The organism is Rhodococcus sp. WAY2 (genome assembly GCF_009859915.1).
Taxonomy (GTDB): domain Bacteria; phylum Actinomycetota; class Actinomycetes; order Mycobacteriales; family Mycobacteriaceae; genus Rhodococcus_F; species Rhodococcus_F oxybenzonivorans.
Map to the genome: position 1 here is coordinate 3187402 of NZ_CP046572.1, position 57671 is coordinate 3245072.

The 57671-nt window shown below is 66.7% G+C and carries 31 protein-coding genes (2 of these 31 only partly in view); 19 read left to right on the plus strand and 12 right to left on the minus strand.

Annotated features, from left to right (window positions below; genetic code table 11):
- The 4 genes in view from GFS60_RS14660 to GFS60_RS14675 are tightly spaced (at most 19 nt apart) and all read right to left on the minus strand, a layout consistent with a single transcriptional unit that may run on beyond the window.
- Nucleotides 1-553: the 5' end (the start) of an AMP-binding protein gene (locus tag GFS60_RS14660; RefSeq protein ID WP_159922253.1), read on the minus strand. Its footprint begins 1064 nt before the window's first position; 553 of the gene's 1617 nt are visible here — the first part of the coding sequence; it begins with the start codon at nucleotides 551-553; its stop codon lies beyond the left edge, outside the window.
- Nucleotides 550-1623, minus strand: coding sequence for an acyl-CoA dehydrogenase family protein (locus GFS60_RS14665; protein ID WP_236603467.1), 1074 nt, complete (start codon nucleotides 1621-1623; stop codon nucleotides 550-552). The genes GFS60_RS14660 and GFS60_RS14665 overlap by 4 nt, the downstream gene beginning before the upstream one ends.
- A gap of 2 nt (nucleotides 1624-1625) precedes the next feature.
- Nucleotides 1626-2792 (minus strand): acyl-CoA dehydrogenase family protein, encoded by a 1167-nt coding sequence (locus tag GFS60_RS14670; protein WP_159927188.1) that lies wholly within the window; start codon nucleotides 2790-2792, stop codon nucleotides 1626-1628.
- A 19-nt stretch (nucleotides 2793-2811) separates the two neighbouring features.
- Nucleotides 2812-3585: an enoyl-CoA hydratase-related protein gene (locus GFS60_RS14675; protein WP_159922257.1), complete on the minus strand. Its 774-nt coding sequence runs from the start codon at nucleotides 3583-3585 to the stop codon at nucleotides 2812-2814.
- A gap of 635 nt (nucleotides 3586-4220) precedes the next feature.
- Here GFS60_RS14675 and GFS60_RS14680 point away from each other — a divergent pair.
- From GFS60_RS14680 to GFS60_RS14700, 5 genes are all read left to right on the plus strand, one after another.
- Nucleotides 4221-5447, plus strand: coding sequence for a TetR/AcrR family transcriptional regulator (locus GFS60_RS14680; protein ID WP_268962615.1), 1227 nt, complete (start codon nucleotides 4221-4223; stop codon nucleotides 5445-5447).
- A gap of 338 nt (nucleotides 5448-5785) precedes the next feature.
- On the plus strand, nucleotides 5786-6190 hold the full coding sequence (locus GFS60_RS14685; protein ID WP_159922261.1) for a hypothetical protein: 405 nt from the start codon (nucleotides 5786-5788) through the stop codon (nucleotides 6188-6190).
- 244 nt (nucleotides 6191-6434) lie between these two features.
- A complete protein-coding gene (locus tag GFS60_RS14690) occupies nucleotides 6435-6926 on the plus strand; it encodes an SRPBCC family protein (protein ID WP_159922263.1) in 492 nt (163 codons plus the stop codon).
- Between the two features lie 712 nt (nucleotides 6927-7638).
- Nucleotides 7639-8184 (plus strand): pentapeptide repeat-containing protein, encoded by a 546-nt coding sequence (locus GFS60_RS39120; protein WP_236603470.1) that lies wholly within the window; start codon nucleotides 7639-7641, stop codon nucleotides 8182-8184.
- A 52-nt stretch (nucleotides 8185-8236) separates the two neighbouring features.
- Entirely contained in the window at nucleotides 8237-8674 is a 438-nt protein-coding gene (locus GFS60_RS14700; RefSeq protein WP_159922267.1) for a hypothetical protein, read from the plus strand.
- 46 nt (nucleotides 8675-8720) lie between these two features.
- On the opposite strand, the gene GFS60_RS14705 is transcribed toward GFS60_RS14700, so the two are convergent.
- On the minus strand, nucleotides 8721-9296 hold the full coding sequence (locus GFS60_RS14705) for a CGNR zinc finger domain-containing protein (protein WP_159922269.1): 576 nt from the start codon (nucleotides 9294-9296) through the stop codon (nucleotides 8721-8723).
- Between the two features lie 80 nt (nucleotides 9297-9376).
- On the opposite strand from GFS60_RS14705, the gene GFS60_RS14710 reads away from it, so the two are divergent.
- Entirely contained in the window at nucleotides 9377-10549 is a 1173-nt protein-coding gene (locus tag GFS60_RS14710; protein ID WP_159922271.1) for an epoxide hydrolase family protein, read from the plus strand.
- A gap of 67 nt (nucleotides 10550-10616) precedes the next feature.
- Here GFS60_RS14710 and GFS60_RS14715 read toward each other — a convergent pair whose 3' ends face one another.
- The 3 genes from GFS60_RS14715 to GFS60_RS14725 form a co-directional block, all read right to left on the minus strand.
- Nucleotides 10617-11657, minus strand: coding sequence for an NAD(P)-dependent alcohol dehydrogenase (locus tag GFS60_RS14715; RefSeq protein WP_159922273.1), 1041 nt, complete (start codon nucleotides 11655-11657; stop codon nucleotides 10617-10619).
- Between the two features lie 108 nt (nucleotides 11658-11765).
- Nucleotides 11766-12227 carry a MerR family transcriptional regulator gene (locus GFS60_RS14720; protein ID WP_159922275.1) on the minus strand — a complete coding sequence of 154 codons (462 nt, stop codon included), beginning with the start codon at nucleotides 12225-12227 and terminating at the stop codon, nucleotides 11766-11768.
- A gap of 200 nt (nucleotides 12228-12427) precedes the next feature.
- Complete coding sequence (locus GFS60_RS14725) at nucleotides 12428-13123, minus strand: FadR/GntR family transcriptional regulator (protein WP_159922278.1); 696 nt, start codon at nucleotides 13121-13123, stop codon at nucleotides 12428-12430.
- 197 nt (nucleotides 13124-13320) lie between these two features.
- Between GFS60_RS14725 and GFS60_RS14730 the strand changes: the two genes are divergently transcribed.
- The 5 genes from GFS60_RS14730 to helR all read left to right on the plus strand — a co-directional run bounded on the left by GFS60_RS14730 (nucleotide 13321) and on the right by helR (nucleotide 21124).
- Nucleotides 13321-14685: an SLC13 family permease gene (locus tag GFS60_RS14730; protein ID WP_159922280.1), complete on the plus strand. Its 1365-nt coding sequence runs from the start codon at nucleotides 13321-13323 to the stop codon at nucleotides 14683-14685.
- A 160-nt stretch (nucleotides 14686-14845) separates the two neighbouring features.
- Entirely contained in the window at nucleotides 14846-16042 is a 1197-nt protein-coding gene (locus GFS60_RS14735) for a CaiB/BaiF CoA transferase family protein (protein ID WP_159922282.1), read from the plus strand.
- On the plus strand, nucleotides 16042-17550 hold the full coding sequence (locus GFS60_RS14740) for a carboxyl transferase domain-containing protein (protein ID WP_159922284.1): 1509 nt from the start codon (nucleotides 16042-16044) through the stop codon (nucleotides 17548-17550). The genes GFS60_RS14735 and GFS60_RS14740 overlap by 1 nt, the downstream gene beginning before the upstream one ends.
- A 200-nt stretch (nucleotides 17551-17750) precedes the next feature.
- Nucleotides 17751-18983: a glycosyltransferase gene (locus tag GFS60_RS14745; RefSeq protein WP_159922286.1), complete on the plus strand. Its 1233-nt coding sequence runs from the start codon at nucleotides 17751-17753 to the stop codon at nucleotides 18981-18983.
- Nucleotides 18984-18985: 2 nt separating this feature from the next.
- On the plus strand, nucleotides 18986-21124 hold the full coding sequence (gene helR / locus GFS60_RS14750; protein WP_159927190.1) for an RNA polymerase recycling motor ATPase HelR: 2139 nt from the start codon (nucleotides 18986-18988) through the stop codon (nucleotides 21122-21124).
- A 38-nt stretch (nucleotides 21125-21162) separates the two neighbouring features.
- Here the strand turns inward: helR and GFS60_RS14755 are convergent, their stop codons facing one another.
- Both GFS60_RS14755 and GFS60_RS14760 read right to left on the minus strand, forming a co-directional pair.
- A complete protein-coding gene (locus GFS60_RS14755) occupies nucleotides 21163-21585 on the minus strand; it encodes a hypothetical protein (RefSeq protein ID WP_159922288.1) in 423 nt (140 codons plus the stop codon).
- A 120-nt stretch (nucleotides 21586-21705) separates the two neighbouring features.
- Nucleotides 21706-22191 (minus strand): carboxymuconolactone decarboxylase family protein, encoded by a 486-nt coding sequence (locus GFS60_RS14760; protein ID WP_159922290.1) that lies wholly within the window; start codon nucleotides 22189-22191, stop codon nucleotides 21706-21708.
- Nucleotides 22192-22341: 150 nt separating this feature from the next.
- Between GFS60_RS14760 and GFS60_RS14765 the strand changes: the two genes are divergently transcribed.
- Complete coding sequence (locus tag GFS60_RS14765) at nucleotides 22342-23277, plus strand: RNA polymerase sigma-70 factor (protein WP_159922292.1); 936 nt, start codon at nucleotides 22342-22344, stop codon at nucleotides 23275-23277.
- 535 nt (nucleotides 23278-23812) lie between these two features.
- Here the strand turns inward: GFS60_RS14765 and GFS60_RS14770 are convergent.
- Nucleotides 23813-24151 carry an RNA polymerase-binding protein RbpA gene (locus GFS60_RS14770; protein ID WP_005255751.1) on the minus strand — a complete coding sequence of 113 codons (339 nt, stop codon included), beginning with the start codon at nucleotides 24149-24151 and terminating at the stop codon, nucleotides 23813-23815.
- Nucleotides 24152-24323: 172 nt separating this feature from the next.
- Here GFS60_RS14770 and GFS60_RS14775 point away from each other — a divergent pair, with 172 nt between their 5' ends.
- The 7 genes from GFS60_RS14775 to GFS60_RS14805 all read left to right on the plus strand — a co-directional run bounded on the left by GFS60_RS14775 (nucleotide 24324) and on the right by GFS60_RS14805 (nucleotide 57340).
- On the plus strand, nucleotides 24324-24656 hold the full coding sequence (locus tag GFS60_RS14775) for a hypothetical protein (RefSeq protein WP_109329829.1): 333 nt from the start codon (nucleotides 24324-24326) through the stop codon (nucleotides 24654-24656).
- Between the two features lie 225 nt (nucleotides 24657-24881).
- Complete coding sequence (locus tag GFS60_RS14780; protein WP_159922294.1) at nucleotides 24882-51695, plus strand: non-ribosomal peptide synthase/polyketide synthase; 26814 nt, start codon at nucleotides 24882-24884, stop codon at nucleotides 51693-51695.
- Between the two features lie 129 nt (nucleotides 51696-51824).
- A complete protein-coding gene (locus GFS60_RS14785; RefSeq protein WP_159922296.1) occupies nucleotides 51825-53048 on the plus strand; it encodes a lipase family protein in 1224 nt (407 codons plus the stop codon).
- A 142-nt stretch (nucleotides 53049-53190) separates the two neighbouring features.
- Complete coding sequence (locus GFS60_RS14790; protein WP_236603471.1) at nucleotides 53191-53853, plus strand: SDR family NAD(P)-dependent oxidoreductase; 663 nt, start codon at nucleotides 53191-53193, stop codon at nucleotides 53851-53853.
- A gap of 83 nt (nucleotides 53854-53936) precedes the next feature.
- The gene (locus GFS60_RS14795; RefSeq protein WP_159922300.1) at nucleotides 53937-56258 is read left to right on the plus strand and encodes an ATP-binding protein; all 2322 of its coding nucleotides are present in this window, start codon (nucleotides 53937-53939) and stop codon (nucleotides 56256-56258) included.
- A gap of 362 nt (nucleotides 56259-56620) precedes the next feature.
- Nucleotides 56621-57013, plus strand: coding sequence for a Zn-ribbon domain-containing OB-fold protein (locus tag GFS60_RS14800; RefSeq protein ID WP_159922302.1), 393 nt, complete (start codon nucleotides 56621-56623; stop codon nucleotides 57011-57013).
- 3 nt (nucleotides 57014-57016) lie between these two features.
- Nucleotides 57017-57340: a hypothetical protein gene (locus GFS60_RS14805; RefSeq protein ID WP_159922304.1), complete on the plus strand. Its 324-nt coding sequence runs from the start codon at nucleotides 57017-57019 to the stop codon at nucleotides 57338-57340.
- An 11-nt stretch (nucleotides 57341-57351) separates the two neighbouring features.
- Here GFS60_RS14805 and GFS60_RS14810 read toward each other — a convergent pair whose 3' ends face one another.
- On the minus strand, nucleotides 57352-57671 hold the 3' portion of the coding sequence (locus tag GFS60_RS14810) for a xanthine dehydrogenase family protein molybdopterin-binding subunit (protein ID WP_159922306.1). The gene runs 1774 nt beyond the window's last position; the window shows 320 of its 2094 coding nt (coding positions 1775-2094); its start codon lies beyond the right edge, outside the window; it ends in the stop codon at nucleotides 57352-57354.

Genomic DNA, 57671 nt, shown 5'->3' on the forward strand with positions numbered 1-57671 from the left:
CGATATCGATGCTGGCGTGCTCGACTGGATTGTCGAGTGGAGTTGCGCCCGAGAGGATTTGGTCGAACTCGTTGTCGGAACCGCGAACGGTGATCACATGCTCGAGGTCGGGGAGCGTGGGCGCCAGCTCGTCGAACATCCCGCGGTGGTCGAAGGTTCGGAACATGCCGGGCACAAACGCGATACGCGCTCGCGATTGCTTCAGAATGAACTGCACTTCGCGATGTCGATAGATCGGGATGATCGGGGTGGAGACCGCGCCGATCCGCAGCGCACCGTGATGTACGACGATCGCTTCGAGCCAGTTCGGCAACTGCCAGACCACCGAGTCGCCCGGCCGGATCCCACGCTCGAGTAGCACGCCGGCCAACCGACGGATCATGGCGTCGAGTTCGGCATAACTGACCTGACGATCGCCATCGACCACAGCCAGCCGATCAGGGTGATGGTGTGCACACTCGGCCAAAGCAGAATCGATCGTGCTGCGGCTCCACTCGCCGCTGGTGAGGTAGCGGTCGCGGCGCGCGGAATCGGTGTGAGTTGCGGTGATCATCGGTCGACTCCGTCGGTCAGGCGCCGCGAACCGATGAGTGCGTGGAGTTCGTGCTCGTCCCCATACCAGGTCCGCAGGGCGAGGACGCGGCGGTAGTACCAGTGTAGGTCGTATTCGGTGGTGAAGCCGATCCCGCCATGCAACTGCAAGGCGTCCTCGACCACCTGTCGTCCGGCGCCGGCGGCATAGGCCTTGGCCGTCCACGTTGCCATCTCGATGTCGAAATCAACGTCAGCAGAGGCAATATCGGAAACCGTTGCCTCGCAGAGCGCCTCCATCGAGATGGTCGCCTGCGCCATCGACGCCGCAATGTGTTTCACGGCTTGGAACGATCCGACGGGCTTGCCGAATTGCCGACGTTGCGCGACGTACTCGACGGTTTTCTCGAGCATACGGCGGGCGATACCACTGATTTCGCAGGCGGTGAGAAGCCGGAACCATGCCCGGATTTGTCGTAGGAGTGTGGCCGCTTCGATTCCGGTGGCGAGGATCTCGGCGTCGGCGACAGTTCGCGATGCGATCTCCAGGCGCACGTAATGCGATGTGGGATCAGAACTGCTGATCGGCGTGAGCGTCAGCGCCGGGTCACTGCCCGGTAGGAGCAGCAGCGCCGGTCCGTCCGGGCCGTCGACTGCCAGTACCAGCGAATCGGCCTCGGCGCCAAAGCGTACGAGTTCGATCGTTCCCTGGATCTGCCCCGATTCCATGTGCACGTAACCGATCGAGGAGGCCCAGTCGAGGGTGACGGCAGGGTCGGCGAAGGCGACGAGCGAACCTTCGGGAATGTCGAGGTACGCCGGCAGGATCAGTTGCTCGACCAGGGGGCCGGGTACGAGCCGATCACCGACCAAGGCGATCAGACCGGCGACCGCGGTCAGGTCGATGCCTAGACCACCGCGGTTTTCGGGGCGGGTCAGCTCGAACCAGCCGAGGTCGTCGAGTTCGGCGATCAGATCCGGGTCCCAGCCGCCGCCGCTGAGCAGGGCATGACGGTAGTCGGATGTGACACGGCGGTCGAAGAATTCGCGGATAGGGGTGACGAGGTCCACGTCAGGTGCGGTGAGACTCATCATCAGCTCCTGGGTAGGCCGAGCAGCCGCTCGGCAACGATGTTGCGTTGGATCTGGGATGTACCGCCGTAGATCGATGCGGCACGCGAGAAGTAGTGATCGTGAATCAACTGTGCGGCGTTCAGGCCGAGAGGTTGTGATTCGGTGTCGAGGCGGAACGGTCCGAGAAGATCGGCGAGGGCGCGACCGACCACCTGCTCTGCGTCGTTGAGGACGAGCTTGTCGATCGAGTCGAGGGGATGTGGTCCCTCTTCGTCGATCAGGCGTTGCACAGTTCGGCGGATCTGGGCGTCCAACACCCGTAGCGCCACGTGTGACTCTCCGATGGCGGTGCTGATCCGACGATTGGTCGCCGATTCCGGGGAGGTGCCTCGTAGTCCGTCGATCGTCTTCTCGACACCCCAGCCGATCTCCACCTGTCGGCGCATTGCATAGTTGCCTCGTTCCTGAGACAGGGTGTCGAGGGCAATTCGCCAGCCGTCGTTTTCTTTGCCGACCAGGTTGCCGACCGGGACTTCGACGTTGTCGAAGAAGACTTCGCAGAATTCGGCATCGCCTGTCATCTGGACGAGTGGACGGACGGTGATTCCGGGGGAACTCATGTCGACGATGAGGTAGGAGATGCCGGCGTGCTTGGGATCGGCGTCGGGGTCGGTGCGGCACAGCAGTGCGCACCAATTGGCCTGATTACCCCAACTGGTCCAGACCTTCTGTCCGTTGACGACGTACTTGTCCCCGTGGCGAAGAGCGCGGGTCCGCAGTGATGCGAGGTCGGAGCCGGCGGAAGGTTCGGAGAACCCCTGACACCAGATGTCTTCACCGGCGAGCAGCGGTGGCAGAAAACGGGAGCGCTGCTCGGGCGAACCGTACCGGTGGATCGAGGGGCCGACCACATCGAGGCCGATCAACCCGATCGGGGCGGGTGCATGAGCGCGCGCCAGCTCCTCGGAAAAGACTTGCTGGTGGCGCGCGGTGAGGCCACGTCCGCCGGCTTCCCGTGACCATCCCAGCCCCATCCAGCCGGCATCGAATAGTGTGCGCTGCCATCGACGAAGGACGTTGAACCGTTCTTCCAGCTCCAACGGCACGGTGGGGATCTCTGCTTCGGCGAGCCACCTCCGAGCCTGGCGCCGCAGATCGGCGATCTCGGTGATCTGCTCGACCGGCACAGGTGAAACAGCATTCATCTCATGCTCCCGTGTAGGCCGGTGCGCGATGCTCGAAGAATGCTGCTACGGCCTCTTTGGCGTCTGAGTAAGCGGACAACTCGCCGGAAAGACCCTGCTCGAACTCGTAGCCGCCCTTGAGGTCCTGGTATTCGATCGCATTGAGGCTGCGCTTGGCGAACCGCAACGTGACCGGGGAGTGCCGAACCATTTTGGCCGCCACGTCGTAGGCTACATCGAGTAGCTGATCGGGATCGACGACTTTCAAGACGCCGCCCTGCTGGGCGAGTTCCTCGGCAGACAGCGATTCGCCGGTGAGGTGCAGGTAGCGGACCAACTGCTGCGGTACCAGGCGTGAGGCATGTTTGGCGCCGCCCATCACACCGACGTTGACCTCGGGAAGCGTGAAGGTGGCGCCCTTGGCTGCGACGACCAGATCACACGACGCTGCGAGGGCCAGTCCGGTGCCCACGGCCACTCCGTGGACAGCCGCGATCACCGGCAACGGGCAATCGTAGATCGACCAGAACGCTTCACGGACCGCAAGCATGCGCTCACCGGCGTTTTCCGGCGTCATCGTCTGGAATTCGGTGAGATCGTTGCCGCCGCAGAAGTGCTTGCCGGCGCCGGTCAAGACGATCGCCCGAGCCTCGGGGAGGTACTCCTCCGTGTGGGTGAAGAACCACTTGATCTCTGCGTACATCTCCCGGGTGACCGCGTTGACCGGTGGGCGGGTAAGCCAGACCGTGCCTATCTTCTGATCGGTCTGGCATTGCAGAAATTGCAGATCCTTCATCAAAGTTCCTTTGTTCGAACGGGTGTAAGCAGAAGCTGTGACCGGCCGGGTGCGGATGGTCACCTCCATGAGGCGGCATGTCCCTGATCCCTAGTGGTTTGCTTCACAACCTGATGTGCTTCTACTCACATTAGTAGGCTCCTCTCCGTAGATATGTCAATAGCTCGTATCTGAAGATGTGGAACTGATCGGGTCCAGGAAGTCCAGAGGATGCATCATTGAACTTTCGTGCATTCGCGAACGTATGACCTGGTAGGGGCCCGTATACGCCGAGTAGGGAGGGCTGGCTCCCCGCGAGTGAACCGCGGCAGCGCGAGGTGTGCCTCGCTGCGTGTTAAGCCGAGAATGTCATGCGAACGTATCTTCTGTTGAATCGAGCAGGTAGCATCGAATCAAGGAAGTTTGTCCATGGCTCTTATCGTAAAATGAGCGTACAGTACGGACTGCGGCCGTAGTGGAGACCTCACCTACGCTCGGGCGCAGTGCGCCTGCGCCGCCCCGCGTGGGAAGGAGGCATTGCGTCCGATCGGCTCTCGAACGGCGGCAGTGCGGGATACTGCGGTGGACCGTCCGCCGCATCCCATAGGGGCGTCGAGGAGGAAAAGGGTGTCGTGACCGCATCGCAAATTGTGAAGGTGTCCACCGCCTCGCGCCGGCGACCCCGTGACCGGCGTGCGCAGATACTCCACAACGCCAGTGAATTGTTCACGAAATACGGGTTTCACGCCGTGCGGATGGAAGACATCGCTGAGGCAACCGACGTCACCGCACGGGCGATCTACCGGCACTTCGCCAACAAGCAGGATCTACTGTCGCAGGTGGTCCTCGAAGACCAGGACCGACTGCTCATGGCAGCCCAATCCGCCGAGAGCTCCGAATCCGGCGGCTGCAGCTTGGAGCAGTTGTTGACGTTGATGGTTGAGGCATCACTGGAGAGCCTTCGACTCGGCCCCCTATGGCAGCGAGAAGCACGGCACCTCACCGCCGATGACTTCGAGCGAGTGCGCAAGGGTACTCGTCGCGTCGGAGGCGCGGTGCGAAGGGCCATTGAAAAGGCCGATCCCTCCAAGAGCAGATTCGGTGCCGACGTACGCGCGTGGATGGCAGTGAGCATCATCACCAGCCCAGGGCACTACGACCGTTCGCTGTCACAGCGTCGCCTGTCCCCACTGCTGGTGTCTGCTGCGTTGGCAGCCATCAATACCCCCGAATGCGGTTCAGCGTCGCCCGATTCCGGCGATGCGCCAGCGGCGGAGGCTCCAGTCGCACATGAACGGCCAGGTACTTCACGTCGCGAACAGATCATCGCAGCAGCGGCGCGCGCGTTCCGGGAGCGCGGTTTCGGTGGAGTCAGCCTCGACGAGTTCGGCATCGCAGGCCCTGCCGTCTACAGGTACTTCGACAGCAAGGCAGACATCCTCTCCGCCTTGATCATTCGAGTACAGGAATGGATGGCCCTGGAAAGCTCCAGGGCGATGCATCACAGCGCCTCGGATGAACAGGTCATCGAAGGCCTCGTGAGAGGTTATGTGCGTATCGCAACCGAAGCAACGGATCTGCTCGCCGTTTCGGTTACCGAAGCCCTCAACCTCCCCGCCAGTGCTGCCGAGCGTAATCGGCGAGTCCGCCAGGACGACCTCGCCGAATGGGTCAAATGGCTACGAATCTCGCGTTCAGAAGTCACCGAGGCCGACGCACTCGCGCTGGTGAATGCGGTTCGCACGGCACTCAACGATCTTGTCCGTATTCCGCACCTCTCACGACACGCCGAGTTCCCCGAAGAGCTTGTTGCGTGCTCGCTGAATGCTCTTCTGAATACCCCGATGCCATCGGCACGATCGGGTCGGCGGCGTGATGAATAACCATGGTTGGCTAGAGAGCGGTGCCCGAGAGTCTGCACCAGGGCCCCGAAAACGACTCAGGCCGTTGGCGAGCTGAGTAGCGGCATACTGTGCCGACATGGATTGCGAGCCGAGTCGGTCGAAGGCGAACCACGGGCACCGACGTGGGCGAGTGCCGCTCCGAGGTCAGTGTGTCCAGCGGCTCGTCCGTGGTAAGGCCTTTGCCGCACACGTGCTCCGCGGCACCGAGTTCGAAGCCTCCCCGCGAAGACCGCCACTCGCCCCCACGCCAGTTGTTCGATCGGCCCGGAACCGGGCTTGTCGGGGACTGACAGCCCGTAACCGGCTAACCTGCGCAGATGAGGTTCTTGGTCGGCTGCTCCTACGTCAGTGTGTTGTGTGCCTTACTGATCGGAGTGTGGGTGCTTCCCCAGCTGTTGACGAAGGGATATATCGATGTAGGCGGTTCCCCGGCCTTCGAGCCGTTGTTCATCTATCCAGGGGTGGTCGGGTTTGTCGTCTGCATCATGGCCGCTGCGACTTCGTTGGTCCTGATTGGACGCCGCAGACTTACCTCGGTCGGTCAACGCCTGATCGCGGCTGGCCAGGTGTTCACAGTCACGTTGTTCGCCGCATGCATTGCGTCGTTGTGGCTGCCATCGGCGACTGGATGGGAACTACTCGCACTGCCCGGAGCATTGCTGATCGGTCAGACCGCGGTGGGGGCCGGCTTGGTGTTTTCGAGATCGCTGAGGGGCACCTGATGAACGGGATGCTGTGAGCGCTTGCTTGCCGCGACTGGGCACGCACTTCGTGGTGGATAATCGCCTCGGCGAGCCGCACGTCGACGGGTGCGGCGCAGCCGCAACACGCCCTTGCCCTCCGCAGATAGGGCGATCCCGCCGTGACCACCGCAACCGGGAGATCGTTGGACGTGCCATGACCTCACGGTATGAAGCGAGGGTGCTAGCGTCGGCTTCCTTACTCGGGAACCAGGAGCGCTCCGCCATGAAGTACACCGTCTCGATCGAGATCGCCCTGCCTCTGGAGACAGTGGTACAGCTGCTCGCCGACTCGGCACACCTGCCGAAGTGGCTGCGGGGTCTGGTGCTGCACGAGCCGCTGAGTGGGGTGCACGGGCAGGTCGGTACCAGATCGCGAGTCGTGATGCAGATGGGGAAGCACAAGTTCGAGGGCACCGAGACCATCACGCGTCGGGAACCGGCAGACCTGCGCGGGATCCCGAAAGGGAGCGTCGTTCACTTCGACCGCGAGATCGTCGGCGAGGGCATGTGGAGTGCCGTGCGCGACCGGCTGACCGAAGCGGGTCCGGAGATCACGCTCTGGGTGAGCGAGAGCGAATACCGGTTCGACGGCTTGCTGATGCGCCTGGTGGGGCTCCTGATGCCCGGCTCCTTCCGCAAGCAGTCGCTACAGCACATGCAGGACTTCAAGGCGTTCGCCGAGCAGGGAAAGGACGTCCGCGAAGCGAAGGACTGATCTACGAGCAGCTCTCCCGAAGAGTAGGAGCAGCCGGACGTGACCTCATGAGGCACCGCAAGGGGTCCGCTTTCGGAAACCGCTCGGAAGCTCGAGGTTCCGATTCGGGCGATCGGGCTGGGCGAGCGCGGTGGGGACGAGTTGCGGGTCGCCGCGGCCGAGCTGGTACTTTGTGTGCAGTGCTTACCATAAGTCGTCTGTGACCCAGACCCTTAGCGTTGATTGTGTGCCGCGCCTTCGTGCGGTGGTGATTCCGTGTGCCTCGAGAGGGAACCCGTTGGCGGGTTCCCTCCTCCTGTCCTGCATTGGAATCGCCACTTGGAGCTCACTTGATCATTTCATCGACAACCATGTCCATGCCGCGTCGGCGGCGCCCGTTCGTCCTCCGCCGTGCTGAGCTGGAGATTCTGCGATGACCGCCGGTCCTGCGCCTCAGCGCCGTCAGGATCTGCGCGCCGACTGCGGAAGCTGTTTCGCCTTGTGCTGCACTGCGTTCGGATTCTCGCGATCGGTCGATTTCGCCGAGGACAAGCCAGCCGGCACACCATGCCGGCACCTCGGTTCGGAGTTCTCCTGCACTGTCCACGCGGGACTCCGCTCACGGGGGTTCCGCGGCTGTACAGTTTTCGACTGTTTCGGCGCCGGCCAGGCCGTATCCCAGCGATTGTTCTCAGGGATCAGCTGGCGGGAGCGTCCGGATTTGCAGCAACGCATGTTTGCCGCCTTCAAGGTCATGAAGCAACTGCACGAGATGCTGTGGTACCTGCTCGAGGCGCAGGCGCGTACCTATGACCCGGACGCTGCACATGAAGCTCGCGAACTCGCCTCAGTCATCACCGCACTGACTCGTGGCGGACTGCCCGAGCTACTCACGGTCGATATGGATGCTCTGCATTCCGATGTCAGAGCAGTCCTCGTCGACACCAGTGAGGAAGTTCGAGCTTCCTACTTCGCCGAAAATGAACACCTGGACAAGGGCCTCGCTTCCGGGGCGGACCTTGTCGGCAAGAACCTGCGCGCACGCAGATTGTGCGGCGCGGACCTACGCGGAGCCTGCCTGATTGCCGCAGACCTGAGGGAAAGCGACCTCACCGCGGTTGATCTGCTCGGAGCGGATCTTCGTGATGCCAGGTTGGAGGGCGCCGATCTGTCGGCCGCGTTGTACGTCACCCAACCTCAAATCAACGCCGCCCGAGGTAGCGGCGAAACGCGTTTGCCTACCGGTATTTCTGCTCCCGCACACTGGCACAGTCAGTAGCCGGTCGGCCGACTACATCGTTCCGTCACAGACTATTCCGCCGGATAGAGGGATGTCGACCGTCGGCGTGCTTGCTACGGACACCGGGCACTTGACCGATCTGGCCGCCGGTGTGGCTCACGGCATGGCCATCCCTCTATCCGGCCTGTTCGACGCAACGAAGCTCGGCGGCCTTCGGCAAACCCTCGCGACGCGGTGTTCGACGAGCTTCCTGCACCGTGATGCACTCACACATCTGTCGACACGGATTCGGAGCACGCGGGGCGCACTGCAGAACCGTGATCGGTGCGAGCTACCGGTGGACGATCGTGGCACCGAGACGAAGACTGCCGGTGAGAAACTCGGCGACTCGGTCGGTATCGGTGGGCGTGCAGCTCACCAGTATCTTCACTTCTACGTCGCGTTTCATCGCGTCAACGGTGAGCGCGACTGCGGTGATGCCGGTGGTCGAGTCCGTACCACGGAAATTATCGCTGTCCATGTCCACTAGATGTGTCGCAGACGTGGGGCCCATCTGGATGCGCCGAGGGTGACGGTTACTTTGCTGAGTGGAAGTTCTTGCGCTGGTTGGCATTGAAGCGCGCTTTCTTCTGACGATTCCCGCACGTGTTCATGTCACACCATTTGCGGGTGCGACTTTGGCTAGTGTCGAAGAAGGCGGCTTGGCAGGTTGGCGATGCGCACAAGGCCAATTTTCCGTCTCGTTCGCCTGCGATGATGCTGATGGCGTCGGCGGCGATCACGCCTAGGGCATCTTCTACGCAGGAAGCCGAGATAAGTCGCCATCGCCGATTGCCTTCGGGCGTCAGGATAGCCGCGGCTCGGCCCTGAATGCTGCAGTCATTGATGACTTGGACAGCAGGCGCAGGGAGAGGGTCGTGGATTGCGGCCGCTGTTGCTGCGGCGTGAATTGATTCCCTCAATGTGCGAGCGAGTTCGAGCTGGGCGGGGGTGCAGGCGTCCACGGCGAGGCCGTTCGCGGCCAACCAGTCGATGAGGCGGTGCGGCGTGGGAATGCGCTCGACAGCGTTGCCATGACGCTCCGACAGAGTCCCGGTGAAGCTTGTCGCCAGCACATTACCGAGGCGAAAGTCAGGAAATCCAGCACGCATGGAACCACCTTAGCTGGTTGCGTGCTGACCTGAGGGCGTGCTAGAACCGTCTTAGCCGGTTCCACTGATCGGGAGGTCTCATGCCCCGTCCAACGAGCGACGTGCAAGCATTCGAAGCCCACGCAACTGACGCTGAACTCGACGATCTGCGCTCGCGATTAGCCGCGGCGCGGCTACCAGAGACTGAGACGGTCTACCGCGCTGCGCCCGACCCTCGCCGATGGGAACAGGGCGTACCTCTCGCCGACCTCGTCGATGTCGTGGATTACTGGCGCACCGGGTATAACTGGCGGTCGTTCGAAGCGCGCCTTAACGGGATCGGCCAGTTCCGCGCGAGCATTGATGATCTGGGGATCCACTTCCTGCACCGCCGATCTGCGCGCGCGGATGCCACGCCTTTGATCTTGACGCACGGCTGGCCAGGCAGCATTGCCGAGTTCATTGATGTTGTAGACGAGCTGGCAGATCCGAAGAATCCTGGCGCGCCGGCGTTCCACGTCGTGGTCCCGTCGTTACCAGGATTCGGTTACAGCGACAAACCGGCCACCACCGGGTGGGGAACCGAAAAGATCGCGGCCGCATGGGTGGAGCTGATGGGAAGGCTCGGCTACGGCAGGTTCGTAGCCCACGGGGGCGACTGGGGAGGTGTGATCACGACCGTCCTCGGCGGCAGGTTCCCCGCGCACGTTCTAGGCATCCACACGACGACCGCGCAGGCACCGCCCGGGTTGACAACGGACGGGCTGACGGCGGACGAGCGCACATGGACCGAGGAAACCCGCGATTTCTGGCGCCACCACGCGGCCTACGCGAAGCAGCAGGCGACCCGACCGCAGACCATCGGGTACTCGCTCGTCGACTCACCAGTCGGACTTCTTGCCTGGATCCTTGACAAATTCGCGGAGTGGACAGACACCGAAGACAGCCCGTTCGAGACGATTTCGAGAGACAGTGTTCTTGACGACGTCACCCTGTATTGGCTGACACGGACCGGCGCATCGTCGGCCCGCATTTACTACGAAAGCCACAACTCGCTCGACCCCGAACTTCGGGTCGACGTCCCGTCAGCAATCAGTATGTATCCCCGCGACATCGAGAAGTGTCCGCGCCCTTGGGCGCAGGAGCGGTACCGACAGATCGTCCGATGGAGGTCGCCCGAAACCGGGGGACATTTTCCGTCGCTGGAGGTTCCCGCGTATTTCGTCAAGGATCTACAAGAAGGCCTCGCGGCAGTGCTGGCCGCTAATCGGTGAGGCGGCCGGTTGCCGGTGTGTGATGTGCGGGTGAACGCCCGCCTCGTCCGGCGGGCGTTCACGTTGGTCAGTTCAGGGTGGCGGTGTCGATGACGAACCGGTATCGGACGTCTGAGGCGAGGACCCGCTCGTAAGCCTCGTTGATCTGGTCGGCGGGGATCACTTCGATGTCGGATCCGATGCCGTGCTCGGCGCAGAAGTCGAGCATCTCCTGGGTCAGGGCGATGCCGCCGATCATCGACCCGGCGAAGTTGCGACGGCCGCCGATCAGCGACATCACGTTCAGGCTGAGCGGCTCGGCGGGGGCACCGACATTGACCAGGGAACCGTCGACGGCGAGGAGTCCGAGGTAGGCGTTGAGGTCGATGGCGGCGCTGACCGTGTTGACGATGAGGTCGAACCGACCGGCGAGCTGCTCGAAGGTGCTGGGGTCGGAGGTGGCGTAGTACGCGTCGGCGCCGAGGCGGAGTCCGTCCTCCTGCTTCTTCAGCGACTGGGACAGCACGGTGACCTCGGCGCCGAGGGCGTGGGCGATTTTGACGGCCATGTGCCCGAGCCCGCCGAGGCCGACGATGGCAACTTTCTTGCCGGGACCGGCACCCCAGCGGCGCAGCGGGGCGTAGGTGGTGATTCCGGCGCACAGCAGGGGAGCCGCGGCAGCCGGGTCCAAGCTTTCCGGGACGGACAGGACATAGTCGGCATTAACGACGACGTGGGTGGAGTAACCGCCCTGGGTGGTGGTGCCGTCACGGTCTACGCCGGCGTAGGTGGGGACCATGCCGTCGGTGCAGTACTGCTCGTCGCCGCCCTGGCAGTTGATGCACCGGCCGCAGGAGTTGACCATGCAGCCGACGCCCACACGGTCACCGATTTTGTGGCGTGTGACGTCGGCGCCGACCTCGGCGACGGTGCCGACGATTTCGTGGCCGGGCACGACCGGGAAGGGTTGCGGACCCCAGTCGCCGTTGACGGTGTGGATGTCGGAGTGACAGATGCCGGCGTACTGAATCTCGATGAGGACGTCGTGGGAGCCGACGTCGCGGCGCTCGATGGTCGTGGGAACCAGCGGCTGGCCCGCGGCGGGAGCGGCGTACGCGTGGACGCGCATGGCAAATCTTCCTTCTTCTCTGGGGTCACTTCGGTAGTGAGTAGGGCAGGGTCGCGTGACCGGTGACGCATCCGTCTACGGGCGAGCACCGGGCGTGCGGGGTGTGGACTATCGCTTCTTGGTGTTCTTGAGGTCGTCAGCCAATGCACTCGCCTCGGCCGCGAGGAGCGTGGCACGGGCTTCGTCGCCCGCGTCGATCGCGCGCCAGTAGTCGATCTTCAGGTCGACGTAACGTTGGCGGAGTGCCATCTGCCGGGCCTCGACTGCAAGTTGCTGCCGGCGTTGGGTCAGCAATTCGATCTGCGCGGGTGCGGCCCCGGCCCCGAGTTGTGCGTTGGCGACGTACTCTTTCATGTCGCTGACCGACATCCCGGTTGCCGCCAGGCACGCGATTGCCAACAGCTGTCCCAAGTCGTTCTCGTCGTAGACCCTGTGTCTACTGCTCTCCCCACGGCTGATCGGCGCGATCACGCCGACCGACTCGTAGTAACGCAGCGTGCTGGCCGGAAGTCCGGTCAGTGCGGCCGCGTCCTTGATCGTGTAGTCGCGTGGGGTGGTTCGTGCACTCACGACATAAACGCTAAGAACTTCAAGTACTTGAAGTCAAAGGTTGAGTGGGTCACACCCGCGGACGTGGACGGACGATCGGCGCTTGCACACACTATGGGGCACCTTGCGGGTACAGCGCTGGCCGAGTGCGCCGTGATGCGGGTCGAGCGGGGAACGGACCCTGACCCACCGGCAGTCGGTCGGCGGCAAGGAGGCCCCGGTTACCCGCTCTCGCGCAGCAGCGCAACGTCGGACACCATCCGGATGTGATCGGCCATCGCACGGGAAGCGCCTGCGGAATCCTGGTCGCGAATCGCCGCCGCAATGCGCCGGTGCCCCTCGAGGGAGGCTCGTGGGCGTTCGGCCTGGGACAGGGATTCGATCCGAGTCTCCCGGATCAGTCCGGAAATTTCGCGCATCAGCTTGGCCAGTAATGACGAGTGTGCGGCGACGGTGATGGCCTCGTGGAACTGCTCGTCACCGAGATCGCCACGATCGCCGGCGGCGATCTCGGATTCCATCGTCGCGAGTGCGTCGTCGATCGCCGCCATCTCCGCGTCGGTTCGCCGCTCGGCGGCAAGCCCGGCGAGCTTGACCTCGAGTGCCTCGCGGGCCTCGATCACCTCGGGAAGGCGGTCGGCGTGTTCGCGTAGCGCCTTGACCGCTCGTTCCTCGATGGGCCGGCGGACGAGCACGGCGCCGTCTCCGTGCCGGACCGACACCACACCCTGCACCTCGAGGGCGACCAGCGCCTGGCTCAGGGAGGCGCGGCTCACGCCCAGCTGGGCTGCGAGTTCGCGCTCCGCCGGGAGTCGGTCACCCGGCGTCATCTCGTGGTCGGCGATATGGGCACAGAGCTGCTCGACGATTACCTCGTACAGCCGCGGTCGCGCTACCGGACGCAGTTGCTCAGCCACTGGGCCACCCACTCTCCATTCCACTGAACCTACTCCACGGTATCTCGGAAAGTCGTGTAACCACACCCACAGTTGCTGTTGACAGTGATCCGCGACACTGCTTTTATGAAGTGGCTAGGCCAATCTGCCACTGAGTCAATTCACCTTTCCGGTGGCGGCCGAGACCAGTTGCCACTGCCACAGAACCGGAGACGTTCATGTCGACCGAGTTGATTCCCATCCTTGCGCTCGCTGTCATGTTTCTGGCGGCGACCGTGCTGCCCGTGAACATGGGCGCACTCGGCTTCGTTGCCGCCTTCTTCGTCGGAACACTGTCGCTGCACATGAGCAGTGACGACATCATCGCCGGATTTCCCAGCAGCCTGTTCCTGACGCTGGTCGGCATCACCTACCTCTTCGCGATCGCCCAGAACAACGGGACCGTCGACCTGATGGTCCGCGGGGCGGTGCGGCTGGTTCGGGGTCGTGTCGCGTTGATTCCTTGGGTGATGTTCGGGATCACCGCGGTGCTCACCGCGATCGGTGCGCTCGGCCCCGCCGCCGTGGCGATCGTCGCGCCGATCGCTCTCGGCTTCGCCGCCCGCTACAAAATCAACGCGCTGCTCATGGGCATGATGGTCGTGCACGGAGCCCAGGCCGGCGGTTTCTCGCCGATCAGCATCTACGGCGTCACCGTTAACGACATCGCATCAAAGGCCGGATTGACCAGCAGTCCGCTCACTCTTTTTCTGGGAAGTCTCCTGTTCAACGCGGCGATCGGGGTGCTCCTCTTCGTGTTCCTCGGCGGCCGCGACCTGATAGGGCGCAGCGTGCACGACGACGGTCCCGAGGGCGCAGCGGGAACCGGCGGCGAGGGCTCGGGCGGGGGAGTGCCCTCGACCGGAGGCAACTCGGGTCCGGGAGGAGCCACCGCGACCAAGGTGCGCCCGACGCCGACTGTTACTGACTCACCGACACCCTCTCGTGTCACGTTCGATCAGGCCCTCACACTGGTCGGTCTCGCTGCACTCGCCGTGTTCTCGCTGATTCTCGACCTGGACGTCGGCTTCATCTCGATGACCGTCGCCGTCGTGTTGGCGCTCGCTTCGCCAAAGGCGCAGAAGGGCGCGATCGCGCAGATCAGCTGGTCGACGGTGCTGCTCATCGGCGGCGTCCTCACCTTCGTCGGAGTGCTGCAGGAAGCGGGCACCGTCGAGTACGTCGGAAACGCGGTCGCAAGCCTGGGCATGCCTCTCCTAGTCGCGCTGCTCCTCTGCTACATCGGTGCCATCGTCTCGGCCTTCGCGTCGTCCACGGCGATTCTGGGTGCGACCATTCCGCTAGCAGTTCCGTTCCTGCTCGCCGGTGAGGTCGGTGCGGTGGGAGTGATCGTCGCGCTCGCCATCTCCTCGACCATCGTGGACGTCAGCCCGTTCTCGACCAACGGTGCGCTGGTCCTCGCCAACGCGCAGAACGTCGATCGAGACCGGTTCTACAAGCAGATCCTGAAATACAGCGCCCTCGTCGTCGCGATCGGCCCACTCGCGGCGTGGGCGATTCTTGTGGTGCCCGGCTGGCTCTGACCGTAATCGGGTAGATCCGCTGCCTCTTCGCAGGCCACGGCGAATTTTCTCTCTTGACATCAGCCGGATCAGATGTTTCATTTAATTGGCTAGTCCACTAGCCCACTGAACCAACAGTCCAGCTCTCTCGGCTCTCGCCAGGAAGTAACGGTGGTTTCACATGTCCACGAAAACGATGGAGCGCACAGGTCCGCTGCAGGGAGTGGTCGTCGTCGATCTGACCCGCGCACTTGCGGGTCCGCACGCGGCGATGATGCTCGGCGACCTCGGCGCGGATGTCATCAAGGTCGAGACCCCGCGCGGCGGCGACGACACCCGCGGGTGGGGGCCGCCCTTCGTGGAGCCGGCCGACGCCGAACGGGAGTCGACGTACTTCCTGTCCGCGAACCGGAACAAGAAGTCGATCACTCTCGACCTGAAGACGGACGACGGCCGCGGGACTCTCGAGTCTCTCGTTCGGTGCGCCGACGTCCTGATGGAGAACTTCCGCACCGGTGTCCTCGACCGGTTGGGGTTCACGACCGAACGTCTCGCGGAGCTGAACCCGCGCCTGGTTGTCCTGTCGATCAGCGGTTTCGGTCACGACGGTCCCGAAGGCGGTCGTGCGGGGTACGACCAGATTGCCCAGGGCGAAGCGGGACTGATGTCGCTCACCGGACCCAATCCCGACGAGGTTCAGCGTGTCGGTGTTCCGATCGCGGACCTGCTCGCCGGCATGTACGGAGCGTTCGGTGTCGTCGCGGCCCTGCAGGAGCGTGAGCGCACGGGACGGGGTCGCGTCGTGCGAACGTCATTGCTGGCCAGTGTCGTCGGCGTGCACGCCTTCCAGGGCACGAAGTGGACCGTCGCGGGTGAAATCGGCGAGGCGCAGGGCAACCACCATCCCTCGATTTCGCCCTACGGGCTGTTTCGCACCGCCGACGGCGCCGTGCAGATCTCGGTGGGCAGTGAAGGACTGTGGCAGCGGTTCTGCGCGGGCTTCCACCTCGACCCGGACGCCCCCGGAGTGGCCACGAATGCCGAACGCGTCGAGAATCACAAGCAGGTCCTGGAATTGGTGGAGGATGCGTTCGGCGCGTCCACCAGCGACGAACTTCTCATCGAACTCGACCGCATGGGCGTACCTGCCGGACGGGTCCGGACGATCTCCGAGGTCTACGAATGGGAGCAGACCAAGTCGCAGGGACTGCTCGTCGACGTCGACCACCGCACCCTCGGAACCATCACATTGCCCGGCCCGCCACTGCGATTCTTCGAACCGGACGGCACCGAGGTCACCGAGACCCGGCACACCGCACCACCGGTTCTCGGCGCCGACACCGACAGCGTGCTGTCGTGGCTGAAGGAGTGCAGCTGATGGCACGCCTGACCGCTCGCGAACTGCTCGATCTCGTGGTCGACGACGGCACCTGGGAGTCGTGGGACACCCCTCCGATTCAGGTTTCGGGGGACTGCGAGTACGCCGACGAACTGCAGCGCGCACAGGAGAGAACCGGCCTCGACGAGGCTGTCCTGACCGGGGTAGGCACCATCCGCGGCCGTCGAACGGCGATCCTGGTCTGCGAGTTCGGTTTCCTCGGCGGCTCCATCGGCGTGGCCGCGGGGGAGCGGCTGGTCGCCGCGATCCGCCGCGCCACCCGCGAGCGTCTTCCGCTGCTCGCTCTGCCCACGTCGGGCGGCACGCGGATGCAGGAGGGGACGACCGCGTTCCTGCAGATGGTCAAGATCACGGCGGCAGTGGTCAAGCACAAGGAAGCGCATCTGCCGTATCTCGTGTACCTCCGGAGTCCCACGACCGGTGGAGTGTTCGCGTCCTGGGGTTCCCTGGGCCACGTCACCATTGCGGAACCGGGAGCGCTCGTCGGTTTCCTCGGACCCCGCGTGTACGAGGCGCTGTACGAGTCGCCGTTCCCGGCGGGCGTCCAGACCGCCGAGAACCTCCACGCGCACGGACTCATCGACGCGGTGCGGCCGCCGGACCAACTCGCCGAAATCGTCGACCGCGCACTGCGCATTATCACCTCCCGCCGCGGTGGCCGGCCGTCGCTCGCTGACGCCCCAGTCCACGGAACCCAGCCCGAACTGTCCGCGTGGGAGTCGGTGGTCGCCTCCCGCCGCGAGGACCGGCCCGGTGTGCGGGAGGTGATGTTCCACTCCGCGTCGGATGTCCTGCCGCTCAACGGGACCGGTCAGGGCGAGAACGATCCAGGTCTCATCCTTGCTCTCGTCCGGTTCGGTGACATGCCGTGCGTCCTGCTCGGGCAGGACCGCCGAGGTCAGACCACGCGGTCACCACTCGGCCCGGGCGCGCTGCGGGAGGCGCGCCGGGGAATGCGGCTGGCGGCGGAACTGAATCTACCGTTGGTGACCGTCATCGACACCGCGGGTGCGGCGTTGTCGAAGGAGGCGGAGGAAGGCGGCCTCGCCGGTGAGATCGCCCGCTGCATCGCCGACATGGTCTCACTCGACGTCCCGACCATCTCTCTGCTGCTCGGGCAGGGCACCGGCGGCGGCGCGCTTGCGTTGATCCCGGCCGACCGGGTGCTCGCGGCCCGACACGGCTGGCTGTCCCCCCTGCCACCCGAAGGGGCGAGCGCAATTCTGCACCACGACATCGCGCACGCCCCGGACATGGCCGCCCGACAGGGAATCCGATCGTCAGATCTCCTCGCGAATGGCATCGTGGACGAGATAATTCCCGAATATCCTGATGCCGCAGAAGAATCCACGGCATTCTGCACTCGTGTCGGTGCCGCACTCCACCGCGAGCTGTCGCTCCTCGACGCGGCAGACGCCACCCAACGACTCTCCGACCGTGCGGAGCGATTCGACCGGATCGGTCTGTTGCAGCCCGCACCTGCATGACCGCGGTGCCGGGGATCCCGATCGGATCCCCGGCACCGCGGTTTTCGGGGGAAGATGTGCGTCCGCATCGGACGAGAGGGAAAGAGACGAACTCTCTTCCACTTTCAATGTATAGCGCACCCGGGGTCTTGCGGCAAGGCCCGGGTTGTGCCGCACACTTACCGGCCTGAGCCGGAACCGGCGGAATTGGGGGACATGGAGTGCGTGTGTTGTTGTCGACGTATGGGTCGCGCGGTGATGTCGAACCGTTGGTGGGACTCGTAGTGCAGTTGCAGGACCTCGGCACGGAGGTGCGGGTGTGCGCGCCGCCGGACGAGGACTTCGCGCAGCGCCTGGCTGGTGTCGGCGTATCGATGGTGCCCGTCGGGCAGTCGGCACGTGCGCTGACGACCGCGGCACCGTCTTCGGCGGACCTGCCCCGGCGCGCGGCTGAGTTGATCGCCGCTCAGTTCGAGGCGGTTACTGCTGCTGCCGAGGGAAGTGACGGGTTGGTCGCGACCGGTGTGATGCCTGCGGCGGCTGGTGCGTTGTCGGTGGCCGAGAAATTGGGAATTCCGTCCGTGTCCGTGACCTTTCAGCAGCTCACCTTGCCATCACCGCATCGCCCGCCGCTGGCGTATCCGGGCCGGTCGTTCCCGCCGGATGTGACGGACAACCGGACACTGTGGGACCTGGACGCTCAGAGCATCGATGCGCTTTTCGGTGAGGCGCTCGACACCAACCGGGCGTCGATCGGCCTGCCCCAGGTACGCCACGTTCGCGACTACGTCTTCGGCGACCGGCCGTGGCTCGCGACGGACCCGATTCTGGACCCGTGGCGGCGGACGTCAGACCTCGACGTCGTCCAGACCGGCGCGTGGATCCCGCCCGACGACCGCCCACTTCCTGCCGACTTGGTGGCATTTCTGGACGCCGGCCCGCCGCCGGTGTATGTGGGCTTCGGCAGCATGCCCATGGGAGCGGCGAAGGACGCCGCCAGGGTGGCAATCGAGGCGATCCGCGCGCAGGGGCGCCGCGCACTCGTCGGTCGGGGCTGGGCGGACCTGGCGCTGATCGACGACCTCGACGACTGCTTCGCCGTCGGCGAGGTCAATCAGCAGGCACTGTTCACCCGGGTAGCCGCCGTCGTGCACCACGGCGGCGCTGGAACGACGACGACGGCCACGCGGGCAGGCGCGCCACAGGTGGTGGTACCGCAGGTGGTGGACCAGCCGTACTGGGCTGGACGAGTGGCCGCTATGGGTATCGGCGCAGCGCACGACGGTCCGGTTCCGACCTTCGAGTCGCTGTCGGCAGCACTCACGGCGGTGCTGACTCCTCAGACCAGAGCACGGGCGGCCGCCGTGGCGGGCACGATCCGCACGGACGGGGCAGCGGTCGCCGCGACACTGCTGCTCGACATGATTGACCGACCGACGGATCGGAGTCGATGACTGTGAACCCCTTGACTACTACGGCATTCGACCTTCCCGACCATCTCACGGCCAAGGCCGACCCGGCGCTGATCGCCGGGGACGAGCGGCACTTCGCCGCGATCGCAGAAAGCCTCGAACAGTCCATCGCCGACCTGTCCCGCCGCATCGATGCCGAACGCAAGGCGCCCCGCCGTCTGGGCCAGGAGGCGATGGAGAGGGACATGATGGTTCACGAGCTGAACGCTCAGCTGCGCGCCTTGCGCCGCTTCGGCTTGGACCTGTGCCTCGGACACATCGTCAGCGCCGACAACCCCGAGCCCGTGTATGTCGGACGCCTCGGCCTCATGGACAGCGCGGGCAATCAGCTGCTGGTCGACTGGCGTTCGCCCGCGGCCGAGCCGTTCTTCGGGGCCACCCACGCCAACCCGCTGGGCCTGACCCGCCGTCGCAGGTATCGCTGGACCCGCGGGCGGATCAGCGATTACTGGGACGAGGTGTTCACGCCGGACGGGTTCGAAGGGAACGCGGCGCTCGACGACCAGTCCGCGTTCATCGCCAGCCTCGGCAGCAACCGGACTGCCCGAATGCGAGACGTGCTCGGCACCATCCAGGCCGACCAGGACGCCATCATCCGCGCGGGATCGAGCGGGGCCCTCGTCGTCGACGGCGGCCCGGGTACAGGTAAGACCGTCGTCGCTCTGCACCGCGCCGCGTACCTGCTCTACTCCGACCCCCGACTCCGTCACGGGGTGCTGTTCGTCGGACCACACGAGCCCTACCTGGCCTACGTCGCCGACGTCCTGCCCAGCCTCGGCGAAGAGGGCGTCCAGCTGTGCACCCTGCGCGACCTCGTCACCGAGGGCGCCGCCGCCCGGGTCGAGCAGGATCCGGAGGTGGCGCGGCTGAAGTCGTCCGCGGATCTGGTGAAGGCGATCGGCGCGGCCGTCGAGTTCTACGAGGAGCCGCCCACCGAGGGCATGACGGTGGCGACCGACTGGACCGACCTCTGGTTGAGCGCCGACGACTGGGCCGAGGCATTCGCAGCGCCGGAACCCGGCACTCCGCACAACGAGGCGCGGGAGCAGATCTGGGAGCTGTTGCTCACGATCCTGATCGACAAGTACGACGGTGACGTCCCAGCCGCCCAACTCCGGAAGTCGTTGCAGCAGAACGACGAATTACGTGCAATCCTCGACAACGCATGGACCCTGGTCGAAGCCGCCGACCTCGTCGCAGACCTGTGGTCGGTGCCCGCCTACCTGCGCAAGTGCGCACCCTGGCTCAGCGACGACGAGATTCGGAAGTTGCAACGCGCGGACACCCAGAATTGGACGGTGTCCGACCTGCCACTGTTGGACGCGGCACGGCAGCGGCTCGGGGACCCGGAGGCGTCACGACGCCGACGTCGGTACGACGCCTCCGTCGCTGCCGAACGCGCGCGCATGAGTGACGTCGTCGACGACCTGATCGCGGCCGACGACTCGGAAATGCTCGTGATGTCGATGCTGCGGGGCCAGGATCTGCAGCAGTCCCTGGTCGACGAGACCGCTCTGCCGAGCTCCGACCCGGACTTGCTCGCCGGACCGTTCGCGCACATCGTGGTGGACGAGGCTCAGGAACTGACGGACGCGGAGTGGCAGATGTTGTTGCTGCGCTGCCCGTCCCGCAGCTTCACCATCGTCGGGGACCGGGCCCAGGCCCGGCACGGGTTCACCGAGTCGTGGCACGAACGGCTCGGGCGGATCGGGTTCGATCGGATCGACCTCGCCGCACTGAGCATCAACTACCGGACCCCGGAAGAGATCATGACGGTAGCCGAACCGGTCATCCGTACCTTCCTCCCGGACGCCAACGTGCCGACATCGATCCGCAGCAGCGGCAACCCCGTCGTACACGGGTCCACGTCGGATCTGGGCTCGATCCTCGACGCCTGGCTCGAATCGAACTCCGACGGGATCGCATGCGTCATAGGCGAGCCCGCGTTTCGATCGACGTCGCGTATCCGATCGCTGACACCGGAGCTGTCGAAGGGGCTCGAGTTCGACCTCGTCATTCTGGTCGACCCGGCGTCGTTCGGTGAGGGGATCGAAGGAGCCGTCGACCGCTACGTCGCCATGACGCGGGCAACCTGGCAACTTGTCATCCTCACGAGTTCCTGACGCCTGCCGACCACAGGCAGGGGAGCTGCCCTCTCGGACTACATCAGTTCGCCGCCAGTCGCCTGCAATTCCAGATAGTCGCGCACCAACAGGGGAGAGCAGGGTGTGGACACGTCAGCCCAGGGAGAGTGGTCGGGTAGTTGCAGTGGCAGCGTTTCCGGTATCGCTTCGCGACACCGGATGCCGGCCCGCAGTGGCGGCGTCAGAGAGTTCCACCACGTGTCGAGGGCGCATCTGCAGTGGGCGAGGTAGTCCGAGAGTGGTCCCTGCAGAAGCGCGATCTGCGGCACCGAATCAGCTTTACCACTGATGGCTGCGACGCACGAGTTTCCGCACACGGTCATCACCTGACCGATGAATTGCGGCGGCATTATGCCTTCCGGGTTTCGCAGCAGGGCGAGGCGCGCGCCGGCGGAAAGGGCTTCATACGCCGTTTCGGGGTCGATTGCCTCGTCACCCATGCCACGACGGTACTCGGATGTGGTCGTCTGCTACCAGGAACCGCGCTAGTTGGTTTTTCCGGTCCGGTGAAGGATCGCCGAGCGGCCGGCGATCCTTCACCGGGCTATTTGGTCTGCCGGTCAGCTCGTCATACTGGCGAACATGCCGGGTTCGTAGGACCCGGCCGGATTCCGCACGATCACGTTGATCCGGTTGGCGGCATTGATCAGGGCCACCAGGGACACCAGCGCGGCGATCTGGTCGTCGTCGTAGTACTTGCGCACCTGCGACCAGGTCCCGTCGGACACGCCGTGGTGGGCGTCGGCGAGCCGGGTGCCCTCTTCTGCGAGTGCCAGCGCGGCCCGCTCGGCCTCGGTGAACACGGTGGCCTCGCGCCAGGCGGCGACCAGATTGAGCCGGATCGGGGTCTCGCCGGCGGCCGCAGCATCCTTGGTGTGCATGTCGGTGCAAAAACCACAGCCGTTGATCTGGCTGGCCCGGATCTCGACCAGGTGCTGGGTGGCCTTCGGCAGCGGCGATTGGTCGATCACCAGGGCCGCGTTCGCGAACCGCTTGGCGAACTTCATGGCAATCTCATTGTCGAACAGGTCGAATCGGGCATCCATGACTTCGTCCTCACTCGTGGTGTCGTGCTGATCTGTACGAACATGAGATGCCGGCCACCCGACCGTTGTGACACATGTTTCGGATGTCACAAAACGGCGGCGTCCGGTGTCTGGTGTGTGACACAAAACGACAGAGAAGAGGAGCCACCCATGGCCGGCACGTCGCAGACCACGCCCGCAGATCGTGGCGGGAGCCAGGATGATCATTCGGATCCCGCTACCGACGCGTTCGTCGCCCACCGCAACCTGCTGTTCACCGTTGCCTACGAGATGCTCGGCTCGGCCACCGACGCGGAAGACGTCCTCCAGGAAACCTGGCTGCGCTGGGCAGGCGTCGATCTCGACGCCGTCCGCAATCAGCGTGCATACCTGGTCCGGATCACCACCCGCCAGGCCCTCCTCAGGCTGCGGACGCTCAGTCGGCGCAAGGAGTCGTACGTCGGCCAGTGGTTGCCCGAGCCGCTGCTGACCGCACCCGATGTGGCCGAGGACGTCGAGTTGGCCGACAGCGTGTCCATGGCGATGCTGCTGGTGCTCGAGACGCTCGCGCCGACCGAGCGGGCGGTGTTCGTGCTGCGTGAGGTGTTCGATCTCGAGTACGGCGAGATCGCGGAGGCCGTCGGCAAGAGCCCGGACGCTGTCCGCCAGATCGCGCACCGGGCGCGGGGACATGTCGCGGCGCGCCGACCGCGCGGCGTCGTGTCCCCGGCCGAATCCCGAGGCGCTCTCGAGGCGTTCCAGCGGGCACTCGAGACGGGTGATCTGCAGAGCCTGCTCGACCTGCTCGCACCCGACGTCGTCCTCTTGGGTGACGGCGGCGGGGTCAAGCAGGCTGTGCCGCGACCGATCGTGGGGGCCGACAAAGTGGGTCGCCTGCTGGCGGCCGGCCTGCCGCGGATCGACGGCCAGGTGTCGGTCGAGCCGGTGCAGATCAATGGCTGCCCAGCTCTGATCGTCCGGCTCGACGGTGAGATCGACGACGTCGTGGCCGTGCGGATGGACGACGGCATGATCACCGGGCTCTACGTCGTGCGCAATCCCGAGAAGCTCTCACGCGTCGAGCAGGAGAACCCGGTGAGCCGCTGAGGCGTCAAAGGGCCCGAGTACCTCTGATGAATCGATCGATACGCCGAACAGACTGAAAGGTTTGAACGAGGCGCCGACGGGAAATACCACACGCGGCGGCGCGTTGCAGGGGAAACGGGCTGGTGCACCCTCATCTATTGTCGGCGCGGCGCCAGGGCGATCCGGGGCGGCCCGTCCTGCTTGAAATTGAAACCAAACCCTTGACTCCGCCGTACCGAATAGTAGATTGAGAGCGGTCATGTGACCTACCTCTCGAGCTGAGAAGTCGGGTGGTCGGTCATACGTGGTGTTCTTCGACTGCGTGTTCGGGGCGTGACTCTCGGTTTGTGTGCCCGGAATGTAACGCGCCTGCGTTCCAGCAGATCGGAGTACGTGGATGAGTCCTGTCGCGACTGTCGCCACGCCAACGACCTATAGCAGCCAACCCATGCCCACCCTGGTACCAGCCACTGATCCCACATCGAGGACGGCGCAGACACAGCAAACGCCGCCCCAGTCGAGCCGGGACGGCGTTCGTATCGTGGAGCAGCCTGTGTCAGGCTCCGCGTCGCTTGGCCTTGAGCAGGTCGAGACGCTCCTTGAGCAGCTCTTCCAGTTCTTCCTTGGAGCGACGCTCGAGCAGCATGTCCCAGTGGGTACGCGGCGGCTTGACCTTCTTGGCCTCGGGTGCGGTGCCCTCGACCAGGGTGCCCTCCAGGCCGTTGCGGCAGAGCCACGTGCCCGGGATCTCGGCGTCGTCCGCGAACGGGATGTCGAACACCTCACCGTTGTCGCACCGGTACTTGGCCATCCGACGGGGTGCGAGGTCGTGGTCACGGTCGGTCTCGTAGCTCACCGCTCCGAGTCGACTCCCTCGAAGTACGCGATCTGCCATGGTTGTGTCCTCTCCTCGATCGTCTCCGCGCGAGCACGCCTGGACAGCAGCCAAGCGTTCACACTCATCTACAACGCCACGGCTTCCCGATTGGTTCCCGCACGCCGCGCAGATGCAACCTCGCCATCTTACCGGGCGGGCATCGAGGGGTCGCGCAGTAAGGTGGTGGACCATGACCGGCGCATCCCGCAGACCCGACTCGTGCGTGTGGTGCGGCCGGGAAGTCGCGGAGTCCGGGATGGGGCGACGCCGCCGGTATTGCCGCCAATCGTGCCGGCAGCGAGCGTACGAGCAGCGCACCCAGGTCAAGGGCACGAGTATTCCCGCGGATGCCGTGGTGCTCACCGCCGAGGAAGCCTCCGCCATGGTCGACCGGATCTTCCAGGTTCGTTGTGCGGCCGAGGACGTGGCGACAGCCGTTGCCGAAGGTGCGGCGGCCCATGAGCTGGAGTCGTTGTGCGCCGACCTCCTGCACCTTGCACGTGAGGCCGAACGCTTCCGCTGAGGCCCGGCCACGGGCAGCGGGAAGTGCTGCGCATCCTGCTCGACCGGCCCCATCCGGGTCGCCGTCGCAGATCGATGGCGATTCCGGCACGAACATCACGAATCGACGCACACCGGACCCACGCGTGAAGCACGATCAGTACAGCGTGGCGGACCGGCGACAGTCGGTTCGTCCCACGCGCTGGGTCTGCGCATCCACAGTTTTGATACCTGCTGGGGGAACGAGATGACGAGTTTGACTTCGCCGCAGCCGAACGAGCGCGCCGCCGAGGGGAACGTGCCCGATGGGGCGTTCCCACTGTCCTCGGTGCAGAGGAGCATGTGGTTCGCGCAACAGCTGAGCCCCACGGTTCCCAAGTTCATCGCCCAGTACGTCGAACTGCGGGGCCACATCGACCTGGACCTGCTGAGTGAGGCCGCCGTTCGCGCCGCCCACGAATTCCAGTCGCCGTTCCTGCGGTTGCTCGATGTCGACGGGGAGCCGTATCAGATGGTGGATCCCACCATCGACCCGTCGATCGGGTTCCGCGACTTCCGCGGTGAGGCCGACCCGATGGCCACTGCGAAGGCGTGGATGGATGAGGACTGCGCGACTCCGCTGCGCCTGACCCGCGATCGGCTCGTCGAGATGACGGTGCTGCAGATCGGCGAACAGCACTACTTGTGGTACACGAGGATTCACCACGTCGCGCTCGACGGCTACAGCGGCATGACCATTGCCAATCGTGTTGCGGCACTCTACACATCCCTCGTCGAGGGCACCGAGCCCGAACCGAATCGGGCGCTCGATCTGCGCGAACTCTACGACCTCGATCAGAAGTACCGCTCCTCCAGCAGGTTCGAGAACGACCGCAAGTACTGGGCCGAGCGAATCGTCGGCATCGAGCACGGCAGCACCCTGGCAACCCACGACGCACCGGCCGCGGCGCAGAGCCGGCTCGAGAGCGCCACGCTGTCCGAGGCGGCCCTCGAATTCCTCGACGTCTCGGATCAGCGGGTGGGTGCGACTTCGGCGGCCGTGATGGTCGCCGGGTTCGCCTGCTATCTGTCGCGGATGACGGGTCGACGGGACGTCCTGATCAACCTGCCGGTGTCGGCCCGCACCACGGCCCCCCTCCAGCGGTCCGGCGGGATGCTCGTCAACGTCGCGCCGCTGCGTATCACCGTTCGTCCCGAAGACACCGTGGCAGAACTCGTGCAGCGTGTGCAGTTGGAACTGATGGGTGCACTGCGCCATCAGCGGTGCAGCCTCGAGGACATCCGCCGCGACGCGGGATTGTCCGGGACCGCCGAGGGTTTGGCAGGCCCGATGGTCAACGTGATGCTGTTCCACCAGACGTTTACCCTGGGCTCGGTGGTGGGGGAGTATCACATCGTCACCTCGGGTCCGGTGGACGATTTGCTGGTCAACATCTATCAGGGCGGTGATGGGGAGACCCTCCTCGACTTCCGCGGCAACCCCAACCGGTACGGGCCCGAGGAACTGCGGGCGCATCATCGCAGGTTCGCCGAGTTGATCGAGGAGTTCATCACCGCTGATCCGCAGACTCGGACGGCTGCCATCCACGCCGAGAGTGCCCGGTTGGCGGCGCGGGTTCTGGAACGGCAGTCCCAGTTCGAGTTCTGGTCGCGCGAGTTGGCCGCGCTGCCCGAGGTGACCGCACTTCCGCTCGATCGGCCGCGACCGGCGGAGCGGGACGGTGCCGGCGAGGTGGTCGACTTCGCCGTCGATGCCGAGGTGCAGCGGCGGGTGCACGAACTAGCACGCGACGCCGGCACCGGACCCTTCGTCGCCGTGCATGCGGCGCTCGCGATACTTCTGGGACGACTCGGGGACACCGACGACGTCGTGATCGGGACGCCGATCGTCGGGCGGGATCCGATCGACTCCGACGACCCGGAAAGGGGCACGTTCTTCAACAAGGCCGTCCTCCGCTCGCAGGTGGACGGAGCGTCGTCCTTCTCCGATCACCTCGCGCGGATCCGGGACGCCGACCGCGCTGCCTTCGCGCATGCGGCGTTGCCGTTCGACGACCTGGTTGCCCGGCTCGTCACCGACCCGGACCCCTCACACGCACCGCTGTTCCAGGTGATGCTCGAGTTCACCGACGGCGGTCACCCGCACGACACAGCCGGGGACGCGCGCATCGATCCCATCGAGCGCGAACACCGGCCGCTGGGTCTCGATCTCGTCTTCTCACTTACCGAATCCGAATCGGGCGGCGGTCTCGACGGCCGGGTGCTGTACGCAACGGACGTGTGGGATCGCAGCAGTGCCGAGGCGCTGGCGGGGCGTTTCGTGCGCATCTTGCGGGCGGTGACGACCGATCCGGCGGCGCCGATCGGGGACGTCGCCCTGCTCGAGCCCGCCGAATACGCGGAGTTGAGTCCCGTTCGCGGGGACGCCCCCGTGGAGCCGCGAACCCTGCCTGCGTTGCTGCGGCACGCGGTGGAGACGGGAGGCGACGGTGCGGCGCTGGTCTTCGAAGGTCGCACCCTGACCTATCCCGAACTCGACGAGCAGTCCGACCGCCTCGCGCGGATGCTGATCCGCCGCGGTGCGGGGCCCGGCACGGTCGTGGCGCTGGCGATTGCGCGATCGATCGAATCGGTGCTGGCCACCTGGGCGGTCGCGAAGTCCGGCGCCGCCTTCGTGCCGGTCGATCCGCACTATCCGCCCGACCGCATCGAGCACATGCTGACCGATTCCGGCGCCCTCGTCGGACTCACCGTCACCGCACATCGCGACGCCCTACCGCAGACCGCACCGTGGCTGGTGATGGACGACCCCGAGTTCGGGCAGGCACTGGTCGACCGGTCGCCCGGCGCCGTCACCGACGCGGACCGTCTCCGGCCGCTGCGGTTGTCCGACCCGGCCTATCTCATCTACACCTCCGGTTCCACCGGCATCCCCAAGGGTGTCGTCGTCACCCATGTCGGGCTGGCCAACTTCGCTGCCGACCAACGCGCACGGTTCGGTGTCACGCCGGAGTCCCGCACCCTGCACTTCTCGTCGCCGAGTTTCGACGCCTCCATTCTCGAACTTCTCCTCGCGGTCGGTGGTGGGGCGACCATGGTGGTGGCCCCCTCCACGGTGTACGGCGGCAGCGAACTCGCGGACCTGCTCCGGCGGGAGCAGGTGACGCATGCCTTCGTCACCCCGGCGGCGCTGGCGTCGGTCGACCCCGACGGTCTCGACTCGATCCGGTGTGTCGTCACCGGCGGCGAGAGTTGTCCTCCCGCCCTGGTGGAGCAGTGGGCGCCGGGCCGGGTGATGTTCAACGCGTACGGGCCGACCGAGGCGACGGTGGTGGCCAGTGTCGCCGGACCGCTGGTCGTGGGGGAGCCTGTCACCATCGGCCGGCCGTCGCGCGGTGTCGACCTGCTGGTGCTCGACGCGCGCCTGCACCCCGTCCCCAAGGGGGTGCCGGGCGAGTTGTACATCACCGGTGACGGTGTGGCACGGGGGTACCACAACCGGCCGATCCCGACGGCCGAACGATTCGTCGCCGACCCGCACGGGGCCCCGGGACAGCGGATGTACCGCACCGGCGACCTGGCGCGGTGGAACCTGCGCGGCGAGCTGGAATACCTGGGCCGCACCGACTTCCAGGTGAAGATCCGCGGATTCCGCATCGAACTCGGTGAGATCGACGCCGTCGTACGCTCGCATCCCGCCGTCGCCTTCGCGACCACGGTCGGGCGCACCGCACCCTCCGGAGACACGGTGCTGGTGACGTATGTGCTGCCCGAGGTCGGCGCCGAACTCGTCATCGAGAACGTCCTCGAACACGCGGCGGCCGTGCTGCCGGCGCATATGGTCCCCGCACGCATCATGGTGCTCGCCGAGGTCCCGCTGACCCCGGCCGGCAAGCTCGACCGGAAGGCGTTGCCGGAACCGCACTTCGAGGCCACCTCCACGGTGTACCGGGCGCCGGGAACTCACACGGAGATGCGGGTCGCGGAGGTGTTCGCGGACCTGCTGGGCGTCGAACGTGTCGGCGTCGACGACAGCTTCTTCGACCTGGGTGGTGATTCACTGGTCGCCACCCGGGTGGTCTCCCGGGTCAACACGGCGCTCGGCACGGACATCGGGGTGCTGGACCTGTTCGAGGCGCCGAGCGTGGCGCTGCTCAGTGCCCGCATCGACGCCCTCGGGCCCCGCACGTCGGCACGCCCGCCGCTGGCGCCGCGCACCACCGCCGGCCCGGTGCCGGTGTCGCTGGCGCAGCAGCGGATGTGGTTCATCAACCAGCTCGACACCGCGTCCCCGGCCTACAACATTCCGGTGGCCATCCGGTTGCGCGGCACCCTCGACGTGGAGGCGTTGCGCGCCGCGGTGCGTGACGTCCTCGAACGGCACGAGTCGCTACGGACCGTCTTCCCCAATACCCCGAACGGGCCGTTGCAGGTGGTGCTGCCGGTCGCGGACGTCAGTCCGGACCTCGACGCGGTCGAGGTAGCTCCCGATGAGCTCGACATCCATCTGCTCGCGGAGGCGGCGACCGGGTTCGATGTGACCGTGCAGCCGCCGATCCGCGCCAGGCTGTACCGGACGGCGACCGAGGATCATGCGCTGGTCTTCGTGGTCCACCACATCGCGGCCGACGGACTGTCGATGACGCCGCTGACGCGGGACGTCATGGTGGCCTACCACGCCCGCGCCGCCGGTGAGGTTCCGCAGTGGGCGCCGCTCGAGGTGCAGTACGCCGATTTCTCCGTGTGGCAGCGGGAGCTGCTCGGTTCCGCCGACGGTCCCACCAGCGTGCTGTCCCGGCAGCTGTCGTTCTGGGCCCGCACCCTCGACGGCGCACCGGAGGTGCTGGACCTGCCCACCGACCGGCCGCGCCCGGCACGGCAGTCGATGGTTGGCGGCACAACGGATTTCACCATCCCGGCACGTCTGCACGCCGCGCTGCTCGACATCGCCGGCGCCCACGACGCCAGCCTGTTCATGGTGGTGCACACCGCCCTCGCGGTGCTGCTGTCCCGGTCGAGCGGATCGTCCGATGTATCCATCGGCTCCCCGGTGTCGGGGCGCGGCGAGCGGCAACTCGACGACGTCGTCGGCATGTTCGTCAACACCGTGGTTCTGCGCACCGAGATCGATCCGGAGAGCAGCTTCCCCGAAATCCTCACCCGCACCCGGGCCGCCGACCTCGCGGCCTTCAGTAACACCGACCTGCCGTACGAGCTGCTGGTCGACGAGCTGAAACCGGCACGCTCCGAAGCCCATTCGCCGCTGTTCCAGGTGATGCTGGTGCTCCAGGGCTTCGCGGACACCCGGCTCGAGCTTTCCGGGCTCGAGGTGGAAGTTCAGGGGCTCGAGACCGGTGCCGCCAAATTCGACCTGCAGGTGATCCTCACCGAGCACATCGAGAGTTCCGGCGCTCCCGGCCCGATCGACGCCCAATTCTCCTACGCCGCAGAGCTGTTCGAGCCATCCACGATGGACGCCCTCGCGGAACGGTTCGTCACGCTGCTCGACACCGTCACTACCCACGCCGAGGCGAAGGTCGGCGACATCGAGTTGAGCGGGCCCGACGAGAACCGCCGGATCCTGCAGGAGTGGAACGACACCACCACCGTCGTACCGTCCTCGGCCACCCTGGTCAGCCTCTTCGAGGCCCAGGTGCGGCGCACGCCGGACGCGGTGGCAGTGGTGTTCGGTGAAGACGAATTGCTGTACGCGGAGTTCGATGCCCGCGCCAACCGGCTCGCCCGCGAACTCCTCGCCCGCGGCGTCGGGCCGGAATCCCGGGTGGCCGTGTCGTTGCGGCGTTCGCTCGAGTTGATGATCGCCATCTATGCGGTCGAGAAGACGGGGGCCGCCTACGTTCCCCTCGATCCCGACCATCCGGCCTCGCGTATCGCCTACGTTCTCGACAATGCCGCCCCGACGTGTGTCCTCACCTCGTCCCGTGATCGCTCCGAAGGGCTGATGAGCGAAGCCGGGAACTCCGCGATCGAGATCGACACCCTCAACCTGGCGGCCCGGGCGAGCACACCCATCACCGACGCCGAGCGGGGCGGAGTCATCCATCCCGATTCGACGGCCTACGTGATCTACACCTCCGGTTCCACCGGTAGGCCCAAGGGTGTTGCGGTGAGCCACCGGGCCATCGCGAATCGGTTGCTGTGGATGCAGGACACCTATCACCTGGACCACACGGACGTGGTGCTGCAGAAGACACCCGTCACGTTCGACGTGTCGGTGTGGGAACTGTTCTGGCCGCTCGAGGTCGGGGCCCGGCTGGTGCTCGCGGCGCCGGACGGTCACCGCGACCCCACGTATCTGTCACACGTGATCGCCGACCATCAGGTCACGACCATGCACTTCGTGCCGTCGATGCTCGCCGTGTTCACCGCCGGCGCGGAGCCCGACCTGTGCGGTTCGCTGCGTCAGGTCTTCTGCAGCGGTGAGGCACTCCCGCCTGCCACGGCCGACGCCTTCCGGGACTTCGGATCGGCGGCGCTGCACAACCTGTACGGCCCGACGGAAGCCGCCGTCGACGTCACCTACTGGGAATGCACCGAGGCCGACCGGGTGTCGGTGCCGATCGGTGCCCCGGTGTGGAACACCCAGCTCTACGTCCTCGACGCCCGCCTGCATCCGGTGCCGGTCGGCGTCCACGGTGAGCTGTACCTGGCCGGTGTCCAATTGGCCCGCGGATATGTCGGGCGTCCCGACCTCACCTCCGACCGCTTCGTGGCCAACCCGTTCGGCGAGCCCGGACAGCGCATGTACCGCACCGGCGACATCGTCCGGTGGCGTGCCGACGGCAACGTCGAGTACATCGGCCGGCGCGACTTCCAGGTGAAGCTGCGCGGACAGCGGATCGAGCTCGGCGAGGTGGAGGCCGCGCTGCTGGCGCATCCGTCGGTGGCGCAGGCCGTGGTGACCGTGCATCGCAGCGAGGCGACGGGGGAGAGCCTGGTCGGTTATGTGATCCCGGTGGCCGGCGTGGAGATCGACACCGCCGACATTCGCGACACCGCGGCCGAGTCGCTGCCTGCGTACATGGTGCCCACCCGCATCATGGTGCTCGACCGATTCCCCCTCGGTGCCACCGGCAAGTTGGATCGCGGTGCGTTACCAGAGCCGGAATTCCTGAGTCCGTCAACCGAGTTCGTGACTCCGCGCAATCCGATCGAGGAGATCCTCGCCTCGATTTTCGCGGACCTGCTCGGAGCACCGCGGATCGGCGTGTACGACAGCTTCTTCGACCTCGGCGGCAACTCCCTGGTGGCCACACGGTTGGTGGCGCGGGTCAATGCGGCACTGGGCAGCCGCATCGGTGTCCGGGAAATCTTCGACGCCCCGAGCGTCGCGACCCTGGCCACGCGGATCGAGTCCGAGGCCGTCCACAACGCCGAGCGTCCACCGCTGGTCGCCGGCGATCGGCCGGAGCGGGTGCCGGTGTCACTGGCGCAGAAGCGCATGTGGTTCATCAACCAGTTCGACATCGATTCGCCCGCCTACAACATCGCGCTCGCGGTGCGACTGACCGGTGACCTCGACGACGACGCCATGCAGGACGCCGTCGCCGACGTCCTGGAACGGCACGAGTCGCTGCGCACCCGCTTCCCGATGGTCGACGGCGAGCCCGTCCAGGTCGTCCTCGACACCGAGGACGTAGTGCCGGATCTCACCCCGATCGGAACTTCGGAAGACGAACTGCCGCAACATATTGCGCGTCTGGCCGGCGCCGGATTCGATGTGACGGTCGCGGTGCCGGTGCGTGCGGCCCTGTTCTGCACCGCACCCGAGGACCACGTGCTGGCCATCGTCGTGCATCACATCAGCGCGGACGGCTTCTCGATGGCACCCCTCGCCCGGGACGTGATGACCGCGTACGCCGCCCGCACCGGTGGCCAGGCACCCGACTGGGCGCCACTGACCGTGCAGTACGCCGACTTCGCGCTCTGGCAGCACCGAGTGCTCGGCAGCGCCGACGATCCGGACAGTCTGCTGGCCGCCCAGCTCGACTACTGGACCCGAACCCTCGCCGGACTCCCGGAGTTGCTGGCGCTGCCCACGGACCACCCACGGCCGACCCAGCAGTCCTTCCGCGGTGGTGTCCACTCGTTCAGCATCGACCCCCAGGTGCACAGCCGGTTGATCACCACAGCGCGAGAACACAATTCGAGTGTCTTCATGGCAGTGCACGCGGCACTGGCCGTCCTGCTCGCCCGGCTCGGCGACACCGATGACGTCGCGGTGGGAACACCGATCGCCGGTCGCGGTGACGCTGCCCTCGACGACATGGTGGGCATGTTTGTCAACACCCTCGTGCTACGCACCCCGGTGAAGCCGGGTTGCTCCTTCTCCGAACTCCTGGCCAAGGTCCGCGATACCGACCTCAGCGCCTTCCATCACTCGGACCTCCCGTTCGAGCGGCTGGTGGACGCCATCTCGCCGGAACGCGCCACGTCGCATTCACCGCTGTTCCAGGTGGTACTCGAGTTCCGCAACAACGAGCGGCCACGTCTCGAGCTGCCCGGGCTGACCGTCACCGGGCTCGACCTCGCCACCGACATCTCGAATTTCGATCTCCAGCTGACCCTTACGGAGGAATTCGGGGTGTCGGGGGAGCCGGCCGGCATCTCGGCCGCCTTCACGTACGCGGCGAGTCTGTTCGACGCGTCGACGATCGCCGGTTTCGCCGATTACCTGCAACGGATATTCGACGCCGCCACGGCGGATCCGGAGCGCGCCGTCGGGGACATCGAGCTGATGGTGGCCTCCGAGCGCGCCGCGCTCACCCCGGTGATGGACGCACCCGACACCGAGCTGCGCACACTTCCCGAACTGCTCGCGGCGGCTGCAGCGACGGATCCGGAGGCGGCCGCACTGATCTACCAGGGTCGGGAGGTGTCCTACCGGGATCTCGATCAGCGATCGAACCGGCTGGCCCGGCTACTGATCGGGCGCGGCGTGGGCCCCGAATCGGTGGTGGCGCTGGCGATGGGCCGGTCCGTCGAATCGGTTCTGTCCCTGTGGGCTGTGGCAAAGACCGGCGCCGCGTTCGTGCCGGTGGACCCGGATTACCCGACCGACCGGATCGTGCACATGCTGACCGACTCCGGTGCACAGCTGGCCCTGACGGTGACCGAGTTCCGGTCGGATCTACCCGAATGCGTCGACTACCTGGTCGTGGACGCACCCGAGCTCGGTGACGACCTGGCCGAACAGTCGTCTGCCGCCGTCATCGATGCCGACCGCCCGCTGCCCGTCGCCTTGGAGAACACCGCGTATCTGATCTACACGTCAGGATCGACCGGCATGCCCAAGGGCGTCGCCGTCACCCACCGGGGCCTGGCGAATTTCGCGACGGACGAACGCACCCGATTCGGCATTACCGCGACCTCGCGCACCCTGCACTTCTCCTCTCCGAGCTTCGACGCCTCGATCCTCGAGCTGCTGCTCGCCGTCGGGTCCGGGGCGACGATGGTCATTGCACCCTCGACTGTTATCGGCGGCACCGAACTCGCCGATGTACTTCGTGAGGGCCGGGTCACCCACGCATTCATCACCCCTGCTGCGATGGCGTCGGTGGAACCCGTGGGTCTCGATCACCTCGAATGTGTCGTCACCGGTGGTGACGTGTGCCCGCCGGAGCTGGTGGCGCAGTGGGTCACCGCAGGCAGGCGGATGTTCAACGCTTACGGTCCCACCGAAGCGACCGTGGTGTCGAGCGTGACCGGTCCGATGGTGCCCGGCGAACCCGTGACCATCGGCAGGCCGCCGCTGGGTACGGGCGAAATGGTGCTCGATTCGCGCCTGCACCCAGTGCCGAACGGGGTGACCGGCGAGTTGTACGTCACCGGTTCGGGACTCGCGCGAGGCTACCGGAACCGGGCCGGCACGACGGCCGAGCGGTTCGTCGCCAACCCGTACGGCGGCCTCGGCGCCCGGATGTACCGGACCGGCGACCTGGCGCGGTGGAACCGCGACGGACAACTGGAGTATCTGGGCCGCAGCGACTTCCAGGTGAAGATCCGCGGCTTCCGCATCGAGCTCGGCGAAATCGAGACGGCCCTCGCCCGCTACCCGGGCGTGGCCCATTCGGTGGTGTCGGCGCACAAGGGCAGCACCGGGGTGAACCGGCTCGTCGGCTACGTCGTGCCGACCAACGGCGCCGAGCTCGAGCCGGAAGCCGTCCTCACCTTCGTCGGCAGCTTCCTTGCGCCCTACATGGTGCCGTCCGCGTTGATCGTTCTCGACGCGCTGCCGCTGACCCCAGCGGGCAAGCTGGATCGGCGGGCACTGCCTGAGCCAGACTTCGGCGCCCGCGTGTCGTCGGGGCGCGCACCGGTCTCGGAGATGGAATCGGTGCTGGCCGACCTGTTCGCCGAAGTCCTCGGACTCGAGTCGGTGGGCGTGGACGATTCGTTCTTCGCACTCGGCGGCGACAGCATCATGTCGATCCAATTGGTGGCCCGCGCCAAGTCGGCGGGTGTGGTGCTGACCCCGCGGGACGTGTTCGAGGCCAAGACGGTGGCCGGGCTGGCGGCGGTGGCGTCCTGGGTGGGCGACTCCGACGTGGTGGTGCTCGAAGAGCTGCCCGGTGGCGGCGTCGGTGCCATGCCGACCACCCCCATCACCGCGTGGCTCCTCGAGCGCGGTGGCGAGTTCAACCGCATGTCGCAGTCGATGTTGCTGACCGCGCCCCCGAATCTGCGTGCGATCGAACCGTTGATCGAGACGTTCCAGGCTGTCCTCGACCGGCACGACATGTTGCGGGCGCAGCTGATCGTCGGGACCGACGAGTCACATCTCGAGGCGTGCCCGGTCGGCTCGGTGGCCGCGCGCAACATTCTGCGTCGGGTGGCCGTGTCCGCCGCTCCCGGCACCTCCGAGTTCGCGGGCACCGTCATCGCGGAACTCGATGCGGCACTGGACCGTCTCGACCCGGCGTCGGGGTCGATGCTGCAGGTGGTCTGGTTGGATGCCGGTGACGCCGGCGGCCGGTTGCTCGTGGTCGCACACCACCTGGTGGTCGACGGGGTGTCGTGGCGGATTCTGGTGCCCGATCTCGCGACGGCGTGGGCGCAGGTCTCGGCGGGTCAGGAGCCGGTCCTCGAGCCGGTCGGCACGTCGATGCGGCGCTGGGCGCACGGACTGGTGGATCAGGCGGGTGAGCGGGCAGTCGAACTCGACCTCTGGCAGCGGATCCTCGACTGCGAGGACCCGCTGATCGGTAGCCGACCACTCGATCCGAACATCGACGTGAACGCCACCGTCGGCAGGATCACCGTCGAGCTGCCGGCCGAGGTCAGCGAGGCGATCCTCACGGCCGTGCCGGACGCGATCCACGGCAGCGTCAACGACGGGCTGCTCACCGCACTCGCGATGGCCGTCACACAGTGGCGCAGGTCGCGGCTCGTCACCGGCGCCCATGGGCGGCCCGTCGACGGGACGCTCGTCAGCCTCGAAGGCCACGGGCGAGAAGACCAGGTGGTCCCCGGTGCCGACCTCGGCCGCACCGTCGGCTGGTTCACGGCGATGTTCCCGGTGCGCCTGGACCTGTCGGGCATCGACCTCGAGGAGGCTTTCGGTGGTGGCCGGGCCGCCGGCTCGGCGATCAAGGCGATCAAGGAGCAACTGCTCGCCATCCCCGACCACGGCATGGGGTACGGCATGCTGCGGTACCTGAACCCCGACACCGCACCCGTGCTCGCGGATCGCTCGCTGCCTCAGATCAGCTTCAACTACCTGGGCCGGTTCGCCGCCGACCTCTCCGAGGCCGCGACCCGCGCCGGGTGGGCGCCGACCGGTGAAGTCGACATGGACCGCGCCCAGGACCTCGACACACCCGTCACCTCCGCCATCGACATCAACGCAGTCACCACCGAGGTCGAGGACCGTCCGCAGCTGCGAGCGACGTGGGCCTACGCGGCGGGTGTGCTCGACGTGACCGAGGTGCGGGAACTCGCGGAACTGTGGGTGCAGGCGCTGACCGCGCTCACCACCTACGCGTCCCGCCCCGACGCCGGCGGAATCACCCCGTCGGACCTGGACCTGGTGTCCCTCGACCAGGACACGATCGACCGCGTCGAGGCCCGCTTCCCGGCGCTGTCCGACATCTGGTCGCTGTCGCCGTTGCAGTCCGGTCTGCTGTTCCACGCACTCCTGGCCGAGGAGTCGATCGATTCGTACACCGTGCAGATGACCATCGAGCTTCGCGGTGCGGATTCGGCGCGGCTGCGGTTGGCGGGGCAGGCGCTGCTCGACCGGCACGCGAATCTGCGGGCATCGTTCGTCTACGACGAAGGCGGCACCCCGATCCAGGCGATTTCCCGGCAGGTGGAGCTGCCGTGGACGGAGATCGACCTGTCCGGCCTCGACGCCGACGCTCGTGCAGGCGAGATGGACCGCATCGCCGACGCCGACCGGCGACGTGGTTTCGACATGTCCACCCCGCCGCTCATCCGGTTCACGCTGATGCAGGTGGGCGGGGGCGAACAACATCTGATGGTCACCAACCACCACATCCTTCTCGACGGCTGGTCCATGCCGTTGCTGATCCGCGACCTGCTGACGCTGTACGCCACCGCGGGCGACACCGCCGCGCTGCCCCGGGTGAACCCCTACCGTGACTACCTCGCCTGGATGTCGCATCGCAGCACCGAGGAGTCGCTCGGAGTGTGGGCGCGCGCCCTTGCCGGTCTGGAAGGACCCACCCTGCTCGCACCGGCTGACGCGGCCGCCCAGAGCACCGACGAATCGAGTGAATTGATCGTCGAACTCGACGACGACGACACCGAACTCCTCAGCGCGCTCGCCCGGGAGCGGGGCATCACGCTGAGCACCCTGATTCGCACGGCATGGGGAATTGTGTTGGGCAGCATGACTGGTCGCACCGATGTCGTCTTCGGTGGCACCGTGTCGGGCCGGCCCCCGCAGATCCCCGGAATCGAGTCGATGATCGGCTTGTTCATCAACACGCTGCCGGTTCGCGTCGTGCTCGACCCGTCGGAGACGCTGGGGGAGTTGCTCGAGCGCATCCAGAGTGAGCAGGCGGCGCTGCTCGATCACCACTATCTGGGGCTCACCGACATTCAGGGCGTGGGCGGCGACGGCGCCGTTTTCGACACCCTGACGGTGTTCGAATCGTATCCGGTGGACCGGGCGGGCCTTACCGAGAACACCGACATCGCCGGCATGAACGTTCTCGACGTGCACGACCGCGCCAACGCCGCGCACTATCCGCTGGCGGTGATCGCCTCCGCGCACGAACGCCTGCAACTGAAACTCGAGTACGTTCCCACCTTGTTCGACGGTGACGCCGTCGCCCGCATCGGTGACCGAGTGGTCCGGGCCCTGATGGCACTCGCCGAGCGGCCGAATCTGCGGTTGGCACAGTTGCGGCTGCTCACCGCGGCCGAGGAGACCGCGCTGGTTCCCGTCCGGGGACTGCCGGGCCGTTCCGTGCGGACACTGCCCGCGATGTTCGCGGAGACCGCCGCGGCGGCCGGCGACGCCACCGCGGTCGTGGCCTCACACCGCCGGGTGACCTACCGGGAACTCGACGAACGGTCCAACCGCTTCGCGCGACTGCTCCTCCGCAGCGGTGTCGGACCGGAAGATTTCGTCGCCCTGGGTATTTCGCGCTCCCTCGAATCCATCGTCGCAGTGTGGGCGATCGCCAAGACGGGTGCAGCGTTCGTGCCGGTCGATCCGAGCTACCCGCGTGAGCGAGTCGAGCACATGCTCGGCGATTCGGGCTGCAGGTTCGGTGTGTGCGTGAGTGCGGACCGCGGCCGGTTGCCGGCCGCCACGACCACGTGGCTGACGCTCGACGACCCCGAAATGGTCACTGCCGCAGCCGAAATGTCGTCCGATCCGGTCACCGACGACGAGCGTGTCGTGCCACTGCGATTCGCCCACCCGGCGTACATGATCTACACCTCGGGTTCCACCGGCACCCCCAAGGGGGTCATCGTCAGCCACCGTGGCCTCGACAACTTCGCCGAAGAGCAGCGCGCCCGGTACGGGACCGACTCCGCCTCGAGGACGATGCACTTCTCGTCCCCGAGCTTCGACGCGTCGGTCCTCGACTATCTGATGACGTTCGCGGTCGGCGCGACCATGGTGATCGTGCCGACATCCGTCTACGGCGGTGACGAACTGACCGAATTGATCCGATCCGAGGGCATCACCCACGGATTCATCACCCCGGCGGCGCTGGCGTCGGTGGACCCGGAAGGCCTCGACGGCTTCCGTACCGTGGCGGTCGGTGGCGAGGCCGTCCCGCCGGAGCTGGTAACGCGTTGGGCGCCGGGCCGAAAGATGTTCAACGCCTACGGCCCCACCGAGTCCACCATCGTCGCCAACCTCAGTGATCCCCTGGAGGCCGGCGAGCCGGTGACGATCGGCGGACCGATCCGCGGCACCGCGGAAGTCATTCTCGACGCCTGGCTGCAGCCGGTCCCCGTCGGTGTCGCCGGGGAGCTGTACATCAGCGGTGAAGGACTTGCCCGCGGCTACCATGCGCGGGCGGGGCTCACCAGCGAACGGTTCATCGCGAATCCGTTCGGTGAGCCGGGCGAGCGCATGTACCGTACCGGTGACCTCGCGCGCTGGCGTCCGGATCGGACAGCGGAATACCTCGGCCGCAGCGACTTCCAGGTCAAGGTTCGTGGTTTCCGCATCGAACTCGGTGACATCGACAGTGCCCTCGCCGGGCATCCCTCGGTGGCGTTCGCCGTCACGCTCGGGCGCCCGGGGCCGACGGGCGACACCGCACTCGTGTCCTATGTGCTGCCCGAGGCCGACACAACCCTCGAGCCGCCGGAGCTGAAGCAGTGGGCGGCGGAACTGCTGCCCGCCCACATGGTGCCGTCGAGCATCATGATCCTCGACGAGATCCCGTTGACCCCGGTGGGCAAGCTCGATCGGGCGGCTTTGCCGGAACCACAGTTCCTGCCGACGACGGACGAGTTCCGCCCACCGTCGACGGTGCTCGAGCACACCATCGCCGACGTGATCACCACCGTCCTCGGGATCGAGCGGGTCGGCATCGATGACAACTTCTTCGACATCGGTGGTAACTCGCTCATCGCCACCCGCGTGGCCGCCCGGCTCACCGCCGAGTTGGACACCCAGATCGGAGTGCGCACCCTGTTCGAGGCGCCGACGATCCACGCTCTCGCCCGCATGATCGAATCGACCGCGTTCGCCCCCGCCGGGGACGGCGACCACGGCAGGGTTCCGCTCGAACCGAAGCAGCGACCGGAGCACGTGCCGGTGTCGCTCGCGCAGAAGCGCATGTGGTTCCTCAACCAGTTCGACACCTCGTCCGCCGCGTACAACATTCCGCTCGCGGTGCGGCTGACCGGACGGCTGGACGTGGAGTCTCTGCGCGCGGCCGTCACCGACGTCTTCGTCCGGCACGAATCGCTCCGCACCGTGTTCCCCTCCCACGATGGGGAACCGACGCAGGTGGTGCTCTCGCCCGGACAGTGGACACCGAATCTCGAGATTGCCGACGTGGCGGACAGCGAACTCCACGAGCACATCGCCGCGCTCGCGACCGCAGGGTTCGACGTGACCGCCGACGTGCCGATTCGTTCCGCACTGTTCGCTCTCGCGCCGGACGAGCACGTGCTCGTCATCGTGGTGCACCACATCTGTGCCGACGGCTTCTCACTCACTCCGCTCGCCAGGGACGTGATGGCGGCCTACGCGGCCCGCATCGCGGGTAGCGCACCGCAGTGGAGCCCCCTGTCGGTGCAGTACGCCGACTACACGCTGTGGCAGCTCGAACAACTCGGCAGCGAAAGTGATTCCGGGTCCCTCATCTCCCAGCAACTGCGGTACTGGACAGAGCAGCTCGCGGACCTGCCCGAGATCCTGCAGCTGCCCACAGACCGCGCCCGGCCGGTTCAGCAGTCGTTCCGCGGCGCCCAGGTCGACTTCACGATTCCGGCCGAGCTGCACCGCTCGCTGTCCGCGCTGGCGCGCAAACACAACTCGACCATGTTCATGGCCGTGCACGCAGCCCTGTCCGTGTTGTTGTCGGCGTTGTCGTCCACCGAGGACATCGCGGTGGGGACACCGATCGCCGGTCGCGGTGAGGCGGCACTCGACGAGATGGTCGGCATGTTCGTCAACACCCTCGTCCTTCGGGCCGCCGTCGACCCCGCCGGGGGCTTCGGCGAACTGATCGATCAGGTGCGGGCCACCGACCTCGCGGCATTCCACCATTCGGACGTGCCGTTCGAGCGGTTGGTCGACGTGCTGGCACCGGAACGGTCCACCGCGCATTCCCCGCTGTTCCAGGTGCTGCTCGAATTCCGCAACAACGAGACCCCACGACTCGAGCTTTCGGAATTGACCGCTACAGCAGTCGATTTCGATCTCGAGGTGGCAAAATTCGACCTGCAGCTCAGCGTCGAGGAACGCTTCGACGAGGAGGGGACCGCAGCCGGAATCACCGCGGCGTTCGTCTACGCCACCGACCTGTTCGACGCCGGAACCGTGCGCACCATCGCCGACCGGTTCCTGCGGGTCCTCGGTGCGGTGACCGCCGATCCGCACGCCCCCGTCGGTGACATCGAACTCACCGACGCCGCCGAACGGGCCGCGATGGCGACCGAGTGGAACACCGTCGGCGTCGATGCCGGTCACGACACACTGGCGGACCGCTTCGCGCAGACCGTCGCCCGGTTCCCTCAGGCCACCGCGGTCACCTCCGAGGACGTGGCGTACACGTACCGCGAGCTCGACGAACGCTCGAACCGGTTGGCGAGGCTGCTCATCTCGCGTGGAGTCGGCCCGGAAACCCTCGTCGCGGTAGCACTTCCACGCACCTGCGATCTGATCGTCGCGTTGCTCGCGGTGATCAAGTCGGGCGGTGGATATCTTCCGGTCGACATCACCTATCCAGCAGACCGGCTGGCGTTCGTCTTCGAGGACGCCGCACCGAACTGTGTGATCACCACCGTCGGCGACGCCTCGGCCCTTCCGGAATCCGGGACGCCCGTCATCCTCCTCGACGACATCGAGACCGACGCCGATCTCGGCCGGCTGTCACCGGCGACGATCACGGACGACGATCGGGTCACCTCCCTCGATGCGTCGTCGGTGGCCTACGTGATCTACACCTCCGGGTCGACGGGCCGCCCGAAGGGTGTGGTCGTCTCGCACCGCAACGTGCTCACCCTCTTCGCGAACACCCAGCCGCTGTACGAATTCGACGAGAACGACGTCTGGACGATGTTCCACTCGTATGCCTTCGACTTCTCCGTGTGGGAGTTGTGGGGACCGCTGCTCTACGGCGGACGACTGGTGGTCGTCGACTACTACACCGCCCGGTCACCGGAAATGTTCCACGAACTGCTCCGCAACGAGCAGGTGACGGTGCTCAACCAGACGCCGACCGCGTTCTACCAACTGGCCGAGACCGACCGGATCGTCTCGGAGATCGACGTGACCGCAGCGGCGCTGGCGTTGCGGTACGTGATTTTCGGCGGAGAGGCCCTCGACCTCGGTCAACTGGGACGCTGGTATGCCCGGCACGACGACTCCGCGCCGACCCTGGTCAACATGTACGGCATCACCGAGACCACGGTCCATGTCAGCTACCTGCGGCTCGACCGTGCGTTCGCCGAGTCCGCCTCGGCCAGTGTGATCGGACGCGCCATCGCCGGGCTGCGTGTGCACGTGCTCGACCGGCGCCTGCATCCCGTACCGCCGGGCACCATCGGCGAAATGTATGTGTCCGGCGAGCAGGTCACCCGGGGCTACCTCGGCCGTGCGGCGCTCAGCTCCACCCGGTTCGTCGCCGACCCGCTCGGGTCCGGCACACGGATGTACCGAACCGGCGACCTGGCGCGCTGGAACGCCGGCGGGCAACTCGAGTATTTGGGCCGCAGTGACTTCCAGGTCAAGATCCGCGGTTTCCGCATCGAACTCGGCGAGATCGAGTCGGCGTTGCTCCGCTACCGCGGGATCGCGCAGGCCGTCGTCCTGACCCGCGACGACGGCCACGGGGGCAACCGGCTGATCGGATATGTGGTGCCCGAGTCCGGGTCCACCGTGGAGGTGTCCTCGGCGCTGGAATTCCTCGGCACCCAGCTCACGTCCTACATGGTTCCCGCGACCCTCGTCGTCCTCGACGCCCTGCCGCTCACCGGCAACGGCAAGCTCGACCGCCGCGCGCTGCCCGAACCGGACTTCGGCGCCCGGGTGTCCGCGAGCCGGGCACCCACCACCGAAATGGAAACGGTGCTGGCCACGTTGTTCGCCGAGGTTCTCGGACTGGACTCGGTGGGTGTGGAGGATTCGTTCTTCGCACTCGGCGGTGACAGCATCATGTCGATCCAGTTGGTGGCCCGCGCCAAGGCTGCGGGTGTGGTGCTCACCCCGAGGGACGTGTTCGAGGCCAAGACGGTGGCCACCCTCGCCGAGGTGGCGTCCTGGGCCGGGGCTGCCGACGTGGTCGTCCTCGAGGAGTTGCCCGGTGGCGGTGTGGGCGACATGCCGATCACCCCCATCACGTCGTGGCTGCTCGAACGCGGCGGCGACTTCCGCCGCTACACCCAGACGGCGCTGCTCGCCCTGCCCCCGGCAACCGACCGCACGATGCTCGAGCGCACGATCCAGGTGGTCGTCGATCACCACGACATGCTGCGTGCCCAGCTGGCCGGGCCCGCACCACGGTGGCGTATCGAGGTGCGCGGGCCCGGGTCCGTCGACGTCCGCGAGTTCCTCCACCGCGTCGAGGTGCCCGCGGTGACCGGTTCCACCTTCGCCGAGATCGCCACCCGCGAACTCGACGAGGCCGCGGGACGACTGGACCCGGTGGCCGGTGTCATGTTGCAGCTGGTGTGGTTCGACGCCGGTGACGGCGGCGGGCGGTTGCTGGTGGTCGCTCATCACCTCGTGGTCGACGGGGTGTCGTGGCGGATCCTCGTCCCCGACCTGGCCACCGTGTGGGCGCAGCTCTCCGCGGGCCAGGAACCGGTCCTCGAGCCGGTCGGTACGTCGATGCGCCGGTGGTCCCACGGTCTCGCCGGCGCTGCCGTGGACCGCGCCGGGGAACTCGACCTGTGGCGCGAGGTGCTCAGCGGTGACGACCCGCTGATCGGGTCGCGGCCACTCGACCCGGACGTCGACGTGGCGGGCACCGTGGAGAAGCTGACCGTCGAAGTGCCCACCGACGTGACCGACGCACTTCTCACGAAGGTGCCCGAGGCGTATCACGGCGGAGTCAACGACGGACTGCTCGCGGGACTGGCGCTGGCACTGGCGCGGTGGCGTGCCCGGTCGGCGCGGCGCACCCACGGTGAAAGCTGTGCCCAGTCACTGGTCAATCTCGAAGGCCACGGTCGTGAAGACCAGGTGCTGCCGGGCGCGGACCTCGGCCGTACCGTCGGCTGGTTCACCGCGATGTTCCCGGTTCGCCTGGACCTGTCGGGCATCGACCTCGACGAGGCCTTCGACGGCGGCCGGGCCGCCGGCTCGGCGATCAAGGCGATCAAGGAGCAACTGCTCGCCATCCCCGACCACGGCATCGGCTACGGCATGCTGCGGTATCTGAACCCGGACACTGCAGAAGAACTGCGCGCGCTGCGCCAACCTCAGGTCACGTTCAACTACCTCGGACGGCTGGGCGGGGCAACGTCGACCGATACCCACGGACATCCGTGGGTCCCGGTCAGCGACACCAAGCTCGACGACGTTCCCGCCTCCGACATCCCGGTCGCCTCGGTGCTCGACATCAACGCCGTCACCGACGCCGCAGCCGACGGAAACCGGTTGCGCGCGACATGGGCGTTCCCGGCCGGTGTCCTGACCGAAGCAGAGGTACGCGAACTCGCCGAACTCTGGGTACAGGCACTCACCGCGTTGACTGTCCATGTGTCGCGGCCCGGTTCGGGCGGTGTGACGCCGTCCGATCTCGATCTCGTCAGCCTCGACCAGACCGCGATCGACCGGCTCGAGGACCGCTTCCCGGCACTCGCGGACATCTGGTCGCTGTCACCCCTGCAGTCGGGGCTGCTGTTCCACGCGCAGTTCTCCGACGCCGCCGTGGACCCCTACATGGTGCAGCTGACCCTCGAACTGCGCGGGCAGGTCGATGCCGACCGGATCCGCCGCGCCGGCCAGGCACTGCTCGATCGGCATCCCAACCTGCGGGCCGCGTTCGTCCACGACAGCGCGGGGGCCTCCGCCCAGATCATCCAGAACGGTGTCGTCCTGCCGTGGTCCGAGTTCGACCTCTCGGGTCTGGAACCGGCCGAGACCGAGCGGGAATACGACCGGATCCTGGAGCGAGACCGGGCGGTCAAGTTCGACATGTCGCAGGCACCGCTGCTGCGGCTCGCGCTGATCCGGCTGACGGGCCAGGACTACCGGCTGGTCCTGACCAATCACCACATCCTGCTCGACGGCTGGTCGACGCCACTGGTCATCCGTGACCTGCTCACCCTGTACGCCACCGACGCCGACGGCAGCCTGCTGCCCCGGGTGCACTCGTACCGCGACTACCTGTCGTGGATGCGACGCCACGACATCACCGAGTCACTCGCGGCGTGGCGCGCCGCTCTCGACGGAGTGGACGAACCGACGCTGCTCGCGCCGATGGACCGGGCCGAAGCGCATTCGGCGATGGCCGAGGAAACCGCCTTCACCCTGTCGGAGGAACAGACCACCCGCCTGCGTGAGCTGAGCCGTGAGCGCGGACTGACCCTCAACACGGTCGTGCAGACGGCGTGGGGCATCGTGCTCGGTGGACTGATCGGACGCACCGATGTGGTGTTCGGCGGAACCGTGTCGGGCCGGCCGCCGGAGATCCCCGGCATCGAATCGATGGTGGGTCTGTTCATCAACACCCTGCCGGTCCGGGTGGCGCTGAACCCCCGGGAACCGTTGGGAGAGCTGCTCACCCGTGTCCAGAGCGAGCAGGCGGCACTGCTCGATCACCATTACGTGGGGCTCACCGACATCCAGTCGGTGGCCGGGCTCGGGGCGGGCTTCGACACGCTGACCGTGTTCGAGTCGTATCCGGTGGACAAAGACGGGCTGACCGAGCACACCGATATCGCGGGCATGTTCGTCACCGGAATCGGGGGCAAGGACTCGGCGCACTATCCGCTTGCCGTGGTTGCGTCCGGTGACGAGCGACTGAACCTGAAATTCGAGTACTTGCCGGAGGTGTTCGAGGAGCGCGCGATCGACGAGATCGCGGATCGCCTGCAGCGAGTGCTCGCCGCGATCGCCGATCGGCCCGAGATCCCCCTGGCGCACATGCAGTTGCTCACCGAGTCCGAACTCGCCGAGTTCGCTCCGGTGCGGGGGCGCCCCGGTTTCTCGGTCCGGACCCTCCCGCAGATCTTCGAGGACGCTGCCGCGCTCGATCCGAACCGCACGGCGCTCACCTTCGAGGGCCGGAACGTGTCCTACCGCGAACTGAACGAGCGTTCGAATCAGTTGGCGCGGGTTCTGATCGCGCGCGGCGCGGGCCCGGAGGCGTTCGTGGCGCTGGGAATTCCCCGGTCCATCGAGTCCGTTCTCGCTGTCTGGGCGGTGGCCAAGACGGGCGCAGCCTTCGTCCCGGTCGACCCCAACTACCCGATCGACCGCATCGAGCACATGCTCACCGATTCCGGTGCCACCATCGGACTCACCACGACGGCCTACGAGAAGGACCTCCCCGACACGGTGCCGTGGCTGCTGCTCGACTCCCCGAAGTTCGAGAAGGCGTGCCAGGCGAAACCGGCTCTGCCCGTGGCGGATTCGGATCGGAAGTCGCCGATCAGCCTCGACAACGCTGCGTACATCGTGTACACGTCGGGTTCGACGGGTAAACCGAAGGGTGTCGTGGTCACGCACGAGGGACTCGACAACTTCGCCGAGGATCAGCGTCAGCGATTGGGGGCCACCCAGACATCGCGCACGCTGCACTTCTCCACTCCGAGCTTCGACGGGTCGATCTTCGAGTACCTGCAGGCCTTCGGCGTCGGCGCAACCATGGTGATCGCCCCACCGACCGTCTACGGCGGTGCCGAGCTGGCCGAACTGATCCGTGCCGAACACGTCACGCACGCCTTCGTGACCACGGCTGCTCTGGCCACGGTCGATCCCACGGATCTCGACGAGTTCCAGCACGTGACCGTCGGTGGGGAAGCATGCCCGCCGGAACTGGTGACGCGGTGGGCCCCCGGCCACAACCTGTTCAACGGGTACGGCCCCACGGAGACCACCGTGATGGCCAACATCAGCGACCCGTTGGCGGTGGGCGAGCCGATCACGATCGGCGGACCCATCCGCGGTGTCGAGGAGCTGGTCCTCGACGCCCGGCTCCAGCCCGTCGCGGTGGGTGTGCCCGGCGAGCTGTACATCACCGGCGCCGGCCTGGCGCGGGGCTACCACCAGCGGCCCGCGCTCAGTAGCCATCGCTTCCTCGCCAACCCGTACGGTGAGCCGGGGGAGCGGATGTACCGCACCGGCGACATCGTCCGCTGGCGTGCCGACCACTCGGTCGAGTACGTGGGGCGCAGCGACTTCCAGGTCAAGATCCGCGGCTTCCGCATCGAACTCGGCGAGATCGACGCCGAGGTCGCCACCTTCCCGGGCGTCAGTTTCTCGGCCACGCTCGGCGTGCCCGGGCCGTCCGGGGACACCGTTCTGGTCACCTACCTGCTGCCTCTGACGGAAGGCGGGGTCGACCCGGCCGCTTTGACGGCGCACCTGTCCACACGGCTTCCCGCGCACATGGTGCCGTCGAGCATCATGTTCCTCGACGAGATCCCGCTGACACCGGTGGGCAAACTGGATCGTTCGGCGCTCCCGGCGCCGGAGCTCAACGTCCACACCAAGGAGTTCCGCGCGCCGTCCACCGACCTCGAGCGGACGATCGCGGACATCTTCGCCGATGTCCTCGGACTCGAGCGGATTGGCGTCGACGACAACTTCTTCGACCTCGGTGGCAACTCCCTCGTCGCGACCCGCGTCACCGCCCGGCTCCGTGATGCGCTCGACACCGACATCGGAGTTCGGGCACTGTTCGAAGCGCCCGACGTGCGATCGCTCGCCGAGCGGATCGGCGAGGGTTCCGTTCCCGGCGGGGGTGCCCGCCCACCGCTCGCCCCGGCCGAGCGACCCGAGCTGATTCCGTTGTCCCTGGCGCAGAAGCGGATGTGGTTCCTCAACCAGTTCGATCCGTCGTCGCCCGCCTACAACATTCCGCTCGCGGTGCGGCTCACCGGACGGCTCGACGAGGAAGCGCTGCGGCTGGCCATGTCGGACGTGCTCGAGCGGCACGAGACGCTGCGCACGGTGTTCCCGACCGTCGGCAACGAACCGACCCAGCGGATACTTCCGGCGGAACTGGTCCGGCCGGAATTCACGACCGCCACGGTGACCGCGGAGGAGCTCCCGGCGCGCATGCGGGACCTGGTGTCCCGCGGATTCGACGTCAGCACCGACCTACCCGTGCGCGCCGCCCTCTTCCGGACCGAGCCCGACCATCACGTCCTCACGATCGTGGTTCATCACATCTGTGCGGACGGGTTCTCCCTCGCCCCGTTGGCGAGGGACGTCATGGTCGCGTACGGCGCGCGTCTCGACGGAGACGGTCCGCACTGGGCGCCGCTGCAGGTGCAGTACGCCGACTACACCCTGTGGCAGCACGCCGTGCTCGGGTCGGAGGACGACCCGGCGTCGCTGATCAACCGTCAGCTCCGCTTCTGGTCGCAGACTCTCGCCGGACTGCCGGACGTCATCCAGTTGCCGACCGACCGGCCACGCCCGATTCAGCAGAGTGTCGAAGGCGATCGGGTGGAGTTCGCAATCGACGCCGACCTGCACCGGCGGTTGACAGCGCTCGCCCGGGAGAACAACGTCACCATGTTCATGGCGGTCCATGCCGCCCTCGTGGTACTCCTGGCTCGCCTGGGCAGCACCGATGACGTCGTCATCGGGACACCGGTCGCCGGCCGCGGGGAAACCGCTCTCGACGACATGGTCGGCATGTTCGTCAACACGCTTGTCCTGCGGAGTCGCATCGATCCCGCGACGACGTTCACCGAGCTGGTCCGTCAGATCCGCGAAAGCGATCTCGCCGCGTTCGCGCACTCGGACCTGCCATTCGAACGGTTGGTGGAGGAGTTGAACCCGAGGAGGTCCACGTCCTACTCACCGCTGTTCCAGGTGGCTCTCGAGTTCCAGAACAATGAGCGCGCGTCGCTCGAGCTGCCGGACCTGCGGGTCGAGGGCGTGGATCTCGAGACGAGGGTGGTCAAGGAAGACCTCGAGGTCATCCTCGCCGAGCAGTTCGATTCGACCGGTGCACCCGCCGGGATCAGCGGTGGCCTCGACTTCGCGGTGTCGCTCTTCGATGAGGAAACCGCCCGCAGGATCGCCGACCGGTTCGTCCGCGTCCTCGCTGCCGCCACCGCCGACCCGGAGCAGTCCATCAGCACCCTGCCCATCCTCGACGAGGCGGAGCAGGAGGAGTTGGCACCCGCCCGCGGCAAGCCGGAGGTCCGACCCGAGCTGTGGCCCGACATCCTCGCCGCCGCGGCGGCCGTCGCCCCCGAGGCGACAGCCCTCACCTTCGAGGACCGTCACGTCAGCTACCGCGAACTCGACGAATGGTCCAACCGACTGGCCCGGGTCCTGAGGGCTCACGGTGTGGGCCCGGAAACGTTCGTCGCACTGGGCATGCCGCGCTCCATCGAAGAGGTGGTGTCGATCTGGTCGGTGGCCAAGTCCGGCGCGGCGTTCGTGCCCGTCGATCCGACGTATCCCCGTGATCGCATCGAATACATGCTCACCGACTGCCGGGCATCGGTCGGTATCACCGTTGCCGAGCGTCGGGACAATCTGCCGGAATCCGTCCCGTGGCTGGTGCTCGACGACGAGGAATTCGCGGAGCAGGTGGCAGTGGTGTCCTCCGAGCCGATCACCGACGCCGACCGGACGCGACCCCTCCACCTCGGGCATCCCGCGTACCTGATCTACACCTCGGGTTCGACGGGCAAGCCCAAGGGCGTCATCGTCACCCATCGGGGCATCGCCAACCTCACCGCGGAAGAGCACGAGCGTTTCCTGGTCACCCTCGACTCGACGGTGTCGCACCTGGCGTCGCCGAGCTTCGACGCCTCGGTGTTCGAGCTGATGATGGCGTTCGGCGCCTCGGCTCGGCTGCTGATCATCCCGCCGACCATCTTCGGCGGCGGCGAACTCGCGGAACTGCTGCGCAGGGAACAGGTGACTCACGCGTTCATCACTCCCACCGCGCTGTCCTCGATGGAGGATCGTGACCTCGACACGCTGCGGATGCTGGCCGTGGCCGGCGAGGCGTGCCCGCCCGAGCTGGTCGAGGTCTGGGGCCGCCACCGCCGCATGCACAACGGGTACGGTCCGACGGAAACGAGCATCCAGGCCAGTGTCAGCGCCCCGATGCGACCCGGTGGGGTGGTCAACATCGGTGCTCCCGCCATCGGCTTCGAGTACCTGGTACTGGACGAGCGGCTCCAACCCGTTCCGGCGGGCGTCCCCGGTGAGCTGTACATCGCCGGGCCCGGATTGGCGCGGGGGTACCACAAGCGCGCGGCCCTTACCTCGGAACGGTTCCTGGCCTGCCCGTTCGGCGAGCCCGGACGGCGCATGTACCGGACAGGTGACGTGGTGCGGTGGCGCGGGGATCACACTGTCGAGTACATCGGGCGCACCGACTTCCAGGTGAAGGTGCGGGGCTTCCGCATCGAACTCGGTGAGATCGACGCGATTCTCGCCCGTCATCCGGCGGTGGCCTTCGCGGCCACGATCGGGCACACCGGGCCGTCCGGAGACACCCTGCTCGCGGCCTACGTGCGTGCCGTCGACGGCCACGACCTCGATCCCGCGGAACTGCGCACCTACGCGGCCGAGCGACTGCCCGCCCATATGGTTCCCTCGGCCGTGGTGGTGCTCGATCAGGTGCCGATGACCCCGGTGGGCAAGCTCGACCGCAAGGCGTTGCCGGCGCCGGAGTTCGGCACTACCGCGGCCGCATTCCGCGCACCCGACACCGAAACCGAACGCGTCGTCGTGGAGGCGTTCGCGGAGGTACTCGGAGTCGATCGGGTCGGGACGGCGGACAGCTTCTTCGACCTCGGCGGCAACTCGATCGTCGCCACCCGCGTCATCACCGTTCTCCAGGAACGCCTCGGCCGGCGGATCCCGCTGCAGTCGATGTTCCTCGATCCGACACCGGCGGGACTGGCGCGCCGGATCGAGACGGACGGCGGCGGCGAGTCGGCCGTCGACGAGGCGCTGCGTGTGGTGATTCCGCTGCGACCGACGGGGGAGACACCGCCACTGTTCTGCATCCATCCCGGGATCGGGCTCTCGTGGGGTTACGCCGGGTTGCTGCAACACCTGTCGCAGGACCGTCCCGTCTACGGCCTGCAGTTGCCGAGCATCAGCGGCGGACCGACCTTCGACTCGATCGAGGAGCTCGCCCACCACTACGTGCTCGAAATGCGGAGCATCCAGAGTTCCGGGCCGTACCACCTGCTCGGGTGGTCCCTCGGCGGCATCATCGCGCAGGCCATCGCGGTGGAATTGCGGCGGGAGGGCGAATCCGTCGCCACCCTCGCCCTGATGGACAGTTACGTGGTCGGTGACGCCGACGCCACCCCGGACAGCCTCACCGTGTCCGAGTTGCTGCACGGTCTCGGGCTCGACCTCGAGTCCGAGGGCGAGGACGGAGAACTCACCTACGAGCGCGCCGTCGAACTGCTCGACGAGGCGTTCGGGCAGAAGACGGGGATCACCCCACAACACCTCGAGCGCATCAGCCTCGGATTCACGAACTCGTCGAGACTGATGAGCGGGTTCCGTCCGCAGCAGTTCGACGGGGATCTGCTGTTCTTCACGGCGGCGTCGTCACCTGCGGAGCACTCACCCGAGGAGTGGGCGCAGTGGGTGGGCGGACGAATCCGGGAAGTGAAGCTCGAGTGCGAGCACAACCAGATGATCGAGCCGGAGGTCCTTGCGGTCATCGGGCCGGTGCTCGAGGAGTATCTCGATCTGCCCTGAGCCGATGCGTGCCCGCGGCCCGGCTGTGACCGGTGGGCCCGGTCCGATTGCAGTGACGTAACGGACCGGCCCGGATACCGATAACACCGGGGAACTCGGTCACACTCGAACTCGATTCCAGGAGGCGATATGGGGCGCTCACCCAGCAAGGGCCTGTCAGCACGCGCCCTGTGCGCGGTCTTCACCGCGTGCGTCGCCGTGGCCGGCGCGGGAGGTGTGGCCGCCGCAGCACCGATCTACCCTGCCTCCGAGACGGATCCCTTCTACGTGCAGCCGTCGAATCTCGAGTCCGCCGCGGCCGGGCAGCCGATCGCCACCCGGCCCATGCCTCCGCTGCTCGCGTTCCCCGACACCGATGTCTGGCAGGTGAAGTACCGCACCACCAATTCGCAGGGCCGCCCGATCTCCTCGGTCAGCACCGTGCTGGTACCGCACACCCGGCCGGTGAACGGTCCGCTGCTGTCCTACCAGCACATCATCAACGCGCTCGGACCGCGGTGCGCGCCGTCACGCACCCTCTACACCAACGACCCGGACCTTCAGATCAAGGAGGCGCCGGCGCTGAATCTCGCACTGCAGCGGGGCTGGACGGTCGCCCTTCCCGACCACCTGGGACCCAACAGTGCCTACGGCGCGGCCAAGCTCGGCGGGTTCATCACCCTCGACGGTATTCGCGCCGTGCAGCGTGTTCCGGAACTGAACGTCGCGCAGAGCCCTGTCGCGCTGGCCGGCTACTCCGGGGGCGGCATGGCGTCGGCCTGGGCTGCGGTTCTCGCGCCGGAGTATGCCCCGGAGCTGAACATCGTCGGGGTCGCCGAGGGTGGTGTACCGATGAACATCGGGAAGATGGCCAACGGCCTGGGTATGCAGCCGCATCCCGCGTTCGGCCTGGCGATGGCGGCGGCGCTCGGCCTCGAACGGGAGTATCCGGACCGGCTGCCGATCAGTGAGCAGCTGAACGATCGTGGTCTGGCCATGCGCAGCGATATGGCGAATGCGTGCACCAACGGCATCCTCGCGGCGGGGGCCGGTCGCAGTGCGACCGAGGTGGCCAAGACCACAGACCTCATGAGCAGCCCGCAGGCGTGGGAAGTACTCGACGAGAACAGTGTCGAGCTGTATCCCGGTGTGCCGACCGCGCCGATCTTCGAATGGCACAGCCCGACCGACGTGCTTATCCCCGTCGATTCGATCGAGACGACAATCGCACGGTACTGCGCGGCCGGTGTTCGGGTGCAGTCGGAACTCTTCCCGAGTCCCGACCACCTGTCGACGGCGGTCCTGGGACTTCCCACCGCCCTGGATTACCTGGACGCGCGGTTCCGGGGCGATCCGGCACCGAGCAACTGCTGACCGACCAGCCCACTCCGGGCGGAGATATGCGCGATCGTCATCGGATTGTGTTCTGCCTGAACGGCGTCCGGACAGCGCGGAGTTTGAGCCCCGGAAACCACGGGTACCCAAAATTATGCATGCCAGCGCACTCAATGCCGTCGTGACGGGATCGGACTCGGGGATCGGCCGGGCCGTCGCACTGGCACTCGCGGACGATGGTTTCCACCTCGGGCTGGCATACGCCACGGAACGAGACCGCGCGGAGGCCACGGCCCGCGAGGTGAGGGCCAGGTCGGTGCGCGCGGTGGTGCGGAAGATGGACCTCGCCGAGCTACCCCACTCGGCCACCGCGGTCGACGAGTTCGCCCGGGAACTCGGCGGAATCGGTGTCCTCGTCAGCTGCCCGGGCAGCACAGCCGTCGAATGCATACAACGCGGTGTCCGGTACATGATCGCCGGCGGGCAAGGTGGCCGCATCGTGAACATCACCGCCTCGGCGTCGTCGCTCGGCGGACTGACCGGTCTCCTCGCCGCCGAGTTGTCGCGGTACTCCGTCACCGTCAATTCCGTCGTCGTCCCCGCCGCGGATCCCGCGTTCCCGTCCCCGGGCCGCGACGACCGGGAAGCCGCCACCGTCGCGTCGTACCTCACAGCGCCTGCCGCGATGTTCGTCACGGGCGCCCAGTACACGGTGGAAGGGCGCCGAGTCACCATTATCCCGCACAGCCTGACCGACCCCGGCCCTCGCCGTCCCGGTCCTCGGGGAAGCCACCGCATCCGCTCCTACGCCGGTCGCTGGGCACCGACCCGGTGGACCCGTTGACCCTCCGTTGTGCGAAAACTCGGTGCAGGACGAGCGTCGCTGTACCGTTGTTCCAGGGGGCGTGAAATGAGAGTGACGGCTTCATGCAGCCCGCAGCGAAGATCAAGGTGGGGAATCTGCCTCACGAGCTGACGAGTTTCGTCGGTCGGCGTCGAGAGATCGCAGAAGCGCGCGGCCTGCTGGCCACCTCACGCCTGGTCACACTCACCGGAATCGGAGGAGTCGGCAAGACCAGGCTGGCCCTGCGAGTTGCGCTCGATTCGAGTCGGGCATTCGAGGACGGCGTGTGGCTGGTCGAACTGGGCGAACTCGAGGAAGACGCCCTGGTAGTCGGTGCCGTGGTGGCAGCTCTGAAGCTGCGTGAGCAGCAATCCGAGGCACCCGAGGTGGTATTGCGGGAGTTCCTGGAGCCACGGTGCGTGCTGCTGGTCCTCGACAACTGCGAACATCTCGTGGACGCCGTCGCCGGCCTGACCGAGTTCTTGCTGCGAAGCTGCCCCGATTTGCGGATCCTCGCCACCAGCCGGGAACCACTCGGAATCCCGGGCGAGGCCACCGTCCGGGTGCCACCGCTCACCCTGCCCCACTCGGGTCATCCCGCATCGGTGAAGGCCCTCGCCCAGTACGAGTCGGTCGCACTGTTCGCCGAGCGCGCCGCCGCGGCCGTCCCCGGATTCCATCTCACCGAGGACAACCACGTTGCGGTCGTGCAGATCTGTCAGCAACTCGACGGTCTGCCATTGGCGATCGAACTGGCCGCAGTGCGACTCCGGGTGATGTCGGTCGAACAAATCCTTCAGCGGCTGACGGACCGCTATCAGCTGCTCACGACCGGATGCCGCGGCGCGCCCGCACGCCAGCAGACGCTCCTGTGGTGTATCGACTGGAGCCACGAACTGTGCACCCCGCAGGAACGGGAACTGTGGGGAAGGCTCGCCGTCTTCGCCGGGGGCTTCGAATTGGACGCGGTCGAGAAGATCTGTTCAGGATCATTGCGCCCCGCCGAGGTCGTCGACGTGGTCGCCTCGCTCATCGACAAGTCGATCCTGATCCGGGAAGAGGCCAGGGGCGCGGTGCGCTACCGACTTCTCGAGACTCTCCGCGAGTACGGCCGCGAGAAGTTGCAGGAGACCTCGGAGTTCGCGTCACTCCTGCGCCGGCACCGGAATTTCTACGAGCAATTGGCGGTGCAGGCGCGGTCCGAGTGGGTCAGCGCCCGGCAGGTCGGGTGGATTCAGCGCCTGGACGCCGAGCAACCGAACTTGCGAGCCGCCCTGCATTTCTGCCTGACGTCACCGAAGGAAGCGGCGGCGGGGCTCCGCATGGCCGCAGCCCTGTACCCGTTCTGGCGGTCGCGGGGACTGCTGAGGGAGGGCAGACGCTGGATCGACCAACTGCTGGCTGTCCGCGGCGCCGGTTCCGCGGAGGAACGGATCCGCGCCCTCTACGTCGCGGTCATGTTGTCCGAACTCGACAGCGACGTCGAGGCCTCGTCCGCGGCGATCGAGGAGGCTCATGCACTCGCCCAGGGGGTCGCCGACCCGATCTCACACGCACTGATTGCTCACGCCGAAGGTGGTCGCGCGATGTTCGGCGGACATCTCGACGCGGCCCGGGCAAATTACGAGGCCGCGTTGGCCGTGTTCCGCACCGACGACAATCTGCTGCACCTGATCTGGGGGCTTCTCGGACTCGCGCTGGCGACCGGTTCGACCGATCCGGATCGGTCCGCACAGTGTCAGCGCGAGATACTCGCCCTCACCGAAGCGCACGGCGAGTCGGTGTATCGCAGTTGGTCACTGTGGGCGGCAGGTATGTCGGCGTGGCAGCACCGCGACTTCGAGGGCGCGGAGGGTCTGCTGAAACAGGGTCTGCAACTGGCCGGGATGGTCGACGACCGCATCAGTGCTGCGGGATGCCTGGAAGTGCTGGGCTGGATCGCAGTGGGTAGGGGAGACAGCCACCACGCGGCCGAACTGATGGGGGCCGCGCACGCGCTGGCGCATGCGGTCGGCAATCCGAACACGGTCTATCCGAACCAGCGCATCCATCATCTCGACTGCGCCGAACAGGCGCGACGGGACATCGGTGACCGCGCGTTCGAGACCGCCTTCCATCAGGGAATGAACACCTGCCTCGAGGAGGCTGCAGCGGCTGTGCTGGGGACGAAGCAGCGCACGAATCCGAACACCGATCAATCGCACACCGCCCTGACGCGCCGCGAATGGCAGGTGGCCGAACTCGTCGCCGACGGGCTGACCAACAAGGCGATCGCCGCCACCCTGGTCATCTCGCAACGCACCGCCCAGGGACACGTCGAGCACATTCTGGCAAAACTCGGCTTCACCTCCCGCACCCAGATCGCGGCGTGGGTCGTGGAGCACGCGCAGGATCGGCACGTCTGACAACTGCACGGCCGGGACGGGGGGACGCGTCGCGGGGGGCGAAACAGGTATGTGCCCGGGTCGATCGGCCGCTGTACTTTCCGGCGGCACGGGTCAAGCTCATACGCGTCCCCCTTTCAGTCGGTACCACCCCCGAGGCCCCCAATGTCCCCTACACCGCGAACACACCGAAAGCCCGACTCCCACCGCGCTCGGCCCCCGATCCTTCGGCGGCCTCACCCGACCGACGGGTGCCGACTCCGAAGCGGGGGGAAACGGAGGTTGTTCGGCATGGTGGGTCGGGGGACACCGCACAGCAGGCCGTTACCTTTCGCGTCCGTGACGCCGACGGTAGGTCTCACCTTCGCCGGGCGGGTGACGGTATGAGCCCGGAACGACACAGCCGCGGGCATGCGCTCGCGAAGGCGTGCGCGCTGATGATCCAACGCTGCCGCAGCTGCACGACCCTGCTCGCACCGCTGATGGCCACGTGCTCGACGTGCCAGGGTTCCGATTTCGAACAGGTGCCCTCGTGTGGTGTCGGTTCGATCGTCTCGTCCAAATCGGTCGAACGTGAACGGCGCGGCCGGGATCGTGCCACCGCCCCCTGCACGATCGCGATCGTGGAACTCGACGAAGGCCCCTGGGTGTACACCTGGATCGACGGCGAGGTCCCTGCCTCTTCCTCCCAGCAACCCGTCCGTGTCGAGTTCCGGCCGGCGGCAGCGGCCGAGCAGCTACCCGTGTTCGCGATCCGGCACTCCAGCGAAGGCTGACCCATGCAGACGCGTCCTGCGGTCGAGCCCGGCGAGAAGTACGACGCCGAGTGGATCCGCTTCTGGCTCGGCCGGTGTGAGTGGCTCGAGCGGACCCATTCGCTGAGTTCGGACGGCCGCTGGATGGCGGTCTTCGCCATTCAGTGGGCCCCGTTCGGCGGTGCGGCCGCGGCGGACCTGATGGAACGTTTCGGCGTCGAGCGGGAGCGTTTCCTGGAACTCGTCCTCGCAGCACTGGCGCCGCGCAGCTCTGATCTGCAGCGGATTCGCGCGGTGAAAAGTCGTCTGCGGGCCTCCCTCGAGCACGCGTGGCGGCGAATCGAGTAGTCGCGCCGCGGTCAGTCGTGCAACAAATCGTCGAGGTGGATCGGTACCGCCCTGACCCGGATCCCGGTGGCGCTGCGCACCGCGTTCGCCACGGCAGCGGCGGCACCGACGATCCCGATCTCCCCGGCGCCTTTCGAGCCGATCGGATTGGCGTGCTCGTCGACATCTTCGAGGCAGACGGCGTCGAGGTAGCGGATGTCGGCGTGCGCGGCGATGTGGTAGCTCGCGAGGTCGTGGTTGACGATGTGGCCGAAACGGGGATCCCCGACGCTTTCCTCGTGCAGGGCCATCGACACTCCCATCGTCATGCCGCCGATGAGTTGGGAGCGGA

Coding starts and splice junctions, on each gene's coding strand:
- GFS60_RS14665 (WP_236603467.1), bottom strand. CDS start 1,623: ATGAGTCTCACCGCACCTGACGTGGACCTCGTCACCCCTATCCGCGAA.
- GFS60_RS14675 (WP_159922257.1), bottom strand. CDS start 3,585: ATGAAGGATCTGCAATTTCTGCAATGCCAGACCGATCAGAAGATAGGC.
- GFS60_RS14685 (WP_159922261.1), top strand. CDS start 5,786: ATGAGGTTCTTGGTCGGCTGCTCCTACGTCAGTGTGTTGTGTGCCTTA.
- GFS60_RS14690 (WP_159922263.1), top strand. CDS start 6,435: ATGAAGTACACCGTCTCGATCGAGATCGCCCTGCCTCTGGAGACAGTG.
- GFS60_RS39120 (WP_236603470.1), top strand. CDS start 7,639: ATGTTTGCCGCCTTCAAGGTCATGAAGCAACTGCACGAGATGCTGTGG.
- GFS60_RS14700 (WP_159922267.1), top strand. CDS start 8,237: ATGTCGACCGTCGGCGTGCTTGCTACGGACACCGGGCACTTGACCGAT.
- GFS60_RS14705 (WP_159922269.1), bottom strand. CDS start 9,296: ATGCGTGCTGGATTTCCTGACTTTCGCCTCGGTAATGTGCTGGCGACA.
- GFS60_RS14710 (WP_159922271.1), top strand. CDS start 9,377: ATGCCCCGTCCAACGAGCGACGTGCAAGCATTCGAAGCCCACGCAACT.
- GFS60_RS14715 (WP_159922273.1), bottom strand. CDS start 11,657: ATGCGCGTCCACGCGTACGCCGCTCCCGCCGCGGGCCAGCCGCTGGTT.
- GFS60_RS14730 (WP_159922280.1), top strand. CDS start 13,321: ATGTCGACCGAGTTGATTCCCATCCTTGCGCTCGCTGTCATGTTTCTG.
- GFS60_RS14735 (WP_159922282.1), top strand. CDS start 14,846: ATGTCCACGAAAACGATGGAGCGCACAGGTCCGCTGCAGGGAGTGGTC.
- GFS60_RS14740 (WP_159922284.1), top strand. CDS start 16,042: ATGGCACGCCTGACCGCTCGCGAACTGCTCGATCTCGTGGTCGACGAC.
- GFS60_RS14755 (WP_159922288.1), bottom strand. CDS start 21,585: ATGGGTGACGAGGCAATCGACCCCGAAACGGCGTATGAAGCCCTTTCC.
- GFS60_RS14760 (WP_159922290.1), bottom strand. CDS start 22,191: ATGGATGCCCGATTCGACCTGTTCGACAATGAGATTGCCATGAAGTTC.
- GFS60_RS14765 (WP_159922292.1), top strand. CDS start 22,342: ATGGCCGGCACGTCGCAGACCACGCCCGCAGATCGTGGCGGGAGCCAG.
- GFS60_RS14770 (WP_005255751.1), bottom strand. CDS start 24,151: ATGGCAGATCGCGTACTTCGAGGGAGTCGACTCGGAGCGGTGAGCTAC.
- GFS60_RS14775 (WP_109329829.1), top strand. CDS start 24,324: ATGACCGGCGCATCCCGCAGACCCGACTCGTGCGTGTGGTGCGGCCGG.
- GFS60_RS14780 (WP_159922294.1), top strand. CDS start 24,882: ATGACGAGTTTGACTTCGCCGCAGCCGAACGAGCGCGCCGCCGAGGGG.
- GFS60_RS14785 (WP_159922296.1), top strand. CDS start 51,825: ATGGGGCGCTCACCCAGCAAGGGCCTGTCAGCACGCGCCCTGTGCGCG.
- GFS60_RS14795 (WP_159922300.1), top strand. CDS start 53,937: ATGCAGCCCGCAGCGAAGATCAAGGTGGGGAATCTGCCTCACGAGCTG.
- GFS60_RS14800 (WP_159922302.1), top strand. CDS start 56,621: ATGAGCCCGGAACGACACAGCCGCGGGCATGCGCTCGCGAAGGCGTGC.
- GFS60_RS14805 (WP_159922304.1), top strand. CDS start 57,017: ATGCAGACGCGTCCTGCGGTCGAGCCCGGCGAGAAGTACGACGCCGAG.